General features: G+C 72.3%; 50 protein-coding genes and 5 pseudogenes (1 of these 55 only partly in view). 19 read left to right on the forward strand and 36 right to left on the reverse strand.

The features are described 5' to 3' along the window. Positions 1-264 precede the first annotated feature (264 nt). From ACZ7GZ_RS02620 to ACZ7GZ_RS02640, 5 genes and pseudogenes are all read left to right on the forward strand, one after another. Positions 265-816 (forward strand): DUF1697 domain-containing protein, encoded by a 552-nt coding sequence (locus ACZ7GZ_RS02620; RefSeq protein ID WP_471020309.1) that lies wholly within the window; start codon positions 265-267, stop codon positions 814-816. A 317-nt stretch (positions 817-1,133) separates the two neighbouring features. Continuing rightward, positions 1,134-1,549: pseudogene (locus tag ACZ7GZ_RS02625) on the forward strand (ketopantoate reductase C-terminal domain-containing protein); the annotation flags it as partial. Positions 1,550-1,588: 39 nt separating this feature from the next. Beyond that, positions 1,589-2,563 (forward strand): sigma-70 family RNA polymerase sigma factor, encoded by a 975-nt coding sequence (locus tag ACZ7GZ_RS02630; RefSeq protein ID WP_471020312.1) that lies wholly within the window; start codon positions 1,589-1,591, stop codon positions 2,561-2,563. Positions 2,564-2,618: 55 nt separating this feature from the next. Next, positions 2,619-3,278, forward strand: a complete 660-nt coding sequence (locus tag ACZ7GZ_RS02635) for a mycothiol-dependent nitroreductase Rv2466c family protein (RefSeq protein ID WP_471020315.1) — start codon at positions 2,619-2,621, stop codon at positions 3,276-3,278. A 642-nt stretch (positions 3,279-3,920) separates the two neighbouring features. Further along, positions 3,921-4,244: a hypothetical protein gene (locus tag ACZ7GZ_RS02640; protein ID WP_471020318.1), complete on the forward strand. Its 324-nt coding sequence runs from the start codon at positions 3,921-3,923 to the stop codon at positions 4,242-4,244. A 31-nt stretch (positions 4,245-4,275) separates the two neighbouring features. Here the strand turns inward: ACZ7GZ_RS02640 and ACZ7GZ_RS02645 are convergent, their stop codons facing one another. The 15 genes from ACZ7GZ_RS02645 to ACZ7GZ_RS02715 form a co-directional block, all read right to left on the reverse strand. Next, on the reverse strand, positions 4,276-5,025 hold the full coding sequence (locus ACZ7GZ_RS02645) for a sirohydrochlorin chelatase (RefSeq protein ID WP_471020322.1): 750 nt from the start codon (positions 5,023-5,025) through the stop codon (positions 4,276-4,278). A gap of 1 nt (position 5,026) precedes the next feature. Continuing rightward, the gene (locus tag ACZ7GZ_RS02650; RefSeq protein ID WP_471020324.1) at positions 5,027-5,917 is read right to left on the reverse strand and encodes an ABC transporter permease; all 891 of its coding nucleotides are present in this window, start codon (positions 5,915-5,917) and stop codon (positions 5,027-5,029) included. Continuing rightward, entirely contained in the window at positions 5,904-6,707 is an 804-nt protein-coding gene (locus ACZ7GZ_RS02655) for an ABC transporter ATP-binding protein (protein ID WP_471020326.1), read from the reverse strand. The genes ACZ7GZ_RS02650 and ACZ7GZ_RS02655 overlap by 14 nt, the downstream gene beginning before the upstream one ends. Positions 6,708-6,719: 12 nt before the next feature. Then, positions 6,720-7,829 (reverse strand): aliphatic sulfonate ABC transporter substrate-binding protein, encoded by a 1,110-nt coding sequence (locus ACZ7GZ_RS02660; RefSeq protein WP_471020329.1) that lies wholly within the window; start codon positions 7,827-7,829, stop codon positions 6,720-6,722. A gap of 234 nt (positions 7,830-8,063) precedes the next feature. Continuing rightward, on the reverse strand, positions 8,064-9,398 hold the full coding sequence (locus tag ACZ7GZ_RS02665; RefSeq protein ID WP_471020332.1) for a sulfate adenylyltransferase subunit 1: 1,335 nt from the start codon (positions 9,396-9,398) through the stop codon (positions 8,064-8,066). 2 nt (positions 9,399-9,400) lie between these two features. Further along, positions 9,401-10,345 carry a sulfate adenylyltransferase subunit CysD gene (gene cysD, locus ACZ7GZ_RS02670; RefSeq protein ID WP_471020335.1) on the reverse strand — a complete coding sequence of 315 codons (945 nt, stop codon included), beginning with the start codon at positions 10,343-10,345 and terminating at the stop codon, positions 9,401-9,403. After that, positions 10,342-10,878 carry an adenylyl-sulfate kinase gene (gene cysC / locus ACZ7GZ_RS02675; RefSeq protein WP_471020766.1) on the reverse strand — a complete coding sequence of 179 codons (537 nt, stop codon included), beginning with the start codon at positions 10,876-10,878 and terminating at the stop codon, positions 10,342-10,344. The genes cysD and cysC overlap by 4 nt, the downstream gene beginning before the upstream one ends. 26 nt (positions 10,879-10,904) lie before the next feature. Then, positions 10,905-11,618 carry a phosphoadenylyl-sulfate reductase gene (locus ACZ7GZ_RS02680; protein WP_471020337.1) on the reverse strand — a complete coding sequence of 238 codons (714 nt, stop codon included), beginning with the start codon at positions 11,616-11,618 and terminating at the stop codon, positions 10,905-10,907. Then, positions 11,615-11,806 carry a hypothetical protein gene (locus ACZ7GZ_RS02685; protein ID WP_471020339.1) on the reverse strand — a complete coding sequence of 64 codons (192 nt, stop codon included), beginning with the start codon at positions 11,804-11,806 and terminating at the stop codon, positions 11,615-11,617. The genes ACZ7GZ_RS02680 and ACZ7GZ_RS02685 overlap by 4 nt, the downstream gene beginning before the upstream one ends. Next, positions 11,803-13,500 carry a nitrite/sulfite reductase gene (locus ACZ7GZ_RS02690; RefSeq protein ID WP_471020341.1) on the reverse strand — a complete coding sequence of 566 codons (1,698 nt, stop codon included), beginning with the start codon at positions 13,498-13,500 and terminating at the stop codon, positions 11,803-11,805. Before ACZ7GZ_RS02690 ends, ACZ7GZ_RS02685 begins: the two co-directional genes overlap by 4 nt. Positions 13,501-13,627: 127 nt before the next feature. Then, the gene (locus ACZ7GZ_RS02695; protein WP_309486338.1) at positions 13,628-13,711 is read right to left on the reverse strand and encodes a putative leader peptide; all 84 of its coding nucleotides are present in this window, start codon (positions 13,709-13,711) and stop codon (positions 13,628-13,630) included. 139 nt (positions 13,712-13,850) lie between these two features. After that, complete coding sequence (locus ACZ7GZ_RS02700; RefSeq protein ID WP_471020343.1) at positions 13,851-14,423, reverse strand: GNAT family N-acetyltransferase; 573 nt, start codon at positions 14,421-14,423, stop codon at positions 13,851-13,853. A 418-nt stretch (positions 14,424-14,841) separates the two neighbouring features. Beyond that, positions 14,842-16,176, reverse strand: a complete 1,335-nt coding sequence (locus ACZ7GZ_RS02705; RefSeq protein ID WP_471020345.1) for a hypothetical protein — start codon at positions 16,174-16,176, stop codon at positions 14,842-14,844. Between the two features lie 175 nt (positions 16,177-16,351). After that, positions 16,352-17,638, reverse strand: a complete 1,287-nt coding sequence (locus ACZ7GZ_RS02710) for a GAF domain-containing protein (RefSeq protein ID WP_471020767.1) — start codon at positions 17,636-17,638, stop codon at positions 16,352-16,354. A 401-nt stretch (positions 17,639-18,039) separates the two neighbouring features. Beyond that, on the reverse strand, positions 18,040-19,677 hold the full coding sequence (locus tag ACZ7GZ_RS02715) for an acyl-CoA dehydrogenase family protein (protein WP_471020346.1): 1,638 nt from the start codon (positions 19,675-19,677) through the stop codon (positions 18,040-18,042). Between the two features lie 153 nt (positions 19,678-19,830). Here ACZ7GZ_RS02715 and ACZ7GZ_RS02720 point away from each other — a divergent pair, with 153 nt between their 5' ends. Further along, positions 19,831-21,033 (forward strand): YihY/virulence factor BrkB family protein, encoded by a 1,203-nt coding sequence (locus ACZ7GZ_RS02720; RefSeq protein ID WP_471020349.1) that lies wholly within the window; start codon positions 19,831-19,833, stop codon positions 21,031-21,033. 266 nt (positions 21,034-21,299) lie between these two features. Here ACZ7GZ_RS02720 and ACZ7GZ_RS02725 read toward each other — a convergent pair whose 3' ends face one another. Beyond that, positions 21,300-22,280 carry an NmrA family NAD(P)-binding protein gene (locus ACZ7GZ_RS02725; protein WP_471020352.1) on the reverse strand — a complete coding sequence of 327 codons (981 nt, stop codon included), beginning with the start codon at positions 22,278-22,280 and terminating at the stop codon, positions 21,300-21,302. Between the two features lie 81 nt (positions 22,281-22,361). Between ACZ7GZ_RS02725 and ACZ7GZ_RS02730 the strand changes: the two genes are divergently transcribed. From ACZ7GZ_RS02730 to ACZ7GZ_RS02740, 3 genes are all read left to right on the forward strand, one after another. Further along, positions 22,362-23,312 carry an AraC family transcriptional regulator gene (locus ACZ7GZ_RS02730; protein WP_471020355.1) on the forward strand — a complete coding sequence of 317 codons (951 nt, stop codon included), beginning with the start codon at positions 22,362-22,364 and terminating at the stop codon, positions 23,310-23,312. A gap of 231 nt (positions 23,313-23,543) precedes the next feature. Then, complete coding sequence (locus ACZ7GZ_RS02735) at positions 23,544-24,362, forward strand: VC0807 family protein (RefSeq protein ID WP_471020358.1); 819 nt, start codon at positions 23,544-23,546, stop codon at positions 24,360-24,362. A 58-nt stretch (positions 24,363-24,420) separates the two neighbouring features. Continuing rightward, the gene (locus ACZ7GZ_RS02740; protein ID WP_471020361.1) at positions 24,421-25,107 is read left to right on the forward strand and encodes a helix-turn-helix transcriptional regulator; all 687 of its coding nucleotides are present in this window, start codon (positions 24,421-24,423) and stop codon (positions 25,105-25,107) included. Here the strand turns inward: ACZ7GZ_RS02740 and ACZ7GZ_RS02745 are convergent. Beyond that, positions 25,090-25,491, reverse strand: coding sequence for a VOC family protein (locus tag ACZ7GZ_RS02745; RefSeq protein ID WP_471020363.1), 402 nt, complete (start codon positions 25,489-25,491; stop codon positions 25,090-25,092). The genes ACZ7GZ_RS02740 and ACZ7GZ_RS02745 overlap by 18 nt on opposite strands. Positions 25,492-25,614: 123 nt before the next feature. Then, positions 25,615-26,247: a VOC family protein gene (locus tag ACZ7GZ_RS02750; protein ID WP_471020366.1), complete on the reverse strand. Its 633-nt coding sequence runs from the start codon at positions 26,245-26,247 to the stop codon at positions 25,615-25,617. Positions 26,248-26,610: 363 nt separating this feature from the next. On the opposite strand from ACZ7GZ_RS02750, the gene ACZ7GZ_RS02755 reads away from it, so the two are divergent. After that, on the forward strand, positions 26,611-27,474 hold the full coding sequence (locus ACZ7GZ_RS02755) for an isocitrate lyase/PEP mutase family protein (RefSeq protein WP_471020368.1): 864 nt from the start codon (positions 26,611-26,613) through the stop codon (positions 27,472-27,474). Continuing rightward, a complete protein-coding gene (locus ACZ7GZ_RS02760; RefSeq protein WP_471020370.1) occupies positions 27,471-27,734 on the forward strand; it encodes a hypothetical protein in 264 nt (87 codons plus the stop codon). The genes ACZ7GZ_RS02755 and ACZ7GZ_RS02760 overlap by 4 nt, the downstream gene beginning before the upstream one ends. A gap of 121 nt (positions 27,735-27,855) precedes the next feature. On the opposite strand, the pseudogene ACZ7GZ_RS02765 reads toward ACZ7GZ_RS02760, so the two are convergent. From ACZ7GZ_RS02765 to ACZ7GZ_RS02775, 3 genes and pseudogenes are all read right to left on the reverse strand, one after another. After that, a pseudogene (locus ACZ7GZ_RS02765) lies at positions 27,856-27,987 on the reverse strand (LacI family transcriptional regulator); the annotation flags it as partial. 33 nt (positions 27,988-28,020) lie between these two features. Continuing rightward, entirely contained in the window at positions 28,021-28,281 is a 261-nt protein-coding gene (locus ACZ7GZ_RS02770; RefSeq protein ID WP_471020372.1) for a beta-xylosidase family glycoside hydrolase, read from the reverse strand. A gap of 23 nt (positions 28,282-28,304) precedes the next feature. Further along, positions 28,305-29,318, reverse strand: coding sequence for a hydroxyacid dehydrogenase (locus tag ACZ7GZ_RS02775; protein WP_471020373.1), 1,014 nt, complete (start codon positions 29,316-29,318; stop codon positions 28,305-28,307). Positions 29,319-29,729: 411 nt separating this feature from the next. Between ACZ7GZ_RS02775 and ACZ7GZ_RS02780 the strand changes: the two genes are divergently transcribed. Further along, the gene (locus tag ACZ7GZ_RS02780; protein WP_471020768.1) at positions 29,730-31,325 is read left to right on the forward strand and encodes a carboxylesterase/lipase family protein; all 1,596 of its coding nucleotides are present in this window, start codon (positions 29,730-29,732) and stop codon (positions 31,323-31,325) included. A 564-nt stretch (positions 31,326-31,889) separates the two neighbouring features. On the opposite strand, the gene mmuM is transcribed toward ACZ7GZ_RS02780, so the two are convergent. From mmuM to ACZ7GZ_RS02820, 8 genes and pseudogenes are all read right to left on the reverse strand, one after another. Continuing rightward, complete coding sequence (gene mmuM, locus ACZ7GZ_RS02785) at positions 31,890-32,816, reverse strand: homocysteine S-methyltransferase (protein ID WP_471020375.1); 927 nt, start codon at positions 32,814-32,816, stop codon at positions 31,890-31,892. 78 nt (positions 32,817-32,894) lie between these two features. Beyond that, positions 32,895-33,578: pseudogene (locus tag ACZ7GZ_RS02790) on the reverse strand (histidine phosphatase family protein); the annotation flags it as partial. A 52-nt stretch (positions 33,579-33,630) separates the two neighbouring features. Further along, the gene (locus tag ACZ7GZ_RS02795; protein ID WP_471020377.1) at positions 33,631-34,101 is read right to left on the reverse strand and encodes an SRPBCC family protein; all 471 of its coding nucleotides are present in this window, start codon (positions 34,099-34,101) and stop codon (positions 33,631-33,633) included. A gap of 21 nt (positions 34,102-34,122) precedes the next feature. Then, complete coding sequence (locus ACZ7GZ_RS02800) at positions 34,123-34,626, reverse strand: nucleoside deaminase (RefSeq protein WP_471020380.1); 504 nt, start codon at positions 34,624-34,626, stop codon at positions 34,123-34,125. A gap of 75 nt (positions 34,627-34,701) precedes the next feature. Further along, a complete protein-coding gene (locus tag ACZ7GZ_RS02805; protein ID WP_471020382.1) occupies positions 34,702-34,905 on the reverse strand; it encodes a hypothetical protein in 204 nt (67 codons plus the stop codon). Beyond that, positions 34,902-36,701 carry a carbamoyltransferase family protein gene (locus tag ACZ7GZ_RS02810; protein WP_471020384.1) on the reverse strand — a complete coding sequence of 600 codons (1,800 nt, stop codon included), beginning with the start codon at positions 36,699-36,701 and terminating at the stop codon, positions 34,902-34,904. The genes ACZ7GZ_RS02805 and ACZ7GZ_RS02810 overlap by 4 nt, the downstream gene beginning before the upstream one ends. A 24-nt stretch (positions 36,702-36,725) precedes the next feature. Then, positions 36,726-37,772, reverse strand: coding sequence for an NAD(P)/FAD-dependent oxidoreductase (locus ACZ7GZ_RS02815; RefSeq protein ID WP_471020386.1), 1,047 nt, complete (start codon positions 37,770-37,772; stop codon positions 36,726-36,728). Continuing rightward, positions 37,769-38,794: a cucumopine synthase-related protein gene (locus ACZ7GZ_RS02820; RefSeq protein WP_471020389.1), complete on the reverse strand. Its 1,026-nt coding sequence runs from the start codon at positions 38,792-38,794 to the stop codon at positions 37,769-37,771. Before ACZ7GZ_RS02820 ends, ACZ7GZ_RS02815 begins: the two co-directional genes overlap by 4 nt. Positions 38,795-39,251: 457 nt before the next feature. Between ACZ7GZ_RS02820 and ACZ7GZ_RS02825 the strand changes: the two genes are divergently transcribed. The 3 genes and pseudogenes from ACZ7GZ_RS02825 to ACZ7GZ_RS02835 all read left to right on the forward strand — a co-directional run bounded on the left by ACZ7GZ_RS02825 (position 39,252) and on the right by ACZ7GZ_RS02835 (position 42,367). Continuing rightward, positions 39,252-39,800 carry a hypothetical protein gene (locus ACZ7GZ_RS02825; protein ID WP_471020390.1) on the forward strand — a complete coding sequence of 183 codons (549 nt, stop codon included), beginning with the start codon at positions 39,252-39,254 and terminating at the stop codon, positions 39,798-39,800. A 34-nt stretch (positions 39,801-39,834) separates the two neighbouring features. After that, positions 39,835-40,550 (forward strand): annotated as a pseudogene (locus ACZ7GZ_RS02830) (GDSL-type esterase/lipase family protein); the annotation flags it as partial. Between the two features lie 71 nt (positions 40,551-40,621). Continuing rightward, positions 40,622-42,367, forward strand: coding sequence for a DUF2264 domain-containing protein (locus ACZ7GZ_RS02835; RefSeq protein WP_471020769.1), 1,746 nt, complete (start codon positions 40,622-40,624; stop codon positions 42,365-42,367). 207 nt (positions 42,368-42,574) lie between these two features. Here ACZ7GZ_RS02835 and ACZ7GZ_RS02840 read toward each other — a convergent pair whose 3' ends face one another. The 3 genes from ACZ7GZ_RS02840 to ACZ7GZ_RS02850 form a co-directional block, all read right to left on the reverse strand. Continuing rightward, the gene (locus ACZ7GZ_RS02840; RefSeq protein WP_471020393.1) at positions 42,575-42,769 is read right to left on the reverse strand and encodes a hypothetical protein; all 195 of its coding nucleotides are present in this window, start codon (positions 42,767-42,769) and stop codon (positions 42,575-42,577) included. Positions 42,770-42,952: 183 nt separating this feature from the next. Then, complete coding sequence (locus ACZ7GZ_RS02845) at positions 42,953-43,771, reverse strand: alpha/beta fold hydrolase (protein ID WP_471020394.1); 819 nt, start codon at positions 43,769-43,771, stop codon at positions 42,953-42,955. After that, positions 43,768-44,361: a TetR-like C-terminal domain-containing protein gene (locus tag ACZ7GZ_RS02850; protein ID WP_471020396.1), complete on the reverse strand. Its 594-nt coding sequence runs from the start codon at positions 44,359-44,361 to the stop codon at positions 43,768-43,770. Before ACZ7GZ_RS02850 ends, ACZ7GZ_RS02845 begins: the two co-directional genes overlap by 4 nt. A 151-nt stretch (positions 44,362-44,512) precedes the next feature. Between ACZ7GZ_RS02850 and ACZ7GZ_RS02855 the strand changes: the two genes are divergently transcribed. Then, the gene (locus tag ACZ7GZ_RS02855) at positions 44,513-45,769 is read left to right on the forward strand and encodes an MFS transporter (protein WP_471020398.1); all 1,257 of its coding nucleotides are present in this window, start codon (positions 44,513-44,515) and stop codon (positions 45,767-45,769) included. Positions 45,770-46,269: 500 nt separating this feature from the next. Here ACZ7GZ_RS02855 and ACZ7GZ_RS02860 read toward each other — a convergent pair whose 3' ends face one another. The 4 genes and pseudogenes from ACZ7GZ_RS02860 to ACZ7GZ_RS02875 form a co-directional block, all read right to left on the reverse strand. Next, on the reverse strand, positions 46,270-49,152 hold the full coding sequence (locus ACZ7GZ_RS02860; protein WP_471020400.1) for a glycoside hydrolase family 2 TIM barrel-domain containing protein: 2,883 nt from the start codon (positions 49,150-49,152) through the stop codon (positions 46,270-46,272). Positions 49,153-49,164: 12 nt separating this feature from the next. Further along, positions 49,165-49,605, reverse strand: a pseudogene (locus ACZ7GZ_RS02865) (carbohydrate ABC transporter permease); the annotation flags it as partial. 350 nt (positions 49,606-49,955) lie between these two features. Then, positions 49,956-51,230: an ROK family transcriptional regulator gene (locus tag ACZ7GZ_RS02870; RefSeq protein ID WP_471020401.1), complete on the reverse strand. Its 1,275-nt coding sequence runs from the start codon at positions 51,228-51,230 to the stop codon at positions 49,956-49,958. A 126-nt stretch (positions 51,231-51,356) separates the two neighbouring features. Beyond that, a complete protein-coding gene (locus ACZ7GZ_RS02875; RefSeq protein ID WP_471020402.1) occupies positions 51,357-52,628 on the reverse strand; it encodes an FAD-binding protein in 1,272 nt (423 codons plus the stop codon). A 157-nt stretch (positions 52,629-52,785) separates the two neighbouring features. Between ACZ7GZ_RS02875 and ACZ7GZ_RS02880 the strand changes: the two genes are divergently transcribed. From ACZ7GZ_RS02880 to ACZ7GZ_RS02890, 3 genes are all read left to right on the forward strand, one after another. Next, positions 52,786-53,460, forward strand: coding sequence for a pyridoxamine 5'-phosphate oxidase family protein (locus ACZ7GZ_RS02880; protein WP_471020404.1), 675 nt, complete (start codon positions 52,786-52,788; stop codon positions 53,458-53,460). A gap of 58 nt (positions 53,461-53,518) precedes the next feature. Continuing rightward, on the forward strand, positions 53,519-54,850 hold the full coding sequence (locus ACZ7GZ_RS02885; RefSeq protein ID WP_471020405.1) for a radical SAM protein: 1,332 nt from the start codon (positions 53,519-53,521) through the stop codon (positions 54,848-54,850). Positions 54,851-55,087: 237 nt separating this feature from the next. Next, a protein-coding gene (locus ACZ7GZ_RS02890) for a cellulose binding domain-containing protein (RefSeq protein ID WP_471020407.1) crosses the window boundary here: on the forward strand, positions 55,088-56,262 show its 5' portion. Its footprint extends 325 nt past the window's final position; only the first 1,175 of its 1,500 coding nucleotides appear in the window; its start codon is at positions 55,088-55,090; its stop codon lies beyond the right edge, outside the window.

Below are 56,262 nucleotides of genomic sequence, written 5' to 3' on the forward strand. Positions count from 1 at the left end.
CGGCCCCTTACACCTATGCGCACTTCTCGGGGACGCGTCTCGGGGTTCCCGTCTCCGGGGCGGCGCGTGGCGGACATGGGCTGTCCGTTCCGCCGTCAGCGCGGCGGTTTGTGATTACAAAACTTTGTTGAACAAGTCACAGGCGCGTGTAGAGGTTGATCCGGCACCGGCTGATCGGCGAGAGTTTCGCGCAGCCCCGCCCAGCGCGGGCCCGGCCGTCGTGCCCACCCCCACGGGGCACGACGGCCGCTCTAGGGTGGCCGGATGACGACCTACGCGGCGCTGTTGCGCGGAATCAACGTCGGTGGCAGCAAGAAGGTGCCCATGGCCGACCTCCGTACGCTACTGACCGGCCTCGGCCACACCGGCGTACGGACCCATCTGCAAAGCGGCCAGGCCGTGTTCACCACCGGCCACGGCGACGAGGAGTCGCTCGCAGCGGAGTTGGGCCGGGCGATCGAGGAGCGGTTCGGCTTCCCGGTCGACGTGCTCGTGCGCGACCACGGCTATCTGAAGGCGGTCGCCCAGGCCTGTCCGTTCCCGGCCGCCGACCTGGAGCCCCGGCAGCTGCACGTCACCTACTTCTCCGCTCCGGTCGCCCCGGACCGCTACGCGGACATCACCGCCGCCGCGTACCTCCCCGAGGAGTTCCGCCTCGGCGACCGCTGCCTGTACCTGTACGTCCCCGAGGGCCTCGGCCGCTCCAAGCTCGCCGAGGCCCTGTCCCGCCCGCGCCTGACCAAGGGCCTGATCGCCACGAGCCGGAACTGGAACACCGTGCTCAAACTGGTCGAGCTGACGGCTCCGGGAGCGTGACGCTCCGCAGGCCGAGGAACGGCGCGCGGGACAGGTCCTCGCGGGGTAGGGCCGGCCGCGGGTCGGCGCTCAGGCGGCACAGCTCCTCGGTGGCCCGGGCCGCGGCCACCGCGTCGGACAGCACGAGACCGGCCCGCAGACCCGGGTCCCCCCGGACGCCGAAGGTGTCCGGGTCCGCCTGCCCGGCGCGGCAGCCCGCCCCGCCTGCCCGGCGCGGCAGCCCGCCCCGCCTGCCCGGCGCGGCAGCCCGCCCCGCCTGCCCGGCGCGGCAGCCCGCCCCGCCTGCCCGGCGACGAGGAACCGGTCCCGGCACGTGCCGCGCGCGTGCGGGCCGGGGGGCGGCCGTCCTCGACGCCGCCGGGATCGCGTACACGGGCGCCGAGGAGGAGCGCGCGACCCGCGGCGACAAGGTCCCCTGGTGCCGCTGGACCGGGCGCCACGCGGCGGCGGATCCTCCTGGCAGTCCCTCGCCCGGGGCACCGGCACCATCGAGGCCGACTACCTCAACGGGGAGATCGCCCTGCCGGGCCGGCTGCACGGCGTCCCGGCCCCGTTGAACGAACTGCTGCAGCGGCTCGCCAACCGGTTCGCACGGGAGTGCCGCGCCGCCGGGTCGATGCCGCTCGCGGACCTGGTCCGCCTGGCGGACGAGGCGGTGGGGCCGGCCGGCCGCGGCCCTCCGCCGGTTGATCTTCCGGCCGGATCGGTGTTCTGTGGGCCCGGGCGGGTGTGAGCCGCTCGTGCCGGACTTGTCGGAGGGGGACGGGGAAAAGTGGACGACTTCACGGGGGATGCCGAGCGACGGCTCGCGGCGCGGTTCGAGGCGGACCGGCCGCATCTGACGGCCGTGGCCCACCGGCTGCTCGGCTCGGCAGCCGAGGCCGACGACGCCCTGCAGGAGGCCTGGCTGCGGGCCCGGCAGGCCGACCTCGACGCGGTCCGCAACCTCACCGGGTGGCTGACCACCGTGGTGACGCGGGTCTGCCTCAACCTGCTGCGGGCCCGCCGCAACCGGCGCGAGGACTTCCTGGACGCATGCGGCCAGGCGTCCTGCGAAGTCGCCGGCGACCGCGCTCACGACACACCGTCGGTCTCCGCCGAGGCGGGCGACCCCGCCCGGGAGGCGCTGCTGGCCGACGAGATCGGGGTCGCGCTGCTGGTCGTCCTCGACACCCTCGGCCCGGCCGAGCGGGTCGCCTTCGTGCTGCACGACATGTTCGCCGTGCCGTTCGAGGAGATCGCCCCGCTGATCGAGAAGACCCCCGCCGCCGCCCGGCAGCTGGCCAGCCGGGCCCGCCGTCGCGTCCAGGGCCGGCCGCCCGCACCCGGCGCCGACGCCGCACGGCGCCGCCGGGCCGTCGAGGCGTTCCTGGCCGCCACGCGTGGCGGCGACTTCACCGCCCTGGTCGCCCTGCTCGACCCGGACGTGGTGCTGCACGCCGACGCGCTGGCCGTGCCCACGTCCGCACCGATCACCGTGCGCGGTGCCGAGACCGTCGCCCAGGGCGCCATGGCGGCCACGGCCCGCGCCCAGCTGACCGGACTCGCCCTGCTGGACGGCGAGTTCGGACTGGTCATGGCGGAGCACGGGCGGCCGCGCCTGGTCCTGGCCTTCGCCATCGGGACGGACGGCCGGATCACCCGGGTCGACATCGTGGCGGAGCCCGAACGCCTGCGCGGGACGGAGATCGCCGTCGTGGACCCGGGGTACGCGGAGGCCGACGACTCCGAAGAATTGGACCATTGACCGAAGGGGTGATTGGGTCGGGACACTGCCCCAATAGGTGACTAGCGTCATCACCATGACGTACCGCGCCACTGCCACTGCCACTGCCACTGCCACTGCCGCCGAGCCTGCCCCGACCCGGATCGACTTCTTCTTCGACCCGGCCTGCCCCTTCGCCTGGATCACCTCCCGCTGGCTGCTGGAGGTCGAGCGCCTGCGCCCGCTCGACCTCCGGTTCCGGGTGATGAGCCTGTACCTGCACAACACGGGCAACGAACTGCCCGACTGGTACCGGGACCTGGTGGACCGCTCGACCGGCCCGGTACGGGTCGCCGTGGCCGCCGCCGAACGGCACGGTGCGACGGTGCTGCGCGACCTGTACACCGCGTTCGGCACCCGGATCCATGAACGCGGCACCAAGGACTTCGACCAGGTGATCACCGAGGCGCTCGCCGAACTCGGGCTGCCCGCCGAGCTGTCGGCCGCCGCCCACGACCCGTCGTACGACGACGCCGTGCGCCGCAGTCACACGGCCGGCACCGAGCCGGACTCGGGCGGCTACGTGGGGACGCCGACCCTCCACATCGACGGAACGGTGTGGTTCGGGCCCGTGCTGCGCGCCGTTCCGCGCGGCACCGAGGCGGCCGAACTCTTCGACAGCTTCCGGGTGCTGGCCCGCCACCCCGACCTCTTCGAGCTCAAGCGCACCCGCACCGGCGCCCTCCGCTTCGACTGACCGGTGGGCACAGTGGCCGATATACGCCCCTCGAGCCCGTCGAGTTCGCCGTTCGTGTGACACATGGGCCGCGACCGGCGCAGAACGAGAAGCCGCCGCGGTCCGACGTCACAGGGGAGCGCCGGACCCGGCGGCCCCTACCACGCCCACGTCTCCCGGGGCCAGCGCTCGCCGAACCTCGCGACAAACCCGTCGGGCTGTCCCTAGGGTGAAGCGCGCTGGCGGCCGGAGGGGGGCGTATGAGCGTGACGGACACACCATGGGCGGCGCTGCCCCGGTACGGCAGGGAGGGCGTGCCCTGGCGGCTGAGCGCCCCGGAGTCGAGCCCCGGCATCGGCTGGGGACGCCTCGGAGCGGTCGCACCGACGGGGCTCCTCGTCGCCGTCCGAGGACGTGGTCAACGGACACCGGTCACTCGGACGGGTGACGATTTTCGGACGTCCTCGCCCCGGACACCGACGGGGCACGCCACCTGGAGAGCGTCTCGGGACCGCGGGGGCCGCGGGTGAAGAACCGGCTCCCCGTCCCCGGCCGCGAGCAGCCCCTCGACATCGGTAACGTCAGCGGTCCCGGAATCTTCGGCCAGTCAGGGCCAACTCCCCACCCCCGAGGGCCCGTTCGGGCCACAAGCGAGGACAGGACATGAGCACCTACAACTTCGGAAACCTCAACGGCCCGGCCGGCTTCGGCGACTACGGCCATATCGACACCAGGAACGGCACACCCGACCTCGAGATCCTCATGGCCGTCGCCGAGCGGCTCACCGGGGCACTGCGCGCCGAGTACCCGGGACTGGCCGGGTGCGGGGAGAGCATCCAGGCCGAGCTGGCGCTGTCCGCCGAGGACGGCCTGCCGCCCAACCGGGGGCGGATCCGCACCGCGCTGGAGACCGTCGCCGTCGCGGCGGGGGCCGGCACCGGCAGCCTCACCTTCACCCAGCAGCTCACGCACGCGCTCGGCCTCTGACCGGCCGGAGCCCCGCCGGCCGACAGGGCCGTCAGGCGCCCAGCGCCGCCAGTGCCGGCCGGCACGCCGCGTCGTAGCGTTCCAGCAGCACCCGCGCCACCTCGGGTGCCGCGCCCAGCACGTCGGCCAGCACGTCGGCCCCGGCCGCGCCCCGCGCGATACGGTCCGGCAGGAACCCGGGGGCCAGGACGTACGGCGCGACGGCGACCCGCTCGCAGCCGAGGGCGCGCAGTTCGCGTACCGCGTCCGCGGTGCGGGGGAACCCCGTGGGAGAACCAGCGGAGGCGAACGCAGGCCGCACGGCGCACCAACCGGTGTGCCACCACTCCCGCGCGATGTCGGCGATCACTGCGATCGCCTCCGGGTCGGAGGACCCCGCCGAGGCCAGCACGACCCCGGTCGAGGGTTTGCCGGCGGGTGTCAGCCCCGCCTCGTACAGCCGCCGTTCCAGCGCCGACAGCAGCAGCGGGGACGGACCGAGCACATCCGCCTGGCGGATCCGCAGCCGCGCCGGCGCCTCCCGCAGCACGGCGGGGATGTCGGCCTTGGCGTGGAAGGCGCGGGTCAGCAGGAGCGGGAGGGCTACGACGTCACGTACGTCCTCCGCCGCCAGGGACTCCAGCACCCCGTGCACGGACGGGACGTTGAAGTCCAGGAAACCGGTCTCCACGCGCAGCCCCGGCCGCAGCGACCGTACCCGCGCCACGAGCGCGTGCACGGTCGCCGCGTGCCGCGGGTCACGGCTGCCGTGGGCGATGACGAGAAGGACCGGAGCGCGCATGTCAGCCCTTCACCAGCAGGCCGCGGCTGCGCAGCACCCGGCGTTCCAGCGGGCTGAAGATCAGCAGGTCGATGGCGATACCGACGAACAGGATCAGGAAGATCGCCTCGAACACCATGGACATGGAGCTGGCGTTGCGGCCGTTCTCCAGCAGCGCGCCCAGGCCGATGCCCAGGTCGGGTGAGGAGGCGATGATCTCCGCGGCCATCAGCGAACGCCAGGAGAAGGCCCAGCCCTGCTTCAGGCCCGCCAGATAGCCGGGCAGCGCGGCCGGCAGGACGATGTGCCAGGCGCCCTTCAGACCCGTCGCCCCCATCGTGCGGCCGGCCCGCAGGAACAGCGGCGGCACCTGGTCGATGCCCGAGACGAGACCGTTGGCGATGGAGGGGACGGCGCCGAGCAGGATCACCGCGTACATCATGGAGTTGTCCAGGCCCAGCCAGATCACCGCCGGCGGCACCCACGCCACCGACGGCAGTGACTGCAGACCGGACAGCACCGGGCCGATCGCGGCGCGCACGAACTTCACCCGGGCCACCAGCAGCCCCAGCGGCGTGCCGATGGCCAGCGCGAACAGGAAGCCCAGCAGACCCCGGGAGACGCTGGTCCAGATGTAGCCCAGCAGCTTGCCCTGCAGCCAGGCGTCCTTGAACTCGTTGCCCACGTCGGCCGGGGAGGGCAGTTTCGTCGGATCGTCGACGATCTTGAAGGAGATCAGTGCCTGCCACGCCAGCAGCACCACCACGGTGGCGACGACCGGAGGCAGGATCTTGTTGGCGAACGTCTGCCGGAACGGGGTCCGGCCGACGACACCGGTCTCCAGGGCGTCCAGGCCCGCCTCGACGCTCGCGGCGTCCTGCCGGACGGCCTTGGTCGTGTCAGTGCTGGCCATGGCGGCGGATCTCCCCACGCAGGACTTCGGTGATCTCAAGGGACAGCTCGGCGACCGGCGCGTCCTCGATGCGCCGCGGCTGCGGGATGTCCACCTGCCACTCCCGCGCCACCCGGCCCGGACGGGACGACAGCAGCACGACACGCTGCGCGAGCCGCACCGCCTCGCGGACGTTGTGCGTCACGAACAGGACGGACAGCCCCGTCTCCTCCCAGATCCGGGTCAGCTCGTCGTGCAGCAGGTCACGGGTGATCGCGTCCAGCGCCGCGAACGGCTCGTCCATCAGCAGCAGCCGGCTGTCCTGGGCCAGCGCGCGGGCCATGGCGACACGCTGGCGCATACCGCCGGACAGCTCGTGCACCCGCTTGCCGTACGCGCCCTGGAGCCGCACGAGTTCGAGCAGCTGCTCGGCCCGGCCGCGCCGCTCGTTCTTCGCGACGCCGCCGAGCTTCAGTGCGAGTTCGATGTTCTTGCCCGCGGTCAGCCACGGGAACAGGGCGTGCTCCTGGAACATCAGAGCCGGACGCCCGTCGGTCGTGATGTTGCCGGCGGAGGGCTGGTCCAGCCCGGCCACCAGGTTCAGCAGCGTCGACTTGCCGCAGCCCGAGGCCCCCAGGAGGGTGACGAACTCGCCCGGAGCGACATCGAGGCTGATGTCGTCCAGGACGAGCTGCTGCCCACCGGGTCCCGCGAAGGACTTCGAGACATGTTCGATGCGCGCCGCGTGCTCGACCGACTCGGCGGCCTTGGCGAAGGTCGTGGCCATGGTCGTCACCTCCTGGGAACTCATCGGCTACGGGGGTTACTTGACGCCGAGCCCGGCGTCTTCGACGGTGCTCTCACCTTCGGCCTTGAGGACCTTGTTCAGGAGGGTGAGGTCGTAGATCCCGTCCAGCTTCGGGTTCTCCAGCAGGCCGGCCTTCACGGCGTGCTGCGCCTCGGTGTCGAGGGTGGCGGCCAGCGGGTCGTCGGTGAACCGGATGGACTTCCACGCCGGGTCCAGGACCTTCGCCGGCAGCGCCTTGCCGGAGTCGGCCTCCAGCTGCTTGTTGGCCGCCGCCTTCGCCTGGTCCGGGTTGGCGTTGATCCACTTGTTGGCCTCGACCGAGGCCTTCAGGACGGCCTCGACGGCCTTCGGGTGCTCCTTGAGGAACGCCTGCCGCACGATGATGTTGGTGATCACGAACTTCTTGTCCGGCCACAGCGCCGACTCGTCCAGCAGCACCTTGCCGCCCTCGGCGACCAGCTTGGACGCGGTCGGCTCGGGCACCCAGGCGCCGTCGACGGAACCGGACTTGAAGGCGTCCGGGGTCACCTTGTTGTCCGTGCGGATGACCGACACGTCACCCTTGCCGCTTGGCGCGTCGACCTTCCAGCCCTGCGATGCCACCCAGTTGAGGAAGGCCACGTCCTGCGTGTTGCCGAGCTGCGGGGTGGCGATCTTCTTGCCCTTGACGTCCTTCAGGGACTTGATCTTCTTCGGGTCGACGACCAGCTTCACGCCACCGGACGCCGAACCGCCGATGATGCGCAGGTTCTTGCCGTCGGACTTGGTGTAGCCGTTGATCGCCGGGGAGGGACCGATCCACCCGATGTCGATGGAACCCGAGTTGAGGGCCTCGATCTCGGACGGGCCCGCGTTGAAGAGCTGGTACTCGGCCCGGGTGGCGCCCAGTTCCTTCTGGAAGAAGCCCTTCTGGTTGCCGACCAGGGCGGTGGCGTGCGTCAGGTTCCCGAAGTAACCGATCTTGACGGAGTCGAGCCCGTCGGTCTTCTTGGCCCCGGCCGCGATCTTGGCGGTGTCGTCGTTCTTGGACTCGGACCCGTAGCCGCAGGCTGCGAGAGTGAGCAGGGGGAGTGCGGCGAGCGCGGCTATACCGCGACGGAACAGCTTGGAGCGGTTGGCAGGCACGGGAGGGGTTCCTCTCGTTGGCCCGGCGGTCACGGACTTTCAGGTCGTGGCCGGGAGTTCGGCAGGGGTCTTCGTCGCTTCCGGGACGTCGGGTGGGGGGACGGGGCGCGCAGGCAGTGCGCGTACGTCAGCGCGCACATCGGGCCACCCCGCCCTGCCCGCTGCCGAGGGCGCCGCTGCCGATGCGGCCGCCCTCCTTCGCGAACGTCGAGTAGACGTCGGTCGTCTTCATGCTCAGAAGTCCCAGCCGTCGTTCTCGGACTCGTCCTTGACCGGCTCGGGGGAGGCGAACGACTCGCCGACCATGCCCGCGGTCAGCGTGGTGCCGTCGCTCGGGTCGATCAGGATGAAGGAGCCGGTGCGCCGCGAGTCGGCGTAGGAGTCGACCGGGAGCGGCTCGGCGGTACGGATCTTCACACGGCCGATGTCGTTGGCGACGAGCTGCCCCGGGTGCGGGTGCAGGGACAGGTCGTCCAGGGTGAGCCGGGACGGGATGTCCTTCACGATCGCCTTGACCGTGCGGGTGCCGTGCTTGAGCAGCACCCGGTGGCCGACGGTCAGCGGCTCGTCGGCCACATGGCAGACGGTCGCCTCCACGTCCTGCGTGGTGGCCGGCGCGTCCTTCGTCGGCACGATCAGGTCGCCGCGCGAGACGTCGATGTCGTCCTGGAGCCGGAGCGTCACCGACTGCGTCGTCCACGCCACGTCCACCGGCTCGCCGAGCAGGTCGATGCCGGAGATCCGCGTGGTCCGCCCGGAGGGAAGGACCGTGACCTCGTCGCCGACCCGGAAGGTGCCGGCCGCGATCTGGCCCGCGTAGCCCCGGTAGTCCGGGTGTTCGGCGGTCTGCGGCCGGATCACGTACTGCACCGGCAGCCGGGCGTGGCAGTGCGCCAGATCATGGGTGACGGGAACGGTTTCCAGGTGTTCCAGGACGGTCGGGCCGCCGTACCAGTCCATGTTCGCGGACGGCTCCACCACGTTGTCACCGGCCAGTGCCGAGATCGGGATCGCGGTGACCTCGGGCACACCGAGTTCGGTCGCGTACGCCGTGAACTCCTCGGCGATCGCCGCGAAGACGGACTCCTCGTACCCGACGAGGTCCATCTTGTTGACCGCGAGCACCACGTGCGGGACGCGCAGCAGGGCCGCGATCGCCGCGTGCCGGCGGGTCTGCTCGACCACGCCGTTGCGGGCGTCGACGAGGATCACGGTCAGCTCGGCCGTCGAGGCACCGGTGACCATGTTGCGGGTGTACTGCACATGGCCGGGCGTGTCGGCCAGGATGAACCGGCGCCGGGGCGTGGCGAAGTAGCGGTACGCCACGTCGATGGTGATGCCCTGCTCGCGCTCGGCGCGCAGGCCGTCGGTGAGGAGGGCGAGGTCCGGGCCGTCCTGGCCGCGGCTCGCGGAGACCCGCTCCACGGCCTCCAGCTGGTCGGCGAGGACCGACTTGGAGTCGTGCAGCAGCCGTCCGACGAGCGTGGACTTGCCGTCGTCGACGGAGCCGGCGGTGGCGAACCGCAGCAGCGTGGTGGCCGAGAGAGCCTCGGTCGTGGTCGTGCTCATGCTTAGAAGTACCCCTCGCGCTTGCGGTCTTCCATCGCGGCCTCGGAGAGCTTGTCGTCGGCGCGGGTGGCGCCGCGCTCGGTCAGCCGGGAGGCGGCGATCTCGGCGATCACGGCGTCCAGCGTGGTCGCGTCGGAGTCGACGGCGCCGGTGCAGGACATGTCACCGACCGTGCGGTAGCGCACGAGCCGCCTCTCGACGGTCTCACCGTCCTTCGGGCCGCCCCACTCACCCGCCGTCAGCCACATGCCGCCCCGCTGGAACACCTCACGCTCGTGCGCGAAGTAGATCTGCGGCAGTTCGATGCCCTCACGGTCGATGTACTGCCACACGTCCAGCTCGGTCCAGTTGGACAGCGGGAAGACCCGGACGTGCTCACCGGGGGCGTGCCGGCCGTTGTACAGGTTCCACAGCTCCGGGCGCTGACGGCGCGGGTCCCACTGGGAGAACTCGTCGCGCAGCGAGAACACCCGCTCCTTGGCGCGGGCCTTCTCCTCGTCCCGGCGGCCGCCGCCGAACACCGCGTCGAACTTCTCGCTCTGGATCTTCTGCGTCAGGGGGAGGGTCTGCAGCGGGTTACGGGTGCCGTCGGGACGTTCCTTGAGCACACCGCGGTCGATGTAGTCCTGGACGGAGGCCACATGGAGGCGCAGCCCATGTGCGGCGACCACACGGTCCCGGTACTCAAGGACCTCCGGGAAGTTGTGTCCCGTGTCCACATGCAGCAGCGAGAACGGCACGGAGGCCGGGGCGAAGGCCTTCAGCGCCAGGTGCAGCATGACGATGGAGTCCTTGCCGCCGGAGAACAGGATCACCGGGTTCTCGAACTCGCCCGCCACCTCGCGGAAGATGTGCACCGCCTCGGACTCCAGCGCGTCCAGGTGCGACAGGGCGTACGGGCTCTCCGTACCCTCGCCGCCCGTCGCGGTCTCGGCGACGGTCGTCATGCCAGTCCCCTCTCGCTCAGCAGGGCGTACACCGACGCCGCGGACTCCTGCACGGTCTGGTGCTGCGACTCGATCCGCAGATCCGGCGTCTCCGGCTCCTCGTACGGGTCGTCGACCCCGGTGAGCCCCTTGAGGTCGCCCGCGGCCTGCTTGGCGTACAGCCCCTTCACATCCCGCACCGAGCACACCTCGACGGGGGTCGCCACATGGATCTCCAGGTACGACGTGCCGTTCTCCTCATGCCGCTTGCGCACCGCGTCCCGGCTGTCCGCGTACGGCGCGATCACCGGCACCAGCGCCTTGACGCCGTTACGGGCCAGCAGTTCGGCGACGAAGCCGATGCGCTGCACGTTGGTGTGCCGGTCCTCGCGGGAAAAGCCGAGGCCCGCCGAGATGAACTCGCGGATCTCGTCGCCGTCGAGCACCTCGACGCGGTGGCCCTCTCCGCGCAGCCGGCCGGCCAGCTCGTAGGCGATGGTGGTCTTGCCGGCGCTCGGCAGACCCGTGAGCCAGACGGTGGCTCCGGTGGTCACGTGGTTCTCCTGGGTCGAGTCGTTCGTCATCCGTGCAGTCCGCACTCGGTCTTGGTGCGGCCCGCCCAGCGGCCGGCCCGCGCGTCCTCACCCTCCAGGACCCTGCGGGTGCACGGGGCACAGCCGATCGAGGCGTAGCCGTCCATGAGCAACGGGTTGGTCAGCACGCCGTGTTCGGCGACGTAGGCGTCCACGTCGTCCTGCGTCCAGCGGGCGATCGGGGAGACCTTGACCTTCTGCCGCTTCTCGTCCCAGCCGACGACCGGGGTGTTCGCCCGGGTCGGGGACTCGTCGCGGCGCAGGCCCGTCGCCCACGCCTGGTAACCCGTCAGTCCCTCTTCCAGGGGCTGCACCTTGCGCAGCTTGCAGCACAGGTCCGGGTCGCGGTCGTGCAGCTTCGGGCCGTACTCCGCGTCCTGTTCGGCGACCGTCTGCCTCGGCGTGAGGGTGATGACGTTGACGTCCATCACGGCCTCGACGGCGTCGCGGGTGCCGATGGTCTCCGGGAAGTGGTAACCGGTGTCGAGGAAGACCACGTCCACGCCCTTGAGCACGCGCGAGGCGAGATGGGCGACCACGGCGTCCTCCATGGAGGAGGTCACGCAGAACTTCGCGCCGAACGTGTCGACCGCCCACTGGAGGATCTCCAGTGCGGAGGCGTCCTCCAGCTCACGGCCCGCCCGCTCGGCGAGCGCCTTCAACTCCTCGGCCGTACGCTGCTGTTCCTGAGCCGTCGTCATATCCCGTCGTCCCCTCCGTGGTCGGCTCGCTGAAGGCCCCGGGCGAGCAGCCCGAGGAACTTCAGCTGGAATGCGCGGTTGCATGCCGCGCATTCCCAGGCGCCGTGGCCGCCTTCCAGGGCCTCGCTCGGCCGAAGGTCCTCGTCGCCGCAGTAGGGGCAGTAGAAAGGTGCGGCCCGCTCGCTCACGACAGCGCCTCCTCGGAGGCCCGCGCGGCCCAGGAGGCGAACCGCTCGCCGTCCTCGCGCTCCGCCTGGAACCGCCTCAGCACCCGCTCGATGTAGTCGGGCAGTTCGTCCGCGGTGACCTTCAGACCGCGCACCTTGCGGCCGAAGCCCGGCTCCAGGCCCAGGGCGCCGCCGAGGTGCACCTGGTAGCCCTCGACCTGCTCGCCCTGGTCGTCGATGACCAGCTGACCCTTGAGACCGATGTCCGCGACCTGGATACGGGCGCAGGCGTTCGGGCAGCCGTTGAGGTTGATGGTGACCGGCTCGTCGAAGCCCGGCAGCCGGCGTTCGAGTTCGTCGATGAGCGTCGAGCCGCGCTGCTTGGTCTCGACGATGGCGAGCTTGCAGAACTCGATGCCGGTGCAGGCCATGGTGCCGCGCCGGAAGGAGGACGGCCGGGCGGTGAGGTCCAGCGCCTCCAGCCCCTCGACCAGCGAGTCGACCTGGTCCTGTTCGACATCCAGGACGATCATCTTCTGCTCGACGGTGGTCCGCACCCGGCCCGAGCCGTGCGCCTCCGCGAGATCGGCGATCTTCGTCAGCGTGGCACCGTCGACCCGGCCGACGCGCGGTGCGAAACCGACGTAGAACCGGCCGTCCTTCTGCCGGTGCACACCGATGTGGTCGCGCCACTGCTGGACCGGCTGCTCGGGGGCGGGCCCGTCGGTCAGCGTGCGCTTGAGGTACTCGTCCTCCAGCACCCGACGGAACTTCTCCGCGCCCCAGTCGGCGACGAGGAACTTCAGCCGGGCGCGGTTGCGCAGCCGGCGGTAGCCGTAGTCACGGAAGATCGAGACGACGCCCTCGTAGACGTCGGGGACCTCGTCGATCGGCACCCAGGCGCCGAGCCGTACGCCCAGCTTGGGGTTGGTGGACAGGCCGCCGCCGACCCACACGTCGAAGCCCGGGCCGTGCTCGGGGTGCCGTACGCCGACGAACGCGACGTCGTTGATCTCGTGCACGACGTCCAGCAGCGGCGAGCCCGAGATGGCCGTCTTGAACTTCCGCGGGAGGTTCGAGTACGCCTTGTTGTTCAGGACGCGGCGCTTCATCTCCTCCAGCGCCGGCGTGCCGTCGATGATCTCGTCCTCGGCGATGCCCGCCACCGGGGAGCCGATCATCACACGCGGGGTGTCACCGCAGGCGGTGACGGTCGACAGGCCCACGCCCTCCAGCCGGTCCCAGATCTCGGGCACGTCCTCGATCCGGATCCAGTGGTACTGGACGTTCTGCCGGTCGGTGATGTCCGCGGTGCCGCGCGCGAACTCCTGCGAGATCTCGCCGATGACGCGCAGCTGCTGGGTGGTGAGCGCCCCGCCGTCGATGCGGACCCGCAGCATGAAGTAGCGGTCGTCCAGCTCCTCCGGCTCCAGGACCGCGGTCTTGCCGCCGTCGATCCCGGGCTTGCGCTGGGTGTACAGCCCCCACCAGCGCATCCGGCCGCGCAGGTCGCTGGGGTCGATCGAGTCGAAGCCGCGCTTGGAGTAGATCGTCTCAATGCGTGTCCGCACATTGAGACCGTCGTCGTCCTTCTTGACCTGCTCGTTGCCGTTGAGCGGGGTGAAGTGACCCACGGCCCACTGACCCTCGCCGCGGTGACGGCTCACCTTGCGGCGGGGCGCGGAGGCGGCGGGGTTCGGTGGAGTGGCGGCCATGGTTCTACGTCCTTCGGGACCGGTGGGAATCAGCTCTGACCTGCGCAGATGCGCGCACGCGGGCAGGCGTGCGCGTCGTTGCGCAAGGAGAATCAGGTACGGGGGGGTTCGCGGCGGTGCTGGGGCGTCAGCTCGCCGGACAGATGGCGCTGGACATGCGGCCGAGGTCGACGTGCCGCCGACTCACCAAGGCAATTCCAGTTCCAGACATGACGGAAGCGTGTCATGGCGATCTGGACACAGTCCAGCTTTATCCATCATGTGGACACCCTTGTCCCGGAATGTGGAACAAGGGTGTCGTCGCTCACATACGCTGCGGGAGGGCTTGTCCCGCCAGGTCTCACGGGCTATCAGGCGGGGTACGCCCCGGGCCACGGTCCCGGCGCCGCGACCTCGGGCTCCGGCTCGACCTTGGTGTCGAACAGCTTGAAGCCGCGCCGCGTGTAGTTGTCCATGGCGAAGTCGCCGTCGAGGCTGCAGGTGTGCAGCCACACCCGCTTCGTCGGTGTCCGCTGCGGCCACCGCTCGGCCAGGTCCCAGGCGCGGGCCGTGCCGTACGACAGCAGATGCCCGCCGATGCGCCGCCCCCGGAAGGCGGGCAGCAGACCGAAGTAGACGATCTCGACGACACCTTCGTCCTGCGGGTCCAGCTCCGCATAGCCGGCCGGGGTGCCCCGGTCGTAGGCCACCCAGGTCTCCACGCCGGGCCGGTCCAGATGCTGCTGCCATCGGGCGTACGTCCAGCCCAGCCGGTCGGTCCAGTGGATGTCGCCGCCGACCGAGGCGTACAGGAAGCGACTGAACTCGGGGGAGGGCACCTCGGCACGGACGACCCGGACGTCGCCCTCGGGCGCGCCGGCGGCCAGAAGATCGGCCGGCGAGGTCTGCTCCAGGGACCAGGTGGTGACAGGGACGCTGCTCATGCGGGCCAGGGAACCATCCCGGCCCCCGGTCTGTCGATCGGCCGGGTGAGCCCGGGGCGGCTGGGAGAGTCCCAGCGGCGTCGGGGCCGGCCCGGGGACGGCCGGTTCGGCTCAGCGGAGGCCGGGCCGGCCGGTGAGCTGAGGGGCGGCGGGGTCGTCCTTGGGGCGGCCGCGTCGCCTGCCGGGGGTGGCCGAGTTACTTCGGGGAGGGTCGCGTCATCCTGTGGCGGCCGGTCCGGTTCTGCTCAGCGGCGGCCGGGTAGGCCGGTGGCGGGGCCGGATCGGCCGGCGGCGGCCGCGTGGACCCGGGGTCGGTTGGGGTGCCCCGGAGGCCGTGGCACCCGAAGGGGCGGCCGGATCCGTTCAGCGGTGGTCGGGCCGGCTCAACGACGGTCCGGCCGGCTCAACGACGGTCGGGTCAGCTCAGGGTGTGGTCCAGGCTCGGCAGGGGTATCGCGAAGAGCATGCGGTCCGACAGGGACCACACCTCGCCCGTCTCCTGCCAGTAGGACAGCGACCCCGCGGACTGTGCCCAGCAGCGGTGTGAGGCGTCCGCGCCGCAGTGCGCGGCCTTCGCACCCCTGGAGTCCTGCCGCCACAGGCCGCCGTGTCCGTCCCCTGAACCGGGCAGATGTCCCACATACCAGGACGGCTGTTCCGCCCCGGGCTGCCGGTACGACAGCACGCCCCGGATCCCGGCCGCCCGCGTCCGGTAGGCCTCCACCGCCTTCACCCGCCCCGCGGCGTCCGTGGCGAGCAGCCCGCCGCGCGCGGGATCCATGCTGAACGCATACCGCCACAGCCGTGCGTTCCGGTCGCCGTCCGGCGCGGTCCGCTCCGCGGCGACCAGGCTGTCCGGCACCGTGCTCCGGTCCAGGGCGAGCGCGCCGGGACAGGGCGGCCCCGAGCGGGCGCAGCGGCCCGCGGTGAAGCGGTAGGAGCCGACCGCGGGCATCACGTACCGGTAGCCGTCGGCGGACCAGCCGCCGGGCACCCGGCCGATCGCGGGCCCGTCGACGCTGGTGCGCTGGATCCGGCCGAGGTCGTAGACATACAGCGCGTCGGCGCTGCCGGCCCTGGCGGTGACCAGCAGCTTGTCCTGGTACCAGACCATCCCGGAGATCCCGGAGCCGAGCCCCCGGTAGTCACGGCCGCCGTCGACCGGCACCACCAGCAGCACCCAGCCGTAGGCGGGCCGGGCGGGGTCGTCGGCGTTCACGAAGGCGACCCTGGCCAGCCCGCGCTCGTCGGCCCGGCCGGTGGCGGCGCTGTGGGTCCAGCCGGCGAGGACGACCCGGTGGGCGCCCCAGACGCCGTCGTCGTCCGCGTCCCCGGAGGTGGTCACCGACGCCGGCCGCCAGTCCGTGCCGGCGGAGTCGGCCGGGTCCCAGCAGTAGGCACGCGTGACGGCCGGGGCCACGGGCAGCGACGCACGGTCGGCGGAGGAGCAGTCGGCGGACTCACGCATCCCGCGGTCGGCGCTCGCCAGGACGGCGTCCACCCCGACCGGACGGCCCATCGCGGCGGACAGCCGGTTCAGCGTAGAGGCGGGCACCAGACGCTCCTGGAGCCGTAGCCGGCCGGTCTCCGCCGGCGAGGAGAGCGGCTTGAGCGCGCCGGGGCTGTCGGTGTCGTCCGCCTGGGAGACGCTGATCAAGGTGGCGGCCGCGGTGAGCGCCAGCGCGGTCCCGGTCAGGACCGCGCGCAGTGCAGCGCCCCGCCTGCGCCGGCGATGTCTGCCGCGATGCTTCATCTCGTCCCCTCTTCCAGGGCTCCTCAGCCGCCGGTGCGCGCCGGCCGCCGGTGTGCCAACTGCGCCTGACGATCAGTAGGTTGACGCAAGAGGCAACCGGTCAGTCCCCTAGGGGATGCTACGGCAGTAACGGCCCGCGCAGGGCGAAGTCCCCGCACATATGCGGAAGACACGCTCACCGAGCCGCGGGCCCGGCACCCCGCACGGCCGTCCGGCTCCGCGTGATCGCCGGTGCCGTGGAGGAAGGCAGCAGGTCACGAGGGTCGTCGGGGAGCAGCACCTCGACCTCCGCATCCTCGCCAAAGCGATACGGCCGGTGCTGGAGAAGCTCCCCCACATATCTCCGGATCCGGGACAACTCAGCCCGCACCGTCACCGTGCGTGAGGGATCCCCGAACAGATCCCCGGCCAGCGCCGCCGCACCGCGGCCGGACCGGTGGGCGGCGAGCAGATACAGCAACTCGGCGTGCCGGGGACTGAGTTCACGCGACCAGGAACCCGCGGACCCGGAAACCGTCAGCGTACTGCGGCCCGGCCTGGCCAGGTCCAGCACGATCCGCGTGGCGGTGCCGAGCGGCTCCTCGGCCACCCGCAGCAACCAGCCCCCGGCCAGCGGCTCCACCGCGCACGAACCCAGCGACGGCAGCCACCGGCGGCCCGGCGCGAGCGACTTGGGCAGCGCGACGCGCCGTACGTACGGCATCCCCGACACGGCCGCCGTCCAGCCGTCCCGGTCCACCATCAGCGCCCGCCCGTCCAGCCGGGCCAGCACCGGAGCCGCCACCGACCGCAGCCGCTCCAGCGAGTTCAGATGCAGCTCCCGCAGCCGTGCCTCGGCCAGCTTGGCCACCGAGTCCACCCAGGCGAGGGTCGCCGGATGCATCGTCTCCAGCGGGCCGCTGATGTCCACGACGCCGATCAGCCGCCCGTCCCTGGGGTCGGTGATCGGCGCGCCCGTGCAGGTCCACGAGGCGTGCGAGCGGACGAAGTGCTCGGCGGCGAAGACCTGTACGGGCCGTCGTACGACCGCCGGAGTGCCCACCCCGTTGGTGCCGACGACGTCTTCCCGCCAGTCCGCGCCGACTTCGAAACCGAGCCCGTCCGCCTTGCGCAGCACCGGGGAGGCCCCCTCCCGCCACAGCACCCGCCCGTCGGCGTCCGCGACGACCATGATGTGCTGGGCCACATCGGCGACCGAAAGCAGACCCTCACGCAGCACCGGCAGGACATGCCTGAGCGGTGACTCCTGGCGCCGGCGCCGCACTTCCTCAAAGGACAGCAGGCCGGATCTGAAGTCGTGGTCGGGATCGACACCGCTGCGCAGCATCCGTCCCCAGGACTGCTCGATCACCGGCCGGGGCGCGATCCTCGCACGTTGACCGGCAAGCGTGGCGTCGCGTACCTCGCTCAGCAGCCGCGCCGCCTGTGTCGCGTCCACGGCGGCCAGGTGCGCCACGTTCATCGGCGGGTTCACCACGGGGGTCCTTCCGGAAGGGCGCCGAACATCGTTGTCAAGCCGTCCGGGCGGTGGTTTCCGGTCCGGCTGTTCCTCTCATACTGCCGCTTTGGACAGGCCGGAGGCACACACTCCGCGCACGTGCCCCGACAAGTTGCAACCCCTTGCAACCCTGGTGGACGGTCGGAGGGTGGCCGAGACTTGTCGCGTCCGCGGGCCCAACGGGCCCACGCGGTGGGGGTGGTGCCGTGTCGGCGCAGCACCACCCTCTCCGGGCGCCGGCCGGCTTCGTCAGCCCCGGGTGCGTGGTGCGGGTGCGTGGTGCGGGTGCGTCGGGGGTTGACGGTGCGCCGCGGCGGGTCGCGCAGTTGCCCGCGACCCCGGGTGACTTGCGTCCACCTCCGCCGTCAGGACACCGGACGTGCCCTTTCCACAACCGCCTCCAGGTCCAGGCTCGTTGGCAGGGTGCCGAACGACGCGCCGTGGTCGCCGCCCAGCCGCGAGGCGCAGAAGGCGTCGGCCACCTCCGGTGGGGCGAAGCGGACCAGCAGGGAGCCCTGGAGGACCAGTGCGAGGCGTTCCACCAGGCGGCGGGCGCGGCCCTCGACGTCGCTCAGGTCGGCGAGTTCGGTGAAGAAGTCCTTCACGGCGCGGTCCAGGCGGTGGTCGGCGCCGTGCGCCCGGCCGATCTCGGTCAGGCAGGCGTCCAGCGCGCCCGGCTCCCGTTGCAGCACCCGCAGCACGTCCAGCGCCTGGACGTTTCCGGCGCCCTCCCAGACGGAGTTCAGCGGCGATTCCCGTACCAGCCGGGGCAGGCCCGACTCCTCGACGTAACCGTTTCCGCCCAGGCACTCCGCGGCCTCGACCGCGACGGGCGCACAGCGCTTGGTGATCCAGTACTTGGCGGCCGGCACCGCCAGCCGCACGAAGGCACGCTCCTGCTCGCCGCCGTCGTCGTACGCGGCCGCGAGCCGGAGCGCGAACGTGGTCGCGGCCTCGGACTCCAGCGCGAGGTCGGCCAGGACGTTGCGCATCAGCGGCTTGTCGAGCAGCCGGCCCCCGAAGGCCTCCCGGTAGGTGCAGTGGTGGATCGCCTGCGCCACCGCCTGCCGCATCAGACCCGCCGAGCCCAGCGCACAGTCCAGCCTCGTCGCCGCGACCATCTCGATGATCGTCCGCACCCCGCGCCCCTCCTCGCCGACCCGGCGGGCCCAGGTGCCGGCGAACTCCACCTCGGCGGAGGCGTTGGAACGGTTGCCCAGCTTGTCCTTCAGCCGCTGCACGAGGAAGACGTTGCGGCTGCCGTCGGGCAGGACGCGCGGCACCAGGAAGCAGGTGAGGCCGCCCGGGGCCTGGGCGAGTACGAGGAACGCGTCCGACATCGGCGCCGAGCAGAACCACTTGTGCCCGGTCAGCGTGTACGCGCCGGCCTCGGTGAGCGGCCGGGCCTCGGTGGTGTTCGCACGGACGTCGCTGCCGCCCTGCTTCTCGGTCATGCCCATACCGAAGAGCACGCCGGCCTTCCGCTCGGCGGGCCGCAGCTCCCGGTCGTAGACCGTGGACGTCAGCCGCGGCTCCCACTCGGCGGCGAGCGCCGGATCGGTGCGCAGCGCCGGCACGGCCGCGTGCGTCATCGACAGCGGGCAGCAGTTGCCCGCCTCGGCCTGCGTCCAGACCAGGAACCCGGCGGCCCGGCGGACGTGCCCCGACGGCCGGATCCAGGCCCCGGTCAGGCCCGCCGAGACGCCCTTGCCGAGCAGCCGGTGCCAGGCCGGGTGGAAGTCGACCTCGTCGATCCGGTGCCCGTACCGGTCGTGGGTGCGCAGCCGGGGCGGGTGCTCGTTCGCCCGCGCCGCCCACTCCTGCACCTGGGCCGAGCCGGCGGCCCGGCCCAGCGCGGACAGCTCCGCGCGCACCTCGTCGAGCACGTCCGGACCGGTGTGCCGCCCGACGGCCGCCACGAGGGCCCGGTCGGCGGTGAACAGGTCGTAGCCGACCAGCTCAGGCGGCTGGTTCGTCACGGTGTGGGTGGAGGTGCCTGCCATGATTGCGAACCTACCCGGGACGGCGGCGCTGATGACCTCCACAGTGGCACAGCGGCACCGCCGGGCGCGCCGGATGCGGTCACCAGGCCCGGAACCGGATGCGGTCAGGCCCGGAAGGTGAGGCCGGTCCGCCGCTGCGGATACCTTTGGGTCGTGCAGCCAGCAAGTGAACCCCCCGAGCGGCCCGCCGGTCGCCTCCACCGGGCCAGAGCCCTCTACCGGAACGTCTCCAAGCGCAGGACCGCCTGGCTGTTGCTCAAGGACACCGTCAACTCCTGCATGGAGTACCGCATCCTGGGCCTGGCGGCCGAGGCGGCCTTCTTCACGCTGCTGTCCGTGCCGCCGCTGCTGCTCTGCCTCATCGGGCTGCTCGCCTACGTCGACACCTGGACCGGCGCCCACACCATCCGCAGCCTGGAGACCAACATCCTCGAGGCCTCGCGGACGGTCCTGTCCGACAAGGGCGTGAAGGAGATCACCCAGCCGATCCTGCACGACGTGATGAAGGGCGGCCGGCCCGACGTCATCTCCATCGGTTTCGTCTTCGCCCTGTGGTCCGGCTCCCGCGCCGTGAACGTCTTCATCGACACGATCACCGTCATGTACGGCCTCGACGGCGTCCGGGGCATCGTCAAGACCCGGATGATGTCGTTCCTGCTGTTCATCGTGGCGCTGCTGATCGGCTCGGTGGCACTGCCGCTGATGGTGGCGGGCCCGGACGCGGTGGTACGGGTGGTGCCCTGGTCGGAGACGGTGGTGCAGGTCCTGTACTGGCCGGTCGTCATCGTGCTGTCCATCGCGTTCCTGACGACCCTGTACCACGTCTCCGTGCCGGTCCGCTCCCCGTGGATCGAGGACGTCCCCGGCGCCCTCGTCGCCCTGGCCATGTGGGTCCTCGGCAGCTTCCTGCTGCGGATCTACCTCGTGCACACCATCGAGGGCGCCACCATCTACGGCTCCCTCGCCGCCTCCGTCGCCGTACTCCTGTGGATCGGTGTCGCGGCCTTCGCCGTCCTCGTCGGCGCGGCCGTGAACGCCGCCATCGACCGGGTCTGGCCCGCCGCCGCCACGGCCGCCGCCCGCGCGGCCAACGAGCGGATCCGCGAGGCCCAGGTCGCCGATTACGTCGCCCGGGCGGCGGTGGCCCGCGAGACCGACCCCGACGACCCCGACATGCCCTCCGAGTTCCCCGAGCGCTGGTCCCGCTTCCTGCCCCCGGAGGACGTCACGTCCCGCCTGCGCACCCACGCCAAGCACGTCCCCCACGCCCACAAGGCCAACGGCCGGCATCCGCACGAGCCCGGCGGGGACGGGGGGACGGCGGGCCCGGGGGGGCCGGCACAGCCGGAGAAGTGACGGGGCGGGGACGGGACGGTGGTCCAACGGGCGCTGTACCGCCCCGGTGAACGGCCCGCGCCGGTGTCGGGCCCGTCCAGGTCCCGGCTGCTGTTCCGTGCCGCTGTCGGGCCCGTCCAGTTTCCGGCTGCTGTTCCGTGCCGCTGTCGGGCCCGTCCAGTTTCCGGCTGCTGTTCCGTGCCGGTGTCAGGCGCGTCCAGTTTCCGGCTGCTGTTCCGTGCCGGTGTCAGGCCCGTCCAGGTCCCGGCTGCCGCTCCGCGCCGGTGTCAGACCGTCCACGTCCCGGCTGCCGCCGCCTCCCGGGCGAAGTCGCCGAAGTCCCGCGGTGCCCGGCCCAGCACCTGCCGTACGCCGTCGCACACATGCCCGTTCCGTCCGTCGAGCAGGGACGCGAACAGCCCGACCAGGTACTCCACCTCCTCGGGCGGCACCCCGAAACCGGCCAGCCGCTCACCGTAGTCCCGGGGAGACACCGCCCGGTACGCCAGCTTGCGCCCGGCCGCCGTGGCGACCTCGGCGACCGCCTCCGCGAAGGTCAGCAGCCGTGGCCCGGACACCTCCAGCGTCCGCCGCACATACCGGTCGCCGCCGGTCAGCGCCGCCACCACCACGTCGGCGACGTCCCGCACATCGACGAACGGCTCCCGCGCCGCCCCGCCCGGGAACACCAGCTCCCCGCCCTCCCGCAGCTCCGCGAGCAGCGGCCCCTCGCTGAAGTTCTGCGCGAACCACGCGGCCCGTACGACCGTCCACCGAGCTCCCGACGCCGCGAGCGCCTCCTCCGTCGGCAGGGCCTGCCGCTCACCGCGGGCCGACAGCAGCACCAGCCGCCGGACCCCGAGCCGCACCGCCGCGCGGGCGAGCCGGCCGACGGTTTCCGGCGCGTCCGGCGCGCCCACGTCGAACGGATGGACGAGGTAGGCGGCGTCGGCGCCGCGCAGCACCGGTTCCCAGGTCGACGGGTCGTGCACGTCGAAACCCCGCGCGCGGGAGGCGGCGCGGACCGTCAGGCCCGCTGCGCGTGCCGCCGCCGCGACCCGGCTGCCGGTACGGCCGGAGGCACCGGTCACGACCACCGTCGACACGTCCACGTCCACGTCCGGCGTGCGCGGCTCGGCTCCCGTGTGCTCCGGAGTCTGCGCCCTCCGCGCGTCGTGCGCCGGGCTCTGCGTGTTCTCCGTGTCCTGCATGTTCTGCCTGTCCTGCATGTTCTCCGCGGTCCGCGTGTTCTCCGTGTTCTGCGTCATGTCCGTCAGTCAACTGCCGTGCCGCCCCGGGCGACATCGTCGAACCGCTCACCCCCATAAGCGTGCGTCTACGCTGCCCCCATGGACGCACTCGCAGGTCTGCTGGACGGTCCACGCGCGCACGGCGCCTTCATGATCCGGGCCTGCTTCGACCCGCCCTGGGCCGTGCGCGTGCAGGACGAGGCGCCGCTGACCGTGATGGTCATGGCGCGCGGCACCGCGTGCGTCACCCCGGACGCGGACGGCGTACCGGTGCGGCTCGGCCCCGGAGACCTGGCGATCGCCCGCGGACCGGACCCGTACACCTGCGGCGACCGGCCGGACACCGCACCGCAGGCCCTGATCCTGCCCGGCGGCGAGTGCCGCTACCCCGACGGCACGTCCCTGAACGGTTCCATGGACCTCGGGGTGCGCACCTGGGGCGACAGCCCCGACGCGGGCACGGTGATGCTGATCGGCACCTACCCGTTGCGCGGCGAGATCAGCGGGCGCCTGCTCGCCGCCCTGCCGCCCCTGCTGACCCTCCCCGCCGAGCTGTGGGACTGCCCGCTCACGCCCCTGCTGGCCGAGGAGATCGTCCGCGACGCACCCGGCCAGGAGGTCGTCCTGGACCGCCTCCTGGACCTGCTGCTCATCAGCGCCCTGCGGGTCTGGTTCTCCCGCCCGGAGGCGGCGGCCCCCGCCTGGTACCGGGCGCTGGCCGACCCGGTCGTCGGCCGCGCGCTGCGCCTGCTGCAGGACGACCCGGCGCACCCGTGGACGGTGGCCGCGCTCGCCGCCAAGGCCGGGGTCTCCCGCGCGGCACTCGCCCGCCGCTTCACCGGCCTCGTGGGCGAACCCCCGATGTCCTACCTGACCGGCTGGCGGCTCGCCCTCGCCGCCGACCGGCTGCGCGACACCGACCTCACCCTCGACACCATCGCCCGCCAGGTCGGCTACGGCGGAGCGTTCGCCCTCTCCACCGCCTTCAAGCGCGTGTACGGCGTGAGCCCGCAGGAACACCGGGCCGGCCGCGCCGGGGGCCGGCCCTGAGGGGGCGGGCGCGGCTGTGGTGCGGTGCGGCCGTGGTGCGGTGCGGTGCGGCTGCGGTGCGGTGCGGCGGGACGCGGGTCTCCACCCGGCGAGTGATGCGGCGTTCCACCCCTCTTCCACCCGTCTCTCCACCCGTGCTCCGATCCGTCCTTCCCTGCCCCTCACCTAGCGTTTTTCCGCAGGCCGGTGCTGTCCGGCAGCGCAATGACGCGGGGCGAGGAGGCGGACGAGATGGCGGACGAGATGGCAGACGTGGTGGCGGACGTGGTGGACACGACGGGCCGGGAGCGGCGGTCGCGCACGCAGGCGAGCACGCAGGCGAGCACGGGCGGGTCGGCCCACGGCCCGCTGATGTCGATCGCAGCCGACATCGCCCTGCCACTCCTCGTCTACTACGCGGCCCGCGCCCTAGGCGCCGGACAGGGCCCGGCCCTGCTGTTCAGCGGCGCGCCACCCGCGCTGCGCCTGGTGACCGGCGCGGTCCGGCAGCGCCGCATCGACGGCGTGGACCTGTTCTTCACGCTGCTGCTGGCCGCCGCCGCGCTGACCACCCTGATCGGTGGCAGCACGCGGCTCCTGCTGTTCAAGGATGCGGCGCTGTCCCTCGTGGTCGGCGGCTGGGTGCTCGGTACCGGCTTCACCGGCAGGCCGCTGGCCTTCCAGCTGGGACAGCGCCTGCACCGGGGCCCGGCGGCCCGGATACGGGCGGGCATGTGGCGGAACTGCGCCGATTTCCGCCGGGGCCTGCGTGTCCTGACCGTGGTCTGGGGCGCCGAGCAGCTGCTCGACGGGGGCATCGGCGCACTCGCCGCCGCCACGCTGCCGACCGACGTGGTGCCGCTGCTCGGCCGCGTCCTCTCGCTCGTGCTGCTCGCCCTGGCCGCCGCGGTCACCGCGGCCTACGCCCGCCGTTTCCGCACCCGGCACGGTCTTCCGCTGCTCGGCGCCCCCGACACCGGGGGCGGCGCCGGCGATCCGGCCGGGGAACGGCAGGCGGCGGCGGACAGCGCGATACGCACCCCGGCGTCACCGGCCCGGCGCACGAGGTGAGCGGGAGGCCGCGTCGCACGCCCGGCGCCGGGCGTCGTCGGCGACGTAGGCTGGCCCCGTGTACGCGGAGCGGGCGTCCCGGCTGACCGGCGCGGTCGTGTGGACGAACACCCCGCACGGGGCCGGTGGCGGCCCCGTGCTGCCGGACGGCTGCATGGACCTGCTGTGGAGCGAGGGCCGGCTGCTGGTCGCGGGCCCCGACACCCGCCCCTACGTCCCCGAGGGCCCGCCCCGCTTCTGGGCAGGCGTCCGCTTCTTCCCCGGTACCGCGCCCGCCCTGCTCGGCGTACCCGCGCACGAACTGCGGGATCTGCGGGCCGAGTTGGCGGACCTGTGGCCCGCCGCCCGGGTCCGGCGGCTGCGCGACCGCGTCGAGGCGGCACCCGACCCGGCGACGGCGCTGGAGGACATCGCCCTGGAGCAGGCCGAGCGGACCGCCGCCCCCGACCCGCTGCTGCACCGGCTGGTGGAGCGCCTGGACGAGGGCCGCCCGGTGTCCGTCACGGCCGCCGAACTCGGCGTCGCAACGCGCACGTTGCACCGCCGCTGCCTGGACGCGTTCGGCTACGGCCCCAAGACCCTGGCCCGCATCCTGCGGCTGCAGCGGGCCCTGGCGCTGGCCCGCTCCGGGACGCCGTACGCCGAGACGGCCGTCCGCGCGGGGTTCGCGGACCAGCCCCACCTCGCCCGTGAGGTGCGGCAGTTGACGGGTATGCCGCTCGGGGAGCTACTCGGCGGCGGGTAGCGGAGCGAACAGGTCGACGCCGTTGCCGTCGGGGTCGTGCACGGTGGCGTACCGCTGTCCCCAGAACGCGTCCCACGGCTTGAGCTCCCCGTGATACCCGGCGGTCACCAGGTCCTCGTACAGGGCGTCGACCTCGGAGGGCGAGCCGCACCGGAAGGCGAGCCCCACACGCCCACCGCCCTCGGGCGGCCGCCAGGCGGGGTAGAAGGAACGGACGGTGTCCTCGGTGTCCAGGGCGAAGACCAGCCCCCCGGGCAGTTCCGCGTTGACGTGCGGCTGCTCCTCGGATCCCGCGGGGAAGACGAGTCCGAGGCGACGGTAGAAGGCGAGCGAGGCTGCCATGTCGGAAGCGACCACGCCGATCAGGGCGAATTGTGCTGTCATGCCGTCACCGTAGGCAGGGGCGGAGCGTCCGGTCTTGAAGGAATCGGACACCGGAGGCCCTGGAGAAGACGGTGCCTCCGACACGCCCGTGCGCCTATCGGGCCTCAGCCAAGGGCGACCGGCTCAGCCGAAGGTCACGGGTCCGTCGGGGGTGTCCACGGTGAAGGAGAGCGCGGCCGGTCCCGCGGCGAGCGCCAGCCCGGTGCCGAGTGCCGCCAGCGCCCCACGCACCTCCTTCGGGTCCGGCACCGTGGCGGACACCTCCAGCAGCGGGGTGACCGGCAGGCCCGTGGCCGCCGGGTGGCGGGAGTCGCCCCAGTCGATCAGGAACGGGACCAGACCGGAGGGATGCGCGTGGCCGCCGTCGGTCAGCCGCCACCGCAGCAGGGTGCCGTCCGGCGTGCGGCGGCTCATCGGGCGCACCGGCCCGGGGTCGTGGCCCCGCGCGCGGGCCTTCGTGATCGCCGCGTCCAGGTCGGGCGGGCTGATCGCCCAGGCCAGCGTGCGCGGCCCGGCCAGCCGGTCGACGCCGAACGGCCGTGGCCCGGCGGGCTCGGGCTGCCCGGGGTCGGGGCCGATGATCTCCAGGTAGCTCCGGCCGCCCAGTCCCACCAGATGGTTGCGCGTGCCGAGACCGGGATGCACACCGCCGGGCACCGGCGTCACCCCGGTCCGCCGCGCGAAGTCGGCGACCGTCGCCGCCACGTCGGGGGTGGCGAGCACGAGATGGTCCAGGAGCGGGGGAACGGCGTTCATGCCGGGCGAGGCTACGGTCACCGGACCTGTGCATCAAGGGAGTTGGAGCGAGCCGCGGTTCCTGGCCTAGTCTCGTCGCGCGACCGGGCGACCACTGCTCCACATCCGTGCCGCGGACCACCGCCGACGAGGCGTCGTACGGCGGCGGGTGCGGCTGACTCACCTGGACGGCGGGCATGGCGGGGCAGGACGGCGTCCCGCGTGACGTTTCTGCGGTGAACTGGTTCCGCCATTGGAGTGAGTAAAGCTCGCTTACATGGATGGTCATGTGAGTATCTAGAGATGCTCTTGTCTTGGCAAAGGGCTTCGAGGCGCGGTGGTCCATCCGGCCCCGCGTCACCCACCCACAGGAGGAGCCGGACCTTGACCTACGGTAAGAAGCTGCGCGAGCGCATCGCCGGGCCCGGGACCACGCCGCTGATCGGCGTGTACGACATGTACTCGGCGTCGATCGCGGCCAAGCACTACGACGGGATGTTCGTCTCGGGCTTCGGGTTCGCGGCCTCGTACTACGGGCTGCCCGACATCGGTTTCATCGCCTGGCCCGACATGGTGGCCTTCGTCCAGCGACTGCGGGGCGCGTTCCCGCACCATCACCTGCTGGTCGACATCGACGACGGGTACGTCGACCCCGAGGTCGCCTGTCACGTCGTCGAGGGGCTGGAGCGTATCGGCGCCTCCGGGGTGATCCTGGAGGACCAGAAACGGCCCCGCCGCTGCGGCCACGCCGACGGCAAACAGGTGCTGCCGCTGGAGGAGTACCTGGAGAAGCTCCACAAGGTCCTCGAGACCCGCACAGATCTGGTCGTCGTCGCCCGCACGGACGCCACCGACGAGCACGACATCCTGCACCGCGCCGAGCGGCTGGCCGCGACCGACGCCGACGTGGTCCTGGTGGACGGGGTGCGCAGCGTCGAGTGGATCAAGCGCATCCGCGAGGTCGTCGGAAGCAAGCCGCTGCTGTTCAACCAGATCGCCGGCGGCAAGTCGCCCCGCCTCTCCCTCGGCGAACTGTCCGACCTCGGTGTCGACGTCGCGATCTACAGCACCCCGTGCCTGTTCGCCGCGCACGAGGCGATGGACTCCGCGCTCACCGTGCTGAAGGCGGCCGACGGCCGGCTGCCGGAGGTGGACCCCGCCGGCGGAGTGGGCGTGAAGGCCTCCACCCGCCTGCTGGAACGCAACATCGCCCGCGAGCGGCTGACCCCCGAGGACGTGGGCGTGTGACCGGCGCCGTTCCCCGGCTCGGGGTGGCGGCGGCGGTCGCCGTCGCGGTGCTTGCGGCCGGTGCGGCACCGGCGGCCGCGTCCGGCGGCCTGATCACCGTGGTCGACAACTCCCACGCCGACTCCTGGCTGGAGGTCGACCGCGCGGCCAATGTCCAGACCGGCAAGGGCACCGCCGGCAGCGACCACGACGGCAGTGCCGTGGACGCGATCGAGGCCCTCGCCGGAGGCGGCCACCAGCGCAGGGAGGTCTGGGACTGAGCCACCGGGAGACGACCGGCCGCCGGACGACAACCGGCCGCTGACCGACGACCGTTGACGACGACGGCCGGGCGGCCCGTGAGGGAGGCGCCCGGCCGTCGCCACTGCCGGCGTCACGCGGTGGGCCGCCCCCGGGCGGCGCGGCCGCGCTCGCACACGGTACGAGACGCGTCGACAGCTCGGTACGGGTGCCCTCCGGGCGCTCTCCGTGCACCATCCGCACCAGCAGCCGGAGCGCGGTCGCCGCCACCTCACCGAACAAACCCGAGTTCCGTCGGGCGTGAGATCACTCCAGGGCGCGGTCGAGCCGGGAACCGGCGAAGTCCGCAGCCAAGGACGCCTCGACGAGATCCACGGCGTGGAGCGCGGCCATCGCGCCGGTGAAACGCAGCCGGGACCCGCGGTCGTCGGAGAGCACGGTGAAGTCCAGCGACGGTCCCACGGGCAGCCGGATGCCGTCCTCGGCATACCGGAAACGCACTTCGCCGCACTCGACGGTGACCAGCAGCGTCACCGGGGCGCTCGCGCCGGCGTCCACCACGGCCACCCGGCACGCCCTTGGCGCACACCTCAGGCGACCCGTGCCAGGTCCGCGTGCCGCACCTCGTGCCGCGGCGGCACGCCCTCGGCCAGCCGCTCCAGCTCCTCCACCACGATCGCGCCCAGCCGTTCCAGCTCATTGCCGAGCGAGCCCGCGATGTGCGGGGTGAGGAAGACGTTGGGCAGCTCGTACAGCGGGGAACCCGCGGGCAGCGGCTCGGGGTCCGTGACGTCGAGGACCGCGCGCAGGCGCCCCGAGACCAGCTCCTCCGTCAGCGCGTCCTGGTCGACCAGCGCACCGCGCGCCGTGTTGATCAGCGCGCCCCCGTCCGGGAGGAGCGCGAGCCGGGCCCGGCCGAGCATGTGCTGGGTCTCGGGGATGTCGGGGGCGTGCAGGCTGACGATGTCGCTGCGCCGCAGCAACTCCTCCAGCGGCAGTGGCTGCGCCCCCAGCGCGGCGGCCTCGGCGGGGCTCACACAGGGGTCGTGCAGCAGGACCGTGAGGTCGAACGGCCGCAGCAGCTCCATGAGCCGACGGCCCACGCGCGAGGCACCGATGACCCCGACGCGGCGGCCGAGGTTGCCGGTGGTCGCGGTCTCGGCGGGGCCCGGCTGGGCGTGGGTGTGACGGTAGCGCTCACGGTGCTCGAAGGCGTCCTTGCCGAGGAGCAGGATCATCGCCAGCGTGTACTCCGCCACCGGCAGGGCGTTGCCGGCGACCGCGCTGGACACGGTGACGCCCTGTTTCCACAGGGCCTCGCCGACCAGGGAGCGGACCGAACCCGCGGCGTGCAGGACGGCACGCAGCCTCGGGGCGGCGGCGAGGACACCGGCGTCCAGGTGCGGGCAGCCCCAGCCGGTGATCAGTACCTCGGCCGCGGCCAGGGCGTCGGCCACCGCCGGATCGGCGAAGTCCCGTACGACGAGCGCCGGGTCGAGGTCGGCCGTCCGCCTCAGCCGGGCCATGAGCGGCGGGGGAAAGAGCAGCGGGAGGTGCACCGGGTCCATCGCGAACACGGCCCGCGGCGGCTTGGGGCTGGGCATGACCCTCCTGACGAAACGGCGGAAGGAGCGGTTTCAGAAAGCGCCTTCTACCGTATGTCCGCCGGGAATGGATGATCAATCGGTAGGGCAGGGCCGGATCCGGCGGCGTGGGGAGTGTTCCGCTCCGGTGGGGCGGCTGACGTCGCCCCCGTCCGGCGCGTAATCGGCTACCGGAACCTCCGCGTCGGAAACCCGTCCGCCCGGACGGCCCGGAGCTCCGGTACTCCGGTGCTCCGTTGCAGGGCAGCTCATGTACGCAAAGTGGCCGACCCCGCACTCACCGTCCCGCCGTGACCCGAACGGCCCTCCCGCGCACCCGTGCACCGGAATACAGGACGCTCGCGTGGTGCTCTGCTGTTGCACAGTGCACGAGTGCCCGTGCACGAGTGCACGGCGAAGGGCTGGTGGGCGATGACGGCAGACCAGGCGAACCCCGTGGCCGGGAGAGACCAGACGGGCCCGGTGGTCCGGACACCGTACGGGGCCGTACGCGGCCGGTACGAGCAGGGCGTCGCGGTGTTCCGGGGCATCCCGTACGCCGCCCCGCCCTTCGGGCCCCGCCGGTTCCGCCCGCCCGAGCCGCCCGAACCCTGGGACGGCGTCCGCGACGCCCAGACCTTCGGGCCGACCGCGCCGAAACCGCCGTACTCCGAGGCGTTCGCACAGTACCTCTCCGACCCGGAGATACCCGGCGACGACTGCCTCAACCTCAACGTATGGACCCCGGACCCGAGCCGCGGAGCCCGGCTCCCGGTCCTCCTCTGGCTGCACGGCGGCGCCCTGACCAGGGGATCCTCGGCCGTACCCGTGTACGACGGCGCCACCTTCGCCCGGGACGGCGTCGTCTGCGTCTCGGTCAACTACCGGCTCGGCGTCGAGGGCTACGGACTGTTCCCGGACGCACCCCCCAACCCCGGCCTGCGCGACCAGCTCGCCGCCCTGCGCTGGGTGCACGACGCCATCGGGGCCTTCGGCGGCGACCCGGACCAGGTCACCCTGTGCGGCCAGTCGGCCGGCGCCATCAGCGCCGGCGTCCTGCTCGCCGCGCCCCACAGCCGCGGTCTGATCCGCCGCGCCGTGCTGCAGAGCGGCCCGCCGGAGGTCTCCGAGCGCGACAAGGTACGGCGCCTGGTGCGCCGCATGGCCACCCGGCTGAAGATCCCCGCCACCGCGGCGGCCTTCGCCACCGTCGACCGCGACCTGCTGCTGCGCACCCAGGCCGAGGCCGGCCGGCTCGGCAGCCCCGTCCTGGGCGGACCCGCCTTCGGCATCGTCGTGGACGGCGACCTCGTGCCCCGCGACCCGCTCAAGGCCCTGACCGACGGTGACGCCGCCCCGGGCGTCGAACTCCTCCTGGGCTGGACCCGCGATGAGTACCGGCTCTGGCTTGTACCCGGCGGGCTGCTGGAGCACGTCGACCGGCTCGGACCCGTCGCCCTCGCCGGGGCCATGGCCCGCTGCCACGCCGGCCACGAGGTAGCGCGCGGCTACCGCGCCCTGCACCCCGACGCCGGCACCGCCGAGATCGTCGGCCAGATGGTCACCGACCACCTGCTGCGCCTCCCGCTGCACCGCCTCGCCGACGCCCGCCCCGGCACCTCCTACCTCTACGAGTTCGCCTGGCCGTCCCGCCTTCCCGGCCTCGGCGCCTGCCACGCCCTGGAGCTGGGATTCGTCTTCGACAGCGGTGACATACCCGAATCGAAGAAGCTGGCCGGCGAGGGTGCCCCACACGAACTGTGCGAAGCGATGCACGGGGCCTGGGTCCGCTTCGCGACGACCGGGAACCCCGGCTGGCAGGCGTGGGACGCATCCCATCCGGTGCGGATCTTCGGGGACGGTGAACCGTATATCGCATACGGTCCACGGGATGCGGAATTCACTCTCTGGCAGACCTCCCCCACGGCGCCCGCCCCCGACCCCGCCACCGACATCCGGGCCCCCGGAGCCGAACTGGCGGCGGCGGTACGACGGTTACGACGATCGGTCGGGAGCCGACGCCACTGACGGTCGACTGACGACTGTCAACGATCGACGGACGACTGTCAACGATCGACGGACGACCGTCAACGGACGACCGTCGACCGTGGCCGAGCTGAGATGTCCGAACCGGGCGGCCTCATGCTCGACTCACCGCGCCATGTGCGCGAACGACGGGCCCGTATGTCCTCCAGCATGAACGCCAGCGTCGGCGTGCCGTCCCCGGCGACGGCCTTCGCGCGTGCGTCGGCCACGTAGCCCATCTCGCGCACGGCTCGCATGAGCCCGGTCCGGGTCTCCGCGCCTACCAAATACACCCCGCCCAGCACCGGCGACACGGTCGACGCGGACACCCGGCCCGCGCCGCGACATCACGAATCGTGCTCCGCCGACGTCCTCGCTCTTCCTGGCCGTCGGCCCCGCCCCAGCCCGCCCTCGGAACCTGCGGTAACACGACGGCAACCGGTTCCCACGCCGGCAGGCGGGCGCCCCGGGGCGCCTGTGGGCCAGTGCGTACGAGGCTGCGCCGCCGTGCCCGTGCCCGCGCCCGTTCCCCTGCACGTCCACGGACCTCGGTGCCGGCCGAGCGGCTCAGGCCCTGCCCAGCGCCCGCGCGATCGAGGCGATCGCCTGCGGCCCCACCCGGCAGCACCCTCCGATGAGCCGTGCGCCGGCGTCCCGCCATGCCCCGACCTGCCCGGCGTCGAACCGCGTACGCCCCGTCCAGGCGCGCGCCTCGGCGTCCCACGCCTCCCCGCTGTTCGGATAGACCACGACCGGCTTGCCGGTGACCCGCGCCGCGATCTCCACCGCGGGTTCCACGTCCTCCGGCGCGCAGCAGTTGACTCCGACCGCGATCACCTCGTCCACGTCGGCGGCGAGGCCGAACGCCTCCTCCAGGGGCTGCCCGGCACGCGTCCGCCGACCGTCGACGGTGTACGACAGCCAGGCCGGCACCCCGAGTCCGCGCACCGCCCGCATCAGCGCGGCCCCCTCGTCGGCGTCCGGTACGGTCTCCAGCGCGAGGGCGTCCGGCGCGGCGGCGGCCAGCACTTGCATGCGGGGCCGGTGGAACCGCTCCAGCTCCGCCACACTCAGCCCGTACCGGCCCCGGTACTCGGACCCGTCCGCGAGCATCGCGCCGTACGGCCCGACCGAGGCCGCGACCCACAGCGGCCGTTCGACGCCCTCGTCCCCGGCCAGCCGGGCGGCGTCCCGCGCGAGGTCCACGCTCAGCGTGAGCAGGCGCGCGGCGTCGTCATGACCGATGCCGCGCCGCGCGAAGCCCTCGAACGTGGCCTGGTAACCGGCGGTGATGGCCACGTCGGCGCCCGCGCGGAAGTACGCGAGATGGGCCTTTGCGACCGCTTCGGGCCGCTCGGCGAGCAACCGCGCCGACCACAGCTCGTCGCTCAGGTCGTACCCGGCGGACTCCAGCTGGTTGGACATGCCGCCGTCGAGTACGACCGTCCCGGTGGCGAGCGCGTCGGCGAGGCTGGGGGAGGTGTCGCTGATCATGTCACGACGCTAAGGACTTGTTGCGCGATGCACCAGAGGGTGAGGGCCGCTCGGGACGGGCGGGTTCCGGCGCCCCGTCTACCGAAGGTGCCCCGTGTCATTGAGCAGCCGCACCGACGCCTCCCCGCCCGCGTGGTACGCCACCTCCGACAGTGACGCCGCCGCCAGCTCCATCCGGAACAGCGACCGCGCCGGAGCACCCAGAGCCAGCCGCACCAGCGTCCTCAGCGGGACCACGTGCGAGACGACCAGCACCGTCCCTGCGGCGTGCCGGGCCAGCAGCGCGTCCCGTGCGGCCGTCACCCGCCGCGCCACCGCCTCGAGCGACTCGCCGCCGCCCGGGGGCGCCGCCGCCGGGGACTTCAGCCACGCCGTCAGGTCATCCGCGTAGTGCTCGCGCACCTCCGCGAAGGTCAGCCCCTCCCAGGCGCCGAAGTCCGCCTCCCGCAGGCCCTCCTCGACGTCTACGTCCAGGCCCAGCCGCGCGGCGACCGTCTGCGCCGTCTCCCGGCAGCGTTGCAGCGGTGAGGCGACGATCGCCTGCACGCCGCCGCGGGCGGCCAGCTGTGCCGCGGCCGCCCCAGCCTGGCGCCGCCCGGTCTCCGACAGCGACGGATCCGAGCCGCCGCTGCCGGAGAACCGTTTCTGCGGAGTCAGTGGCGTCTCACCGTGCCGCAGCAGTACGAACGTCGTCGGCGTGCCCCCATCGTCCGGCCGGCCGGGGCCGGCCGGAGCGGCCGGAGTCGCCTTCTCGGCCGCCGGGTCCCGGTCACCCCCCGGGAGCCCGGCCTCCCTCGCCTCCTTCACCGGCCGGCTAGTTCGCCGCCGGCGCGAAGTGGTCCCGCACGGAGTCGGTCTGTCTCTCCATCATGGCGATGATCCCCTCGATGACGTCGGGGTCGGCGCCGTCGGCGATCGTCAACTCCCGTGACCACTCGAAGTAGCTGCGGTTCGGATCGTTGGTGATCGGACGGACGCGAAGGGTCGCGAGATAACCGGAGACGCCCGATGTCGGCGCGACGGCCCGGTAGGTGGAGGCCCGCTCCACCTCGTTACGTCCGGCGACCTCCTGCTGGACCAGGCCTTCGTTGAACACCAGCGTGAAGTCGTACCGCGCCGGCACCCGTTCCAGTGCGCCGCCCTCGGCCCAGCTCACGTCCTTCACCGCAGGTCCGGAGACGATCTTCACCAGCTTCATGGGGTCGCGGACCTCGGCCCAGACGGTGTCCGGGTCGGCGTCGACGATCGTCGAATGGTGCATCGTGTGCTTCCGCGTGAGCGTCATGGGGACTCCTCGTCGGTAACGTCAGTAGGCGATACGGTCGGCCTTGGCCAGCCACGCGTCGAACGGCGCCGTCCGGTTGGGCAGGTCCAGGTGCTCGACCGACATCGGCCACATCGACTGGGGCTTCTTCTCGAGCAGGTCGTAGAAGTTGCGGTCGTCGAAGCCGGCCACCGCGGCGTCGTGCCGGTCGGCGGAGTAGACGAGTCGGTCGACGCGTGCCCACAGTGCGGCCGAGAGACACATCGGGCACGGCTCACAGGAACTGATCAGGACACAGCCCTCGAGCGAGAAGGTGTTCAGCTTCTTGCAGGCGGCGCGCATCGCGCTCACCTCGGCGTGCGCCACCGGGTCCAGGGTCGAGGTGACCTGGTTGTTCCCGGTCGCGACGATCTCACCGTCCTTGGCGACCAGCGCGCCGAACGGACCGCCGCCGTTCGTCACGCTGTTGGTGGCCACCGCGATCGCCTGTTCCATCCAGGCGCGCTCGAACTCCTGGACGCTTGTTTCCTGGGTGTGCATGGTCATGGTCACTCCTTCGTGGAGAGGTGGAGAGGGTGGAGAGGGTGGTGCGGGGCCGGCACGGGACGGACGCCGTCGCGGCTAGACGCCGCAGAACTGCTCCGGCGTGACCGGGGTATGGGTGAGGTTCAGCCCCGTCGCGTTGCGGATGGCGTACACGATGGCCGGGGTGACGGAGATGGCGGGCGGCTCGCCGACACCGCGCACGCCGTACGGCAGCGCGCGGCGGGCCGTCTCGGGGTGATCGGCGGCGATGGTGCGGGCAGGAGACGCCTGGGTGGTCATCGCGAGGCCTCTGCCTTGGTGACGAGGTGGTTGCCGAGCACGAGGTGGTCGATCTCCGCTCCGAGGAAGCAGTTCAGGGCGTCGGCGGGCGTGCAGACGATCGGTTCGCCCGCGACGTTGAACGAGGTGTTGATCAGGCAGGGGACGTCGGTGAGTTCGGTGAACCGGCGCAGCAGGGCCGTCAGCCGCGGGGTGTCCCGGTCGTTGATCGTCTGCACCCTGGAGGTGCCGTCGACGTGGGTCGCACCGGGAATCACCTCGCGGAACTCTGGCCGCACCGGGAAGACGAACGTCATGTACGGCGAACGCGCTTTGCGGCCCATGTCGAAGACCTTCGGCGCGTCCGACTCGAGGACGAGCGGTGCGAACGGACGGAACGGCTCACGGTGCTTGACCCGGGTGTTGATGATGTCCTTGATATCCGGGAACTCGGGGTTCGCGAGAATGCTGCGGTGCCCCAGCGCCCGAGGCCCGTGCTCGGTCCGGCCCTCGTACCAGCCGATGACGACCTTCTCGGTGAGCAGTTCCGCCACCTGGGCGACGACCTCGTCATCGCTCAGCCTGCTCCACACCACTCGACCGGCGAACTCCCGCAGGGCCTGCTCGATCGCCGCGTCGTCGTATTCCGGTCCGAGGTACGGAGTGACCGGCGGTGCTGACTTCCCGCCGCCGGCGTCGTCGGCGTGATGGACCCAGGCGTGGACCGCGGCGCCGATGGTGATGCCCGTGTCGCTGGCGCCGAAACTCACCTCCATGTCGTCGAACCGCGACGCCTCGAACAGCGGGGTGTTGTTGAGGCAGTTCAGCGCCACGCCGCCTTCGAACAGCAGGTGCTTCAGATCCGTCTTGCCCTCCAGGGCACGGAGCTGGTGGTTCGTGACGACGGTGAGCATCTCCTGCGCCGCGGCAGCCACCCGGGCCTTGTACTCGAGGGTGTCCTGCACAGGGCCGAAATGCTGCTCGAAGAGGGGCTCGAAGCCGCGCGGGTTGTCCGTCTCCAGGGGCCTGCAGAAGGTGTAGCGCCCGTCCTCGTGCAGTTCGACGATGTGCTCGAGGAACGGGTTCGGTGCGGGGGGCTCGGCGAATCCGGACAGGCCCATGATCTTGTATTCGTCGTTGTTGGGCACGAAGCCCAGGTAGCGCGTGATCGCGGCGAACAGGAGCCCCATCGAATGTTCCGCGCCGATGGCCGACTCGTCGAAGACGCGGATCCGGCCGTCGCGGATTTCTCCGGTCAGCGACGAGAATCGTTCGGCGCGGCCGTCACTGACGAGGAACGCGGCGTCCTTCATGCCCGCCAGGTAATAGCCGGTCATCGCGTGGGCGAGGTGGTGCGGTACGAACACCGCCTTGTCCGGATCGGGCGTGAAGCCGGTACGCGCGGCGAAGTCGGCGAGGATCGCGTCATGGCCGACCGCCCCGGTGAACAGCTCGCCGATGCTCTTGACGAGATCCAGCTTCGCCGGGGGCGCCATGGGCGCGGATGTGATGTCGGACAGCATTCCGTCCAGGACCTCGGCGGAGAAGTCCCAGGGGATGGCGATGAGGTCGACGTCGGAGAACGTCAATCCCGCGGATTCAAGGCACCACCGCACCGAGTTGACCGGGAAGTCGGAGGTCTTCTTCTCGCGGTTCAGCCGCTCTTCCTCCACGGCGGCGACCAGCTCGCCGTCCACCAGGAGCGACGCACCCGCGTCGTGGCCGAGGAGGTAGTGCCTTTCGGTACCGACCGCGCCGAAGTGCTCGGCGAAGATTCCGGAAACGCGAGTGAAACCGTTGCACCCCAAGACAATCATGACAGTTTCCTTCTCCGTCCAGGGCTACTTGCCGGCCACGAGGTCGCGGACGATCTCTCCGACTGCGGGTGCCTGGCACAGTCCCTGGCCGGAGAACCCCGCCGCGTAGAGGAAGGAGCGGGAGGGATGCCGGCCGATGAAGCCGCTCCCGTCCGGGCTGCCGTCGAACGCTCCGTTCCACCCGCGGTGCAGGCGGATGCCGTCGAGGGCTGGGTAGGTGGCACTGAGCTGGCGGGACAGCCGCTGCAGCCACGACTGCCGGGACTCGTCCGGTCCGGGGCGGCCCATCCCGATGAGGATGCGGTCCCGCCACGCGCGGATCCGCAGGCCGGAGGAGGCGTGCAGGGTCATCGGCAGGGTGCCGATCGGGGCGGTGGGCGCGTCGGTGAGGAGCAGTTCGATGGGGTACGTGGTCACCGGGAGGTCGACACCGGCCATGGAGGCGACCGTCCTCGACCAGGGACCGGCCGCGCAGACAACGGTTTCGGCGCGGATGCTGCCCGCAGGGGTGTGGACCCGCCCGTCGGGGTCGATGCCCGTGACGGGTGTTTCCGTGCGCAGCACGGCGCCCGCTTCCTGAGCGGCTGCGGCGTAGCCGCGCACGATGGCGGCGGGGTCGCAGGCGTACGCCTCGGGCGCCCAGGCCGCCGCGAGGACGGCGCGCTCGCCGAGCAGCGGGTTGAGCCGCACCGCTTCGGCTGCGGTCACCAGTTCGACGTCCACTCCGGCGGCCTGATGGGCGGCCTGGGTGCGCCGGAACTCCTCCACCTGGTGCTCTTCGGTGAACACCACCAGGAAGCCGACCCGCTTCAGACCGAGGGGGGTTCCGGTCCGCTCGGTGAAGGCCTGATACGCCGCCATGCTGCGGACGGCGAGGCCGCCGGTGTGGGGGTCGCCGGGAAAGTAGGTCCGCAGCACACCCGCGGTGGCCGCCGACGCTCCCGATCCCAGGGTGCCGCGCTCCAGCAGGACGGTGCGGACGCCGGCCTCGGCGAGATGGCACGCTACCGAGGTGCCGACGACGCCTCCGCCGATGACGACGGCGTCCGTACGTTCGGGCAGAACGCTCATGACCGCTGACCCACTTCGGCCGAGCGCAGCTGGCGCAGGTGGTCTCCGGTGTCCCATGGGAACAGATGCAGGTTCCATCCGCCCAGGCAGTTGACGTAGAGGGCCAGCTGGCTCACCACGGCCAGGAAGTCGTCGCGGTCCAGGCGGTCGAGGCAGGCCAGGAAACGCTGGGTGAAGGCCCACAGCTTCTCCAGACCGCAGTAGCCCAGGAACTCGGCCGGAACACCGACCAGCAGGCGTGTCATCTGGCGCAGGGAGTCCATCGGCATGCCGCCGGTCACAGCCCGGACCAGGCCGCCGTAACTGGCATACCCCAGCGGGCGGGTCTCACCGTTGACGAACAAGAGGGTCGGCAGAACCGTCTCGAAGCTGCCGGCCCCGGACGGTATCCACCCCCGGTGCAGATCACCGAGCTCGGCCGGCTCGGACAGCCAGATCCGCCCGGTCTCGGCGTGGACGTCGCCCAGCAGCAGGTCCGCGTCGGGGTCGGCGGCGGTCAGACGGGGGATGCGGTGGCCGCCTCCCATGCCTGCCCTGCGGACCTCCACCAGGACCGGCTTCTTCGTCGAATAGACCGCATCCCACACCTCGCGGCCGGCCTCCAGCAGAGCCGGCATGTCCTCCGGCCGGACCTGGCCCACCGGGGAGGCCGGCATCGGTTCGGTCAACGTGCCGTACTTGATGCCCAGATGCTGCAGAGCGGAACAGAACACCGTCCCGTCCGGCGCCTCGCGCCGGTCGGCGAGCCGGTACGACGCGGACAGATGCAGCAGTGAATGGATCGGTGCCACGTGATACAGATGCTGTCCCGCCACCAGCGCGTGCCCTTGCAGGCTCTGGTAGGGCAACGCCTCCCACAGCGCATCGGCCAGCACGGTGTTGCGGTCGTCGAGTTCCGCGGTAACGGTGATCCCCAGATCGGGCCAGGCGATCTCGATATGTCGACCGGACAACGTTTCAGTCAAGGCTTTCCCCCTAGTTCGGCAAGATGCCAGGATGGTGAGCGGGGGCAGGAAGCCCACGGCACTCGTCCCTTGCTTCGTCGCAACTCGCCTTGCCCGTTGCAACTTCTGTGAGGAGTACACAGGCAACCGAGCGAAGTCAGCCAGGAGCGGAAGACATGAAAGCCCCCGCAGGCCGGGACCGGGTCTTCGTAGATTCCTACATGAACCAGTCGGGCCGGGGGTATGAGGAAACTCCTAATACTCCGGCGGCACGGCGTGAACCAGAGGGCGGCAGGGATCTGACTGGCCTGAGGGAGTGACCACACAACTCCCCGACCCGCTTCGCCACGAACTCCCGGCCGTTTTGGGCCGGCTCGCCGGATTCCCGGTCCGCACCCCGCTCGTCCACAACCCCCGACGGCGTCACGGCCGACGTCTGGCAGGTCCGGGCCGGGGGCCGCTCGGCCGTCCGAAGGTGCTGACGTGGTCTAAGGCGACGCAGGCCCGCTGGGCACCGTCGGAGGACCCGCGTCACTTGAACCACTTGCGCCGCGAGACCGAGGTGTACGCGCCCGGGCTCGCCGGCGCACGGCGGGCGTCCGGGCCGCGGGTGCCCCGGCTGCTGGCCGCCGTCGACCGGTCCGACGAAGACATGGCGTTGTGGCCGGAGGACGCGCCGGGCCAGCCGGCCACCGCCTGGCCGCTCGAACCGGCACGTGGAGTTCACCCACCGCCTCGGCGCCGCACGGAGCGCGTCGCGCACCGGCCGCGGCTCTCGCGGCGCTCCCTGCGCGGTTGCACCGGCGCGCAGACGCTCGGCGCGGAGCCGCTCGACGACGAAGCGGCCTGGCGGCAGCCACTGGTCCGCGACCACTTCCGGCACCTCGACCTGGGGCCGGCGAACGTCGCCGGGGCCGCCCCCGACACGGTCCTGCTCGACTGGTCCTTCGCCGGTGACGGCGCCCTCGGCGAAGACATCGGAAAACCACGTTCCCCACCCGGTCTTCGACCTGTTCGTCCCGGCCGCCCGGCTGCCCCCGTGCGGGGCGGCGGCCTACGACGCCGCTCCCTCGCCGACCCCTGACGTCGGCGACTCCACCGCCTGCCGCTCCCAGACGCCGACCGGCCCCTACGGCAACCCCGGCCTGGACCTGGCCCTGGTTCCACCCCCGCCCTCGCCGGCATCCGGGTCACCCCGGCCCGGCACGCCCGCCAGATCATCCTGATCGGCGACCCCACCGCCTGAGACCAGCCCGCCGACCCCTACTCCGGCTGGGGCCAGCAGCTGCCGCGGTACCCGCGCAAGGGCCTGCCCGTCGCCAACTACGCCGACTCCGGCGAGAGTACGGCCACCCACCTGCGAAATCCCCAGCTGCGGGGCACCGTCCGGCCGCTGATCCGCCCCGGCGACCTCGTGCTCGTCCAACGCGCCCACAACGACAAGACCACCGACGAGGCCACCCACCGGCCCAACCTGCAGACCCTCGTCGCGGGCATCCGGGACCAGCGCGGCGAGCCGGTGCCCGTCACCCCGGTCGCCGACGGCACCCTGGACAACGGCACCGCCCTGCCGGTCAACCGTCTCGGCGTCAGTCTCCCGGCCGTCGCCCGTTCCGTCGCCGCCGCCGGGCACGTCCCGCTGACCGACCTCACCGCGAAGACGAAGCCGCTGGTGGAGTCCCTCGGACCGGAGGGCCCCAAGGCGCTCCACCTCCACAACGAGAAGCGCGACAACACGCACACCTCCGTGCACGGCGCCACCGTCTACGCGAGCCTGGTCCGCCACGGACTTCTCACCCTGCGTCTGGTGCCCGGAGGCGCCGTGCGGGTGGGACGAAGCCCTGGGGCATCCCGACCGGAACCGGGGCGCCCCAGGTCCCGCCAGGAAGGAAAGCCACCGCCGTGATCGAACTGCCCACCGACGACCGCGCATCCAGCCCGTACACCGGGTACACCCGCGCCCACTGGGAAGCCACCGCCGACGCCCTGCTGGCCGCCGTCGAGCCCTACGCCACCCCTGACCGCGCCCTCTACCACCTCCCCGGCGGCCATGTCAGCCACGCGGGCCGCCTCTCCGACGGCCTGGAGGGATACGCCCGTACGCTGCTGCTGGCCGCGTTCCGCCGCGACGAGACCGCCCTCGGCCGCTACGCCGACGGACTCGCGGCCGGTCCCGGCGGTGTCTGGCCGCACATCGAGGACCGCAGTCAGCCGCTCGTCGAGGCCGCGTCCGTCGCCCTCGCCCTGCGGCTGACCCGGCCGCTGCTGTGGGACCGCCTGGACGACTCCGTGCGGCAGCGCACCGCCGACTGGCTGGCGGACGCCCTCACCGCCGAACCCTGGCCGTGCAACTGGGAGCTGTTCCCGGTCACCGTCGGCGGCTTCCTCCAGGAGATCGGCCACCGGCCCGAGACGGCCCGCAAGGCGATCGACCGGGGCCTGGAGCGGATCGAGCGGTGGTACCTCGGGGACGGCTGGTACACGGATGGTGACGGCCGGAAGTTCGACTACTACAACGGCTGGGCCATGCACCTGTATGCAGTCCTCCACGCATGGTTGGCGGACGACAGTGAACTGCTTTCCGTATACGGTCGACGGTTGTCACGCCACCTCGCCGACTACGCCCGCCTCTTCGGCGCCGACGGCGCCCCCCTGCACCAGGGCCGCTCCCTCACCTACCGCTTCGCGACCACGGCCCCCCTCTGGCTCGGTGCCCTGACCGGCCAGACCCCCCTGACGCCCGGCGAGACGCGGCGCCTGGCCTCCGGCGCGCTACGGTACTTCCTCGACGGCGGCGCGGTCGACGAGCGCGGTCTCCTCCCGCTGGGCTGGCTCGGCCCCGATGCCTCGCTCGTGCAGAGCTATTCGGGTCCGGCCTCCCCCTACTGGGCCAGCAAAGGCTTTCTCGGCCTGCTCCTGCCCCCCGAGCACCAGGTGTGGACGGCGCCCGAGGAACCCGCCCCGGCGGACCGGGCGGACGAGGTGCACCCCCTCACCGTCCCCAACTGGCTGCTGCAGTCCACCCGTTCGGACGGATTGGTCCGGCTGCACAACCACGGCAGCGAGGACGTCCGCTACGCCCCCTACTACACCCGGCTCGCCTACTCGACGGCGACCGTGCCCGCGGTGTCGTACGACAACAGCGTGATCGTCGGCGGTGATCCGGGCCGCACCCGGATCGAGCCGCTCGGCACGGGGGAGGGGTGGATCGCCTCCCGGCACACCGTGCGCGACGGGATCACCGTCACCAGCCTCGTGCTCGCAGAGGGGGCGGTGGAGGTGCGCGCCCATCTCGTGGCCGGGGCCGAGCCCGGCACGGCTGTGCGGGTCACCGGGTGGTCGGCGCCCGACGGACTCCGGGCCGACCTGCTCCCCGTGTCGGGCCTGTCGGCGCAGCCGGAGGGGCTGACGGGGAAGACCGGGACGGGCGAGGCCACGCTGTTCGTGGCGCTCGCCCGGCTCACCGGCGAGCCGGACCCCCGGCCCCTCGCGGACCTGGTGTCCGTGAAGGTGGCGGAGGACCACGAGGGGGATCCCGAACTGCGGGTCCGCTGGGCGTCCGGCGCGCGGACCGGCTTCGTTCTCACCGCTTCCGACGGGCGGGTCTCACGGCTGCGGACGGGCGATCCTGAGGCTCGTCGCGGTCGGTGACGCCCCGGTGAGAGGGGTGGCGCAGGTCGGGTGACGGCCGCGTAGGCCCAGACGAGGGTGGAGTCCCTGAGTACCGCGCTGTCATCGACGCACCGCACACGGCTTCAAGGTCGTCCTCGGCCACTGGGAGGGCACCGGCACCCGCAAGTACGGCTACGTCGACAGCCTCCCGGACGTCTGGCGCATGGGGGGCACCGTCCCCCGTGCCTACGAGCGCAACCCGCTGGTCTGCTTCGAGCCGATGAACGAACCGCACGGCTGCACCGCGCAGGCCTGGGCCGACCTGGCGGCGCAGTGGATCGGCACCCACCCCTCCGTGCCCCGCGACCGGATCTTCGTCAGCGGCTCCGGCAGCAACGACAGCGTCGTCGGCGTCTGCGCGGACCACCGGCTCGACGGCACCTACCTGTCCCTGCACCACCACGCCTTCTGGAAGCAGAACGCCACCTACGCCGAGTGGACCGGCCAGCATCCACCCCCTCACCGTCAGCGGCGCCCGCCCGGGCCTGGCCACCACCAACCCCCTCCGGCACGGACCGCCTCGCGTGGGCCGGGCGCAAGGGACACCCCGCGACCGAACAGTGACTACGGCCCCGTGACCCCGGCCCCGGAGGCGGACAGGCTGTCCACGAGACACCGCGCGAACTCCTCCGGGTGCTCCAGGACACCGAGATGGCCGCCGGGGAACTCGGTGAAACGGGCGCCGGCCGACTCGGCCGCCGTCGCGGCCGTACGGTGCAGCAGCCGGCCGCGGGAGCCGCTGCCCGCGACCAGGGTGAGACGCGCGGCGACGGACCGCAGGGCGGCCGTGTCCGGCACGTACGCGGTGAACGGGAGCAGGACGCGGGTGAGGAAGACACCCATGGAGGTGCTCGACTCCTCGCCGGGCGCGGGCGGTTGCGCGTCGGCACCCTCCGGGACGGGCGCGGGTGTCCCGTCGAGTACGGCGGCCAGCCGGGCCCCGGCCGCCCGCGACCCGGCCGCCCGGAACGTGTCGGTCACCTCCGCGAACATCGCCCGCTGCCGGGCCGCGTCCGCGAGGACCTCCACGACGGGCGGTTCGTGCGCGACCACATGCGCCAGCCGTTCGGGGTGCCGGGCGAGCAGGTCCAGGGCGGCGATACCGCCGGAGCTGGTCCCGAAGACGTACGCGGATTCGCCGGCCGGAAGCACCGCCTCCAGTACCCGGTGGGCACCCTCGCTCCAGTCCGTCACCCGCTGCGCGGCCACCGGCCGGCCCAGCCGCCCATGGGCGAGGCCGAGCGGGTCGTAGGTGACCACGGTGAAGCGTGCGGCCAGCCGCTCGGTCAGCGGCCCGAACCCCATCGGATGCCCGGCCCCGCCCGGCAGGACGAGCAGCACGGGACCGCTGCCCGTCACGTCGTAGTGACGTTCCCCGGTCATGTCCGGTGTTCTCCTTTTCGGTTCTCGCGCGGCCAGTGCTCCAGTGCCAGGTGCAGGGCCTGCACCGCCTTGTCCCAGGAGGCCTGTACGTCCCGGTCGGCGCCGAAGCCTCCCGCGGACTCCAGGGCGCAGTAGCCGTGGAAGGTACTGCGCAGCAGGCGTACGGCGTCGGTGAGGTCGGGCTCGTCCAGGCCGTAGGCGCGCAGCATGCCGTAGGTGATCTCGGCGGTGCGGCGCATCGCGGGGGAGCCCGCGACCAGGGACTGGTCGATACGGATCTGGGTGGCCGCGTACCGGCCGGGGTGCTCCAGGGCGTAGGCCCGGTAGGCGCCGGCGAAGGCGGCCAGCGCCTCCTTGCCCGCGCGGCCGGCCACGGCAGGCGCGATCCGGTCGATCAACTCGCCGCCCGCGTACAGCGCGAGCCGGGTCCGCAGGTCCGCGAGGCCCCGGACATGCGAGTACAGGCTCGCGTCCTTCACACCGAAGCGGCGGGCCAGCGCGGACAGGGTGACGTTCGCGAAGCCCGCCTCGTCGGCGAGTTCGGCGGCGGCCGCGACGACACGCTCGGCGGTGAGCCCGGCTCGGGCCATCCGACACCTCCTCCTCGGGCACCTAGCCGATATCCTAGGGCATCTAGGTTCGGGTGTGTCCCTCAGGTGGTGCGAGAAAACCGTTCAACGTCGACGCATGACGGGGAAGTGACGGCCGGAACCAGGGGGAACGGACGGCGGGAGGGCAACGGTGGGGCGCGAGACACACAAGGGGAACAGGCGCAGGGCCGGGGAGCCGCGCACGGACCCTCAACCCCTGTGGCGGGAACGCGACTTCGCCGTCTTCTGGGCTGCGCAGACACTCTCCGTCCTCGGTGACTCCTTCGCCCTGACCGCCCTGCCGCTGCTGGTCCTGGAGGCCACCGGATCGGTGGCGCGGATGGGCCTGCTCACCGCCGCCGGCGGGGCCGCCGCCGTCCTCGCGGCCGTGTTCGCCGGCCCTGTGGCCGACCGCGTGGACCGGCGCCGGCTGCTCATCGCCTGCGACCTCGCACGCATGGCCCTGTACGGCGTGATCCCGCTCGTGTGGGCCTTCGGCCCGCGCATCTGGCTGCTCTACACGGTCCTGCCGGTCTGCGAGGCCGTCGGCATGTTCTTCGCCGTCGGCTACGTCACCGTCGTCCGCGGCCTCGTCGGCACCGGACGGCTCACCGAGGCCAACGGCCTGCTGAACGCCACCGCCGCGGCGGCCGGGGTACTCGGACCGCCGTGCGCGGGACTCGTCGCCGCCTGGACCGGACCGGCCGCCGCCGTCGCCGTCGACGCGGCCAGCTTCGCCGCCTCCGCCGCGTGTCTGCGAGGCGTACGCCTGCGCGCCCGGACCGGCGACGACACGCCCGCCCCCGGCCGCGGCACCGTACGGCAGGACCTGCGCACCGCAGTCGCCTTCCTGTACCGCAACCCCCTGCTGCGCTCGCTCACGGTGCTGCTGTTCGGCTTCAGCTTCCTCACCCTCGGCCTGAACGACCTGGTCATCTACCACCTCAAGCACGACCTCGGCCACGACGACGGCGCGGTCGGCACCGTGCTGGGCGCCGGAGCGCTCGGCACCGTCGCCGGGTCCCTGCTCGTCGCCCGCATCCGCAGGCTGTTCGGCTTCGGCACCGCCTGGATCGGCGCGACCGCGCTGTGCGGGCTGGCCTGCGCCGGCCTCGGCCGGGTGCACGCCGTGACCGCGGTCGCCGTCCTCGCCGCCGCCTTCCTGGCCGGCGTCGGCATCGCGGGCACCTGCTCGATGTCCCTGCGCCAGGAGGTCACCCCCGAGCACCTGCTCGGCCGCGTCACCTCCGCCTACTGGACCCTGCAGTACTCCGCCGCCCCCGCCGGCGCGGCCCTGCTCACCTGGGCCGCCGAACGCTGGGGCACCACACCGGCCGCCCTGACCGCGGGCGCCACCTGCGTCCTGCTCGCCCTCACGGCCCTCGCCACCCCGGTCCGCAGGGCCTGAGCGACGGGATTCGGGGGTGCCGTCGCTCAGGCGGCCGGAACCCTCGTACGGCCCGCGAGCGGCGCGGCCCCCACGGCAGGCCCGCCGGCGGGAAACCCGGCCACTGGCCGATCGTGACCAGCACGCAGGCGGTACCCCCCATGCCGGCAGGCCGCGTGCGTACGCCCCCGGTGCCCACCAGCGCCAGCAGCGCGGCCAGTCCCGCGCACGCCCCGAACGCCCACGTGCAGTGCTCCGGTCCCGCCCACGCCACCACCGCCGGGCCGAGGACCGCGCCGATACCGAAGCGGGCGTTGAGGACGTCCAGCGGGCGGTGGGACGATCCCCGAAGCCGACGGCGAACAGCTGGTTCGGGCCGTAGCCGATGCCGCCGAAGCCGAGCCTGCCGAGGAAGGCACCCGCCGGCGCGACCTCAGACCCAGCCCCGCGCCGGACGGGGTCGGACCGGATGCGGCGCAAGCCCGGCCCGGAACCGCCGGGCCGTCCAGGGTTCAGAGCAGTCAACCGGACTCCGGACCGGGGCCGGTGGAGAACACGAAGGAGAACTCGGCGGGCTCGGCCCGCAGATGGTACGGCGGCAGCGGGCCCGGGCCGCAGGACTGGGAGCCGAGGCCGTGCTGGCCGTGGTCGAGGTTGACCCACACCGTGTCACCGGGGATGAGGTCCGTGCGGTGCGCGGCTGCGTCCAGTTGCTCGGTGGTCCAGCGGCGGGCGGTGAAGAAGAACTCCGGGACGCCCTCGATGCGCAGGCCGCCGAGCTCCGCCCAGCGGACGTCGGCGCGGGCACCGTTCTCCTGCGGACGGACGTACGGCGTCTGCAGATCGTCTACGGTCGACTGCCAACGGCCGACTGCAGACACCATTCTGCTGTCCGGATACGCCTCGCCCGGGCCGCCGCCGTACCACTGCACACGGTCGGCTGCAGACAATCCGAAGCGGACGCCGAGCCGGGGGAGCGGCACCGTCCAGTCGCCCTCGGGTGTCACGGATACCGTCAGCCGTAGACGATCTCCGTCCGACGTCCAGCGGTATACGGTCGACAGTCCCGCCTCCCAGCCGGCCGGCGCCACCCGCGTCCGGACCGTCAGCGCGTCGTCGCCCAGTTCCACCGCGTCCAGCCGGTGCCGCATGCGGTGCAGGCCGAGCTTGCGCCACAGCAGGCCGTAGCGGATGCCGGTCTGCCAGGCGGCGCCGTCGTCGTTGTCGGTGGTGGCCCGCCACACGTCCAGGCGCAGCCCGGTGACCTCCACCCCGCCGACCGTCTTCAGGGCGCCGGTGCGGGCGTCGAAGACGGCCGGGCCCAGGGTGATCCGGCCGTCGCCCGGCATCGGGCGCTCGGTCGCCGGGACCGACGGCAGCCGGCGCCCGGTCACGGCGAACTGGCCCCAGGCGACGACGTGGTCCTTCGGCGCCCACGGGGTGTCGGCGGCGAGCAGGGCCCGTACCGTCCAGTGGGCCTCGCCGGCCGCGGTGGCGGCCGGCGGCTCGGGCAGCTTCACCTCGGCCGACTCGCCGGGCGCCAGCGCGGGCACCGGCAGGGGGCCGGACTCCACCGTCTCGCCGTTCACCTGGTACGACCAGGTGAACGCCAGCGCCGACAGGTCCGCGAAGTCGTACGTGTTGGTGATGCGGACGGTGCCGTCGGCGGCGTCCCCGTCGATGGCGACCGGCTCGATCACCTTCTTGTACTCGATCAGCCCGGGCGAGGGCTTCCGGTCCGGGAAGAGCAGGCCGTCGCAGACGAAGTTGCCGTCGTGCAGTTCCTCGCCGAAGTCGCCGCCGTAGGCGTAGCCCAGCTCGGGATGGGTGATGCCGTGGTCGATCCACTCCCAGACGAAGCCGCCCTGGAGGCGGTCGTACGACGCGAACAGCCGCTGGTAGTCGGCGAGCCCGCCGGGGCCGTTGCCCATGGCGTGGGCGTACTCGCAGAGGAGGAACGGGAGTGCACGCCGTTGGTGCGGGCCGCCGTCCAGGTGGCGTCCGATGCGCTCGACCTCGGCGTGGTCGGCGTACATCCGCGAGTACACGTCCGTGTCACGGCAGGTGAGGTCGCCCTCGTAGTGCACGAGCCGGGAGGCGTCCCGGCCCTTGATCCACTCGGCCATCGCGGTCAGGCCGCGGCCGGTGCCGGCCTCGTTGCCGAGGGACCAGACGACGACCGAGGGATGGTTCTTGTCCCGTTCGACCATGCGGGCTGCGCGGTCGAGCAGGGCGGGGGTCCAGCGGTCATTGTCGACGGGATTGTCCCGCCAGGCCTGCTCGGTGAAACCGTGGGTTTCGAGGTCGCACTCGTCGATCACCCAGAGCCCGTACTCGTCGCACAGGTCGAGGAAGGCCGGGTGGGGCGGGTAGTGGGAGGTGCGTACGGCGTTGACGTTGTGCCGTTTCATCAGCAGCACGTCCTCGCGCATGGTCGCCGGATCCAGTGCGCGGCCCCTCTCCGGGTGCCACTCGTGCCGGTTGACGCCCTTGAACAGCACCGGCCTGCCGTTGACCTTGATCAGACCGTCCGCCAGTTCCACCGTGCGGAAACCGATGCGCAGCGGGATCCGCTCGCCCTCGGTGGCCAGCTCACCCGCGTACAGCCGCGGCGTCTCGGCCGACCACGGCTCGACCGGCACGGTCACGCTGTGGCCGGTCGTGATGTCGATGCCGAGTTCGGACACGGTCACCCGGCCGTCCACGTCGGAGTCGACGCGCAGGGTGCCGGTGCCGGCGCGGTGGTCGTAGGAGGCGTGCACGAAGAAGTCGAGGGCGGCGCCCGCCGGGCGGTGCAGCAGGGTGACGTCGCGGAAGATGCCCGGCAGCCACCACTGGTCCTGGTCCTCCAGATAGGAGCCGGCCGACCACTGGTGGACCCGGACCGCCAGTACATTGTCCACAGTCTTCAGTAGATGGCCGACCCTGAACTCGTGCGGCAGCCGGGATCCCTTGAACTCGCCGAGGTCGGTGCCGTTCAGCCATACCCGGGCGCAGGACTCCACGCCGTCGAACCGCAGCACCGCTCCACCCCCGGCGAGGTCCGGCCAGTCCTCCGGCAGGTCGAAGACCCGCAGATGGTCGCCGGTCGGGTTCTCGGTCGGCACCCGCGGCGGGTCGACCGGGAACGGATAGAGGTGGTTGGTGTAGATCGGGGACCCGTGACCCTGGAGGACCCAGTGGCCGGGGACCGTGATCTCCGCCCAGCCGCCGGCGTCGTACTCCTCCTCGGCGAAGGAGTCGTCCTCGGCGTCGGCCGTCGGCGACAGCCGGAACCGCCAACTGCCGTTCAGGGAAAGGGATCGGGCGTCAGAGGACGCATACCAGGCGCGGGGTGGCAGCGCCCCGGAGCCCGGCGAGACGTCCTCGACGTAGTCGGTGACGGTGTGGTGGGGGAAGGACATCGGTCTCCTAGCTCAGCCCTTGATGCCGGTCTGTGCGATTCCCTGCACCAGCCAGCGCTGGAGGAAGAGGAACACGAACAGCAGCGGCAGGATGGAAATGGCGGTCGCCACGAAGATCTGGTGGAAGACGACGGTCTGGTTGGTCATGTACGAGGAGAGCGCGACCCGGACCGTCCACGATTCCGGGTCCTGCCCGATGACCAGCGGCCACAGGAAGGCGTTCCAGCCGCTGATGAACGTGATCGTCGCGATCGCCGCGGAGAAGTTCAGCGAGTGGGGGACGACGACCCGCCAGTACGCCCCCCAGTAGCCGAGCCCGTCCACGCGCGCCTCCTCCTCCGGCTCCTTCAGTTCCTTTGTGGAACCCGAGGAAGTACTGCCGGAACAGGAAGCCGGTGAAACCGCTGAACAGGCCGGAATGATCAGGCCCCGGCAGCTGTCCACCCAGCCGAGGGGGACATATGCGGGACGCTAGCCTTCGGCTAAGGCTTCGGCAAGGGATTGGACGAAGGCTGTTCGAAGCGTTGTGAGGCGTTCGGCTCACGAACGGGGTGAGGGGTGCGGGGGTTGAAGGCAGCCGGGTCAGGGGAGGCCGTTCGGGGCACCTGCCCGACGCCTCGCTCACGATCTGCCCGCACCGCCGCCAAGGGCGCGGGATCGAAGTGCTGGAGGCCGGTGACCCACCGGGCGCCGAGGCGGGCAGTCGGGAGGGCTCCGGTGACAGCCGGTGCGGCGGCGGCTGTCAGCAGCAGGGATCTCCAGGGATCTCCTGCGGGGATGAGGGACGTGCATCCCTTCCGGCGTCATGAAGGCGGTGCGGTACGGCTCCTTGCGGGGGCGGGGCGCTTGCTGGTGCCTTTGGTGGTGCCTTTGGCGGTGACGGTCCTCTGTCCGACGGACTGCAGCGCCCCCTCCAGCGCGAACGTAGCCGCGCCGAGGGAGACCGGGTCGGTGGGGATCGGGGAGAGGACGATCTCGGTTGCGGCCAGCGGGCGGCGCAGCGCGTGCCGGGCGACGGCCTGGCGGACCTCGCCCAGCAGTGGTTCGCCCAGCCGGGAGGCGACCCAGCTGCTGAGTACGACCACTTCGGGGTTGAGCAGATTGATCAGGTCGGAGATGCCCGCGCCCAGATAACGGGCGGTGTCCCGGACCACCTCGAGCGCCACCGGGTCCTGAGCGGCGACCGCCCGGGCCAGCGCGTCGATGGTGGCCGTCTGGTCCTCGGGGTGCAACAGCGTGGACTCCGGGCTCAGTTCGCGCAGGTTCTGCATGATGCCGGGCGCGCCGACGTACGTCTCCACGCAGCCGTGGTTGCCGCAGTGGCACAGCCGTCCGTCCAGCACGAGCGTGGTGTGGCCCCACTCGCCGGCGCTGTTGCTCACGCCCCGGTGCAGCCCGCCGCCGAGTGCCAGACCGGCGCCGACCCCCGTGCCCAGATTGACCACCACCGCGTCGCCGCGGCCCCGCGCGGCCCCGAACCACAGCTCGGCCACCGCGCACGCGCGCAGCGGATTGTCCAAGTGCAGCGGATACGCGATGTGTTCGGCGAGCAGGTCGAGCAACGGCACGTCGCGCCAGTCCCAGTTGGGCGCGTACTCGGCGATGCCGGTGTCCCGGTCCACCTGCCCCGGCACGCTCACCCCGACGCCGAGCACCCGGGCCGCCTCGACCCCGGCCTGCGCCACCACCGAGCCGACGGCTGCGGCCACATGGCCGACCACCTGCTCCGGGCGGCTCTCGCCGGGGCGCATGTCCTCGTCGGCGCGGGCCAGCACGTTCAGCGCCAGGTCGAACAGCTCGACATGGACGTATGTCTCGGCGATGTCGACGCCGATCAACGCGCCCCCCGACGCGTTGACGGCCACCAGGCCCCGGGGCCGGCCGCCGGCCGAGTCCTCGAACCCGACCTCGGTGATCAGGCGCAGGTCCAGCAGCTCGCCGACCAGCGTGGCCACCGTGGCCAGGCTGAGCCCGGTGGCGGCGGCCAGCTCCTGCCGGGAGGTGGGAGACTCGGCGATGATCTGGCGCAACACCTCGTAGCGGTTCGCGGTGCGGATGTCACGTGATGTGCGCTTCACGCGGCTGCCTCTCCCGTCCCGTCCAGGCCGGGGCGGTGTCAGCACCGGCGCGAGCGCCAGGCTATGGGCTGCGGGGACTTACGACAAGGGATTTGTAAAGGGGCCGTAAAAAGCCTCTGGTGGCTGTCACTCCCCGGGGAGTCCGAGCAGGTCCCGCACGAAGGCGTTGGCGAACGTGCCGGAAGGATCCACGGAGCGGACCAGGGCCCGGAAGTCACAGAGCCGCGTATACCGCCCGCGGAGTACGGCCGAGGGGGTCTCGAAGGCCTTCCCCCAGTGCGGGCGCGGGTCGAACGGGTCCAGCACCTCCTCCAGCCGGCGCACCACCGGCAGCACCGCCGTCTCGTCCCGCACCCAGGTGAAGTGCAGCGCGACCGAATCCCGCCCGTGGGCCGGGCTCAACCACTGCGTGTCGGCGGCGACCGTCCGCACCTCGCAGGTCTGCAGTACACCGGCGACCGTCGACCGGATACCGTCGATTGCATACAGTGCATCGACGGCGGTCGACCGCGGCAGCAGATACTCCGACTGGATCTCCTCCCCGCTGCTCGGCGTGAACTCCGCCCGGAAGTGCGGCAGCCGCTCGTGCCACGGCCCGGGCACACCCAGCTGCTCGGTGCAGTTCCGTGCGGGCATACCCGGCACCGGGTGCAGCGGGCCCGCCGCGGGCGCGGCCCACGGGAAGTCCACCGCCGGCCGGTCCGTGCGCCGCTTGACCCACACCTGCCGGAAGCCCGGTTCCCGCCAGTTCGTGAACAGGCTCACGCTGTATCCCGCAGCCGCCACGGCGTCGAAGTCCAGCCCTTCCAGCGGGAGTTCGGTGTAGACCCGCTGCTCCACCTCGTACGCCGGCTCCAGGTCGAGCGTGAGCGCGGTGACGACGCCGAGTGCGCCGAGAGAGGTCACGGCACCGTCGAACCGCGGGTCGTCCCGGCCCATCGTCCCGGCCCTGCCGTCCGCGACGACCATCTCCACCTCCCGGACCGCCGACGCCAGCGGGCCGTTGTCCACCCCGGAGCCGTGCGTGCCCGTCGCGACCGAACCGGCCACCGAGATGTGCGGCAGGGACGCCATGTTGGGCAGGGCGAGACCGTGCGCGTGGACCGTGCGGGCCAGTTCGCCGTAGCGCACGCCGCCCGACACCCGCACCGTGCGCGCCGCCGTGTCGACGTCGATCACCCGCGGCAGCTCGGCGGTGGACAGCAGCACGCCGTCCGGCCCCGGGTCGGCGATCCGGTTGAAGGAGTGGCCGCTGCCCAGCACCCGCACCCGCGGACTGCCCGCCACCAGCGCCGCCAGCGCGTCGAGTGTGCGTGGACGGTGGAACTCCCGGGTGGTGTAGGTGATGGTGCGCGCCCAGTTGGTGACCGTCCCGGCGGTCTCGGCCGTCCCTGTCACAGTTGCGTCCCTCCGCAGAGTCCGTGTGGGCCGACCCTCTCATCCGGCAGGACACGGGAGGGAGGCGTGCTGCGGATTTCGTTGTATGACCAGGTGTCGATTGACGTACCCGAAATCTCTCTGGCCCCACGGATTCGATATCGGTACCTTCTGCTCCATGACTCAGGAGCCGCTACCCGCCCGCCTGCCCGTCACCGACCGTACCCGTCACCGCCGCCTGCGCGAGCAGGGCAGTCTGGAGCGGGCGGAGCTGGAGGCGATCCTCGACGCCGGGTTCGTCTGTCATCTCGGCGTGCTGGTGGACGGGCGGCCGGTCGTCGTGCCCACCGTGTACGGGCGGGACGAGCGGTGGCTGTATCTGCACGGGTCCGTGGCCAGCCGCAGCCTCGCCGCGGACACGCCCGTGTGCGTGACCGTCACGCACGTGGACGGGCTCGTGCTCGCCCGGTCCGTCTTCGAGCACGGCGTCAACTACCGCAGCGCCGTGATCCACGGCACGCCGCGCAGGGTCACCGACCCCGAGGAGAAGCTCGACGGCCTGCGCCGGCTCACCGAGCACTCCGCGCCGGGCCAGTGGTCGTACGCCCGCCGGCCCAGCCGCAAGGAGCTGGCCGCCACCACCCTCCTCGCCCTCTCCCTCGAGGAGGCCTCCGTCAAGATCCGCAGCGGCGCCCCGGACGACGGCGACGGACCCGACGCGGCCCTCGGCCTGTGGGCCGGGGTCCTGCCGCTGACCACGCTCTGGGGCACCCCGGAGCCCGACCCGGCACTGCCCGCCGGGACCGCCGTACCGGAACACATCGGGCGCCGTGCGGGGACCCGGCACGGCTGAGCGGCAAGCGGGGGCATACGGTGTAAGCCGTACGCCTGAGCCGGGAGGAGACAGACGGATGGGCAGTCGTACCGCGCTGGTCGAGGATCTGATGGAGCGGTTCCCGCATGTGCCACGGGAAGCCGTCTTCAAGGAGGACCTGCTCCGCGGGGGCGTCGCCTTCGACCCGTCCGCCCTCAGCGACAACGAGAGCGGCGAGGTCAAGCCGAAGTCGTACTTCATCTTCTCCTTCGACCACGGCACCCTGCCCGAACTCGGCGAGGCGGCACTGCGGCGCCCGCCGGAGGAGATCATCCTCACCGGCGGCCCGTACGACCTGCGCCGTACCGTCGTCTCCGTACGGGTGAACCCCGCCTCGCCGTACCGGGTGGCCGCCGACGGGGAGGGGCTGCTCGGGCTCTACCTCGACGGGCGGCGGATCGCCGACGTCGGTGTGCCGCCCATGCCGGAGTACTACCGGCACACCCTCTCCAACGGAAAGTCCGTGATGGAGGTCGCCCCGACCATCCAGTGGGGCTACCTGATCTACCTCACCGTCTTCCGGGTCTGCCAGTACTTCGGCGCCAAGGAGGAGTGCCAGTACTGCGACATCAACCACAACTGGCGCCAGCACAAGGCCGCCGGCCGACCGTATACAGGGGTCAAGGACGTCGAGGAGGTCCTCGAGGCCCTCGAGATCATCGACCGGTACGACACCCAGAAGGCCTCCACCGCGTACACGCTGACCGGCGGAGCCATTACGAAAACGGTTTCCGGGCGGGACGAGGCCGACTTCTACGGCCACTACGCCAAGGCCATCGAGGAGCGCTTCCCCGGCCGCTGGATCGGCAAGGTCGTCGCCCAGGCGCTGCCCAAGGCGGACGTGCAGCGGTTCAAGGACTACGGCGTGCAGATCTACCACCCCAACTTCGAGGTGTGGGACCGCCGGCTGTTCGAGCTGTACTGCCCCGGCAAGGAGCGGTACGTCGGCCGCGACGAGTGGCACCGGCGGATCCTGGACTCCGCCGAGGTGTTCGGCGCGCGCAACGTGATCCCCAACTTCGTGGCGGGCGTGGAGATGGCCGAGCCGTTCGGTTTCACCACCGTCGACGAGGCGATCGCCTCCACCACCGAGGGCCTGCGCTTCTTCATGTCGCACGGCATCACGCCCCGCTTCACCACCTGGTGTCCGGAGCCCACCACCCCGCTCGGCAAGGCCAACCCGCAGGGCGCGCCGCTGGAGTACCACATCCGGCTGCTGCAGGCCTACCGCCGGACGATGGACGACTTCGGTCTCTCCTCCCCGCCCGGCTACGGCCCGCCCGGACCCGGCCGCGCGGTCTTCTCCGTGAGCTCCTTCATGGACAGCCTGCCCGCGGACGAACCCGTGGAGGAGCCGGCCGAGGTGTGATCCGGCGCGGCGGGCCGGCGGGACGGTGAGCGCAGCGGCGCCGGCATCCGTATCAGAGGCCGAAGTTGCGGGCTCGTCGCGTCCCACGTCCGCCCCGCCACCATCGGTAACCGGATGTGAACAGGCCGCTTGTCAGTTGTGTCGAGGACGTGAAAGGCTCTGTGCCTGCCGCGAGGTTTCCTGCAACTCCCTTTTTGCCTATGGTGAGTTGACCTCGCTCGTGGATGCAGGAGTCCCATGCCCGACCTGCCGACCCCCCAGGACGCCACCGAGTCCGCGCTGTTCTCGGAGGGCTGGGACGCGGTGCTCAGCTACGCGGACCTGTGCACCTCCGGCTCCCTGACGGCCCATCAGCTGGCGACGGAGGCGTTCACCCTCGGCATGCGGGAGGTCCGCGCCGCCGCGCGCACCCATGTGCGCGGCGCGGGCCGCCGCACCGCGCGGCTGCCCACGATCCCGGCCCTGCTCACCGCCGTACGCGACACCGCCGCCGCCTGGGAGGCCGGCGGACAGGGGCACAAGCTCGATCCCGACCTCCGGCTGTGGCTCAACTCCCGGAAGTCCGCCCGATTCTCGGGCCCGCCGCTGGAACGCCCGGTCGCGCTGCGCGGCCTCAGGGACATGCAGGAGGCCGACGCCTCGTTGCTGTGGCTGGCCGAGGTGGAGGCGCTGCCCCTGCCCGCGGTCGCCCGCCGGCTCGGCCTGGACCCGGCCACCGTCGCCGACGAACTCGACCAGGTCCGCACCCTGTTCCGGGACCGCTGCCACCGCGCCCACCTCGACACCCCGATGGACGCGCGGTGCCGCTCCTACGCCCGCCTGCTGGACGCGGTGACCCGCTCGCCGGCCGCCGGCACCCCCGACGATCTCTCCCGGCACCTGGCGACCTGCGTGCGGTGCGCCGAGGCCGCCGCCTGTCTGCGGCTGCACGGCGGCGGGCTGCCCGCCGCGCTGGCCGGCGGCGTCATCGGCTGGGGCGGCCTCGCCTACCTGGAACGCCGCCGCCGTGCCGCCGAGGTCCGCCTCGGCGCGGGCCGCCCGGGCGGCGCCGACCCCACCGGCGACGATCCGGCGGAGGGCACCGGCCGCAGCCGCGTCCTGCGCGGCAGCCTGCTCGCCGCCGCCGTGCTGCTGTCGGCGCTGGCGCTCGGCGTGTCGATGATGCCGTTCGGCGGCTCCGGCGACGACACCGCCGCCGCCCAGGACGACACCGCCGCCCGCGACGACCGGCAGCCGGTCGCCGACCCCAGCGTCTCCCGCACCACCGCTGCGCCGGCCTCGACCGCGGCGGCACCCGCCGCCACCCCCTCCGCGCCGCGTACGACCGCAGGTTCGCACCGTACGCAGTCCGACCCCGAACCGCAGGGGGCCTCCGCTGTTACGCACCGGCCCGGACCGAGCCCCCGGTCCAC

This window comes from Streptomyces sp. NPDC037288 (assembly GCF_055603265.1).

Coding starts and splice junctions, on each gene's coding strand:
- cysD (WP_471020335.1), bottom strand. CDS start 10,345: ATGACGACCGTCGCCGAGACCGCGACGGGCGGCGAGGGTACGGAGAGC.
- ACZ7GZ_RS02750 (WP_471020366.1), bottom strand. CDS start 26,247: ATGAACGCCGTTCCCCCGCTCCTGGACCATCTCGTGCTCGCCACCCCC.
- mmuM (WP_471020375.1), bottom strand. CDS start 32,816: ATGATCAGCGACACCTCCCCCAGCCTCGCCGACGCGCTCGCCACCGGG.
- ACZ7GZ_RS02710 (WP_471020767.1), bottom strand. CDS start 17,638: ATGAACGTGGCGCACCTGGCCGCCGTGGACGCGACACAGGCGGCGCGG.
- ACZ7GZ_RS02640 (WP_471020318.1), top strand. CDS start 3,921: ATGAGCACCTACAACTTCGGAAACCTCAACGGCCCGGCCGGCTTCGGC.
- ACZ7GZ_RS02680 (WP_471020337.1), bottom strand. CDS start 11,618: ATGACGACGGCTCAGGAACAGCAGCGTACGGCCGAGGAGTTGAAGGCG.
- ACZ7GZ_RS02620 (WP_471020309.1), top strand. CDS start 265: ATGACGACCTACGCGGCGCTGTTGCGCGGAATCAACGTCGGTGGCAGC.
- ACZ7GZ_RS02880 (WP_471020404.1), top strand. CDS start 52,786: ATGACTCAGGAGCCGCTACCCGCCCGCCTGCCCGTCACCGACCGTACC.
- ACZ7GZ_RS02850 (WP_471020396.1), bottom strand. CDS start 44,361: ATGGCCCGAGCCGGGCTCACCGCCGAGCGTGTCGTCGCGGCCGCCGCC.
- ACZ7GZ_RS02735 (WP_471020358.1), top strand. CDS start 23,544: ATGGCGGACGAGATGGCAGACGTGGTGGCGGACGTGGTGGACACGACG.
- ACZ7GZ_RS02775 (WP_471020373.1), bottom strand. CDS start 29,318: ATGCCCAGCCCCAAGCCGCCGCGGGCCGTGTTCGCGATGGACCCGGTG.
- ACZ7GZ_RS02700 (WP_471020343.1), bottom strand. CDS start 14,423: ATGAGCAGCGTCCCTGTCACCACCTGGTCCCTGGAGCAGACCTCGCCG.
- ACZ7GZ_RS02725 (WP_471020352.1), bottom strand. CDS start 22,280: ATGACGCAGAACACGGAGAACACGCGGACCGCGGAGAACATGCAGGAC.
- ACZ7GZ_RS02885 (WP_471020405.1), top strand. CDS start 53,519: ATGGGCAGTCGTACCGCGCTGGTCGAGGATCTGATGGAGCGGTTCCCG.
- ACZ7GZ_RS02780 (WP_471020768.1), top strand. CDS start 29,730: ATGACGGCAGACCAGGCGAACCCCGTGGCCGGGAGAGACCAGACGGGC.
- ACZ7GZ_RS02805 (WP_471020382.1), bottom strand. CDS start 34,905: ATGACCACCCAGGCGTCTCCTGCCCGCACCATCGCCGCCGATCACCCC.
- ACZ7GZ_RS02800 (WP_471020380.1), bottom strand. CDS start 34,626: ATGACCATGCACACCCAGGAAACAAGCGTCCAGGAGTTCGAGCGCGCC.
- ACZ7GZ_RS02690 (WP_471020341.1), bottom strand. CDS start 13,500: ATGGCCGCCACTCCACCGAACCCCGCCGCCTCCGCGCCCCGCCGCAAG.
- ACZ7GZ_RS02810 (WP_471020384.1), bottom strand. CDS start 36,701: ATGATTGTCTTGGGGTGCAACGGTTTCACTCGCGTTTCCGGAATCTTC.
- ACZ7GZ_RS02635 (WP_471020315.1), top strand. CDS start 2,619: ATGACGTACCGCGCCACTGCCACTGCCACTGCCACTGCCACTGCCGCC.
- ACZ7GZ_RS02845 (WP_471020394.1), bottom strand. CDS start 43,771: ATGACCGGGGAACGTCACTACGACGTGACGGGCAGCGGTCCCGTGCTG.
- ACZ7GZ_RS02705 (WP_471020345.1), bottom strand. CDS start 16,176: ATGAAGCATCGCGGCAGACATCGCCGGCGCAGGCGGGGCGCTGCACTG.
- ACZ7GZ_RS02695 (WP_309486338.1), bottom strand. CDS start 13,711: ATGTCTGGAACTGGAATTGCCTTGGTGAGTCGGCGGCACGTCGACCTC.
- ACZ7GZ_RS02665 (WP_471020332.1), bottom strand. CDS start 9,398: ATGAGCACGACCACGACCGAGGCTCTCTCGGCCACCACGCTGCTGCGG.
- ACZ7GZ_RS02730 (WP_471020355.1), top strand. CDS start 22,362: ATGGACGCACTCGCAGGTCTGCTGGACGGTCCACGCGCGCACGGCGCC.
- ACZ7GZ_RS02715 (WP_471020346.1), bottom strand. CDS start 19,677: ATGGCAGGCACCTCCACCCACACCGTGACGAACCAGCCGCCTGAGCTG.
- ACZ7GZ_RS02795 (WP_471020377.1), bottom strand. CDS start 34,101: ATGACGCTCACGCGGAAGCACACGATGCACCATTCGACGATCGTCGAC.
- ACZ7GZ_RS02650 (WP_471020324.1), bottom strand. CDS start 5,917: ATGGCCAGCACTGACACGACCAAGGCCGTCCGGCAGGACGCCGCGAGC.
- ACZ7GZ_RS02645 (WP_471020322.1), bottom strand. CDS start 5,025: ATGCGCGCTCCGGTCCTTCTCGTCATCGCCCACGGCAGCCGTGACCCG.
- ACZ7GZ_RS02745 (WP_471020363.1), bottom strand. CDS start 25,491: ATGACAGCACAATTCGCCCTGATCGGCGTGGTCGCTTCCGACATGGCA.
- ACZ7GZ_RS02860 (WP_471020400.1), bottom strand. CDS start 49,152: ATGTCCTTCCCCCACCACACCGTCACCGACTACGTCGAGGACGTCTCG.
- ACZ7GZ_RS02815 (WP_471020386.1), bottom strand. CDS start 37,772: ATGAGCGTTCTGCCCGAACGTACGGACGCCGTCGTCATCGGCGGAGGC.
- ACZ7GZ_RS02655 (WP_471020326.1), bottom strand. CDS start 6,707: ATGAGTTCCCAGGAGGTGACGACCATGGCCACGACCTTCGCCAAGGCC.